General features: G+C 71.6%; 55 protein-coding genes. 26 read left to right on the forward strand and 29 right to left on the reverse strand.

Going from position 1 to position 55674, the window contains the following annotated elements:
* The 3 genes from ACIQGV_RS20075 to ACIQGV_RS20085 form a co-directional block, all read right to left on the reverse strand.
* Window positions 1-137 (reverse strand): DUF2637 domain-containing protein (locus ACIQGV_RS20075; protein WP_386457821.1); only part of this gene is annotated, 137 nt, incomplete at its 3' end.
* A 109-nt stretch (window positions 138-246) separates the two neighbouring features.
* On the reverse strand, window positions 247-1179 hold the full coding sequence (locus ACIQGV_RS20080; RefSeq protein WP_402496400.1) for a DUF3558 domain-containing protein: 933 nt from the start codon (window positions 1177-1179) through the stop codon (window positions 247-249).
* Between the two features lie 118 nt (window positions 1180-1297).
* Complete coding sequence (locus tag ACIQGV_RS20085; protein ID WP_402496401.1) at window positions 1298-2179, reverse strand: DUF3558 domain-containing protein; 882 nt, start codon at window positions 2177-2179, stop codon at window positions 1298-1300.
* A gap of 216 nt (window positions 2180-2395) precedes the next feature.
* Here ACIQGV_RS20085 and ACIQGV_RS20090 point away from each other — a divergent pair, with 216 nt between their 5' ends.
* Window positions 2396-3589, forward strand: a complete 1194-nt coding sequence (locus ACIQGV_RS20090) for an RtcB family protein (protein WP_402496402.1) — start codon at window positions 2396-2398, stop codon at window positions 3587-3589.
* A 17-nt stretch (window positions 3590-3606) separates the two neighbouring features.
* Here ACIQGV_RS20090 and ACIQGV_RS20095 read toward each other — a convergent pair whose 3' ends face one another.
* From ACIQGV_RS20095 to ACIQGV_RS20105, 3 genes are all read right to left on the reverse strand, one after another.
* Window positions 3607-3759: a hypothetical protein gene (locus ACIQGV_RS20095; RefSeq protein ID WP_402496403.1), complete on the reverse strand. Its 153-nt coding sequence runs from the start codon at window positions 3757-3759 to the stop codon at window positions 3607-3609.
* Window positions 3756-4535 carry an SDR family NAD(P)-dependent oxidoreductase gene (locus ACIQGV_RS20100; RefSeq protein WP_402496404.1) on the reverse strand — a complete coding sequence of 260 codons (780 nt, stop codon included), beginning with the start codon at window positions 4533-4535 and terminating at the stop codon, window positions 3756-3758. The genes ACIQGV_RS20095 and ACIQGV_RS20100 overlap by 4 nt, the downstream gene beginning before the upstream one ends.
* Before the next feature lie 92 nt (window positions 4536-4627).
* Window positions 4628-4963, reverse strand: a complete 336-nt coding sequence (locus tag ACIQGV_RS20105; RefSeq protein ID WP_402496405.1) for a YnfA family protein — start codon at window positions 4961-4963, stop codon at window positions 4628-4630.
* Window positions 4964-5103: 140 nt separating this feature from the next.
* On the opposite strand from ACIQGV_RS20105, the gene ACIQGV_RS20110 reads away from it, so the two are divergent.
* Window positions 5104-5625 carry a hypothetical protein gene (locus ACIQGV_RS20110; RefSeq protein WP_402496781.1) on the forward strand — a complete coding sequence of 174 codons (522 nt, stop codon included), beginning with the start codon at window positions 5104-5106 and terminating at the stop codon, window positions 5623-5625.
* 46 nt (window positions 5626-5671) lie between these two features.
* On the opposite strand, the gene ACIQGV_RS20115 is transcribed toward ACIQGV_RS20110, so the two are convergent.
* Window positions 5672-6076: a winged helix-turn-helix transcriptional regulator gene (locus ACIQGV_RS20115; protein WP_402496406.1), complete on the reverse strand. Its 405-nt coding sequence runs from the start codon at window positions 6074-6076 to the stop codon at window positions 5672-5674.
* A 124-nt stretch (window positions 6077-6200) separates the two neighbouring features.
* Here ACIQGV_RS20115 and ACIQGV_RS20120 point away from each other — a divergent pair, with 124 nt between their 5' ends.
* The 6 genes from ACIQGV_RS20120 to ACIQGV_RS20145 all read left to right on the forward strand — a co-directional run bounded on the left by ACIQGV_RS20120 (window position 6201) and on the right by ACIQGV_RS20145 (window position 14095).
* Window positions 6201-7088, forward strand: a complete 888-nt coding sequence (locus ACIQGV_RS20120) for an NADP-dependent oxidoreductase (RefSeq protein WP_402496407.1) — start codon at window positions 6201-6203, stop codon at window positions 7086-7088.
* A gap of 886 nt (window positions 7089-7974) precedes the next feature.
* Entirely contained in the window at window positions 7975-9066 is a 1092-nt protein-coding gene (locus tag ACIQGV_RS20125) for an LLM class flavin-dependent oxidoreductase (RefSeq protein ID WP_402496408.1), read from the forward strand.
* Window positions 9063-9656, forward strand: a complete 594-nt coding sequence (locus tag ACIQGV_RS20130; protein ID WP_402496409.1) for an FMN reductase — start codon at window positions 9063-9065, stop codon at window positions 9654-9656. The genes ACIQGV_RS20125 and ACIQGV_RS20130 overlap by 4 nt, the downstream gene beginning before the upstream one ends.
* Window positions 9657-9729: 73 nt before the next feature.
* Window positions 9730-10476 carry a response regulator transcription factor gene (locus ACIQGV_RS20135; protein WP_402496410.1) on the forward strand — a complete coding sequence of 249 codons (747 nt, stop codon included), beginning with the start codon at window positions 9730-9732 and terminating at the stop codon, window positions 10474-10476.
* Entirely contained in the window at window positions 10477-11922 is a 1446-nt protein-coding gene (locus ACIQGV_RS20140) for an ATP-binding protein (RefSeq protein WP_402496411.1), read from the forward strand.
* A 112-nt stretch (window positions 11923-12034) separates the two neighbouring features.
* On the forward strand, window positions 12035-14095 hold the full coding sequence (locus ACIQGV_RS20145; protein WP_402496412.1) for a TerD family protein: 2061 nt from the start codon (window positions 12035-12037) through the stop codon (window positions 14093-14095).
* Window positions 14096-14174: 79 nt separating this feature from the next.
* Here the strand turns inward: ACIQGV_RS20145 and ACIQGV_RS20150 are convergent, their stop codons facing one another.
* The gene (locus ACIQGV_RS20150; protein ID WP_402496413.1) at window positions 14175-14696 is read right to left on the reverse strand and encodes a hypothetical protein; all 522 of its coding nucleotides are present in this window, start codon (window positions 14694-14696) and stop codon (window positions 14175-14177) included.
* 155 nt (window positions 14697-14851) lie between these two features.
* Here ACIQGV_RS20150 and ACIQGV_RS20155 point away from each other — a divergent pair, with 155 nt between their 5' ends.
* The 17 genes from ACIQGV_RS20155 to ACIQGV_RS20235 all read left to right on the forward strand — a co-directional run bounded on the left by ACIQGV_RS20155 (window position 14852) and on the right by ACIQGV_RS20235 (window position 29662).
* A complete protein-coding gene (locus tag ACIQGV_RS20155; RefSeq protein ID WP_402496414.1) occupies window positions 14852-15532 on the forward strand; it encodes a TetR/AcrR family transcriptional regulator in 681 nt (226 codons plus the stop codon).
* A 225-nt stretch (window positions 15533-15757) separates the two neighbouring features.
* On the forward strand, window positions 15758-16951 hold the full coding sequence (gene glgA, locus ACIQGV_RS20160; protein WP_402496415.1) for a glycogen synthase: 1194 nt from the start codon (window positions 15758-15760) through the stop codon (window positions 16949-16951).
* Between the two features lie 95 nt (window positions 16952-17046).
* Window positions 17047-18282: a low temperature requirement protein A gene (locus ACIQGV_RS20165; RefSeq protein WP_402496416.1), complete on the forward strand. Its 1236-nt coding sequence runs from the start codon at window positions 17047-17049 to the stop codon at window positions 18280-18282.
* A complete protein-coding gene (locus ACIQGV_RS20170) occupies window positions 18279-18743 on the forward strand; it encodes a nuclear transport factor 2 family protein (RefSeq protein ID WP_402496417.1) in 465 nt (154 codons plus the stop codon). The genes ACIQGV_RS20165 and ACIQGV_RS20170 overlap by 4 nt, the downstream gene beginning before the upstream one ends.
* Before the next feature lie 112 nt (window positions 18744-18855).
* Window positions 18856-19299, forward strand: coding sequence for a nuclear transport factor 2 family protein (locus tag ACIQGV_RS20175; RefSeq protein WP_402496418.1), 444 nt, complete (start codon window positions 18856-18858; stop codon window positions 19297-19299).
* Entirely contained in the window at window positions 19299-20333 is a 1035-nt protein-coding gene (locus ACIQGV_RS20180; protein WP_402496419.1) for an ankyrin repeat domain-containing protein, read from the forward strand. The genes ACIQGV_RS20175 and ACIQGV_RS20180 overlap by 1 nt, the downstream gene beginning before the upstream one ends.
* Window positions 20334-20385: 52 nt before the next feature.
* Window positions 20386-20694 (forward strand): muconolactone Delta-isomerase family protein, encoded by a 309-nt coding sequence (locus tag ACIQGV_RS20185; protein ID WP_402496420.1) that lies wholly within the window; start codon window positions 20386-20388, stop codon window positions 20692-20694.
* A 20-nt stretch (window positions 20695-20714) separates the two neighbouring features.
* Window positions 20715-21416 carry an SDR family NAD(P)-dependent oxidoreductase gene (locus tag ACIQGV_RS20190; protein ID WP_402496421.1) on the forward strand — a complete coding sequence of 234 codons (702 nt, stop codon included), beginning with the start codon at window positions 20715-20717 and terminating at the stop codon, window positions 21414-21416.
* Entirely contained in the window at window positions 21410-21901 is a 492-nt protein-coding gene (locus ACIQGV_RS20195; protein ID WP_402496422.1) for a nuclear transport factor 2 family protein, read from the forward strand. Before ACIQGV_RS20190 ends, ACIQGV_RS20195 begins: the two co-directional genes overlap by 7 nt.
* A 51-nt stretch (window positions 21902-21952) precedes the next feature.
* On the forward strand, window positions 21953-22459 hold the full coding sequence (locus ACIQGV_RS20200) for a nuclear transport factor 2 family protein (RefSeq protein ID WP_402496423.1): 507 nt from the start codon (window positions 21953-21955) through the stop codon (window positions 22457-22459).
* 26 nt (window positions 22460-22485) lie between these two features.
* Window positions 22486-23730: an MFS transporter gene (locus tag ACIQGV_RS20205; RefSeq protein ID WP_402496424.1), complete on the forward strand. Its 1245-nt coding sequence runs from the start codon at window positions 22486-22488 to the stop codon at window positions 23728-23730.
* Window positions 23731-23850: 120 nt separating this feature from the next.
* Complete coding sequence (gene mdlC / locus ACIQGV_RS20210; protein ID WP_402496425.1) at window positions 23851-25494, forward strand: benzoylformate decarboxylase; 1644 nt, start codon at window positions 23851-23853, stop codon at window positions 25492-25494.
* 37 nt (window positions 25495-25531) lie between these two features.
* The gene (locus ACIQGV_RS20215) at window positions 25532-26047 is read left to right on the forward strand and encodes a cupin domain-containing protein (protein WP_402496426.1); all 516 of its coding nucleotides are present in this window, start codon (window positions 25532-25534) and stop codon (window positions 26045-26047) included.
* 92 nt (window positions 26048-26139) lie between these two features.
* Window positions 26140-27063: an NADP-dependent oxidoreductase gene (locus tag ACIQGV_RS20220; protein ID WP_402496427.1), complete on the forward strand. Its 924-nt coding sequence runs from the start codon at window positions 26140-26142 to the stop codon at window positions 27061-27063.
* Window positions 27064-27117: 54 nt separating this feature from the next.
* Complete coding sequence (locus ACIQGV_RS20225) at window positions 27118-27954, forward strand: NAD(P)H-binding protein (RefSeq protein WP_402496428.1); 837 nt, start codon at window positions 27118-27120, stop codon at window positions 27952-27954.
* Window positions 27955-27976: 22 nt separating this feature from the next.
* Window positions 27977-28273, forward strand: a complete 297-nt coding sequence (locus tag ACIQGV_RS20230) for an antibiotic biosynthesis monooxygenase family protein (protein WP_402496429.1) — start codon at window positions 27977-27979, stop codon at window positions 28271-28273.
* 123 nt (window positions 28274-28396) lie between these two features.
* On the forward strand, window positions 28397-29662 hold the full coding sequence (locus ACIQGV_RS20235) for a cation:proton antiporter (protein WP_402496430.1): 1266 nt from the start codon (window positions 28397-28399) through the stop codon (window positions 29660-29662).
* Here ACIQGV_RS20235 and ACIQGV_RS20240 read toward each other — a convergent pair.
* The 20 genes from ACIQGV_RS20240 to ACIQGV_RS20335 form a co-directional block, all read right to left on the reverse strand.
* Complete coding sequence (locus ACIQGV_RS20240; protein WP_402496431.1) at window positions 29599-30600, reverse strand: SMP-30/gluconolactonase/LRE family protein; 1002 nt, start codon at window positions 30598-30600, stop codon at window positions 29599-29601. The two genes, ACIQGV_RS20235 and ACIQGV_RS20240, sit on opposite strands and share 64 nt — an antisense overlap.
* A 455-nt stretch (window positions 30601-31055) precedes the next feature.
* Entirely contained in the window at window positions 31056-33239 is a 2184-nt protein-coding gene (gene glgB, locus ACIQGV_RS20245) for a 1,4-alpha-glucan branching protein GlgB (protein WP_402496432.1), read from the reverse strand.
* Window positions 33236-35272, reverse strand: coding sequence for an alpha-1,4-glucan--maltose-1-phosphate maltosyltransferase (locus ACIQGV_RS20250; RefSeq protein WP_402496433.1), 2037 nt, complete (start codon window positions 35270-35272; stop codon window positions 33236-33238). The genes glgB and ACIQGV_RS20250 overlap by 4 nt, the downstream gene beginning before the upstream one ends.
* A 179-nt stretch (window positions 35273-35451) precedes the next feature.
* The gene (locus tag ACIQGV_RS20255; protein ID WP_402496434.1) at window positions 35452-36222 is read right to left on the reverse strand and encodes a P-loop NTPase; all 771 of its coding nucleotides are present in this window, start codon (window positions 36220-36222) and stop codon (window positions 35452-35454) included.
* A gap of 62 nt (window positions 36223-36284) precedes the next feature.
* The gene (locus tag ACIQGV_RS20260) at window positions 36285-37538 is read right to left on the reverse strand and encodes a PP2C family protein-serine/threonine phosphatase (protein ID WP_402496435.1); all 1254 of its coding nucleotides are present in this window, start codon (window positions 37536-37538) and stop codon (window positions 36285-36287) included.
* 11 nt (window positions 37539-37549) lie between these two features.
* Window positions 37550-38131, reverse strand: a complete 582-nt coding sequence (locus ACIQGV_RS20265) for an ATP-binding protein (RefSeq protein WP_402496436.1) — start codon at window positions 38129-38131, stop codon at window positions 37550-37552.
* Window positions 38132-38147: 16 nt separating this feature from the next.
* Window positions 38148-38459 (reverse strand): anti-sigma factor antagonist, encoded by a 312-nt coding sequence (locus ACIQGV_RS20270; protein ID WP_402496437.1) that lies wholly within the window; start codon window positions 38457-38459, stop codon window positions 38148-38150.
* A 38-nt stretch (window positions 38460-38497) separates the two neighbouring features.
* Window positions 38498-40618, reverse strand: a complete 2121-nt coding sequence (gene glgX, locus ACIQGV_RS20275; RefSeq protein ID WP_402496438.1) for a glycogen debranching protein GlgX — start codon at window positions 40616-40618, stop codon at window positions 38498-38500.
* Complete coding sequence (locus tag ACIQGV_RS20280; RefSeq protein WP_402496439.1) at window positions 40615-40956, reverse strand: STAS domain-containing protein; 342 nt, start codon at window positions 40954-40956, stop codon at window positions 40615-40617. Before ACIQGV_RS20280 ends, glgX begins: the two co-directional genes overlap by 4 nt.
* On the reverse strand, window positions 40953-42791 hold the full coding sequence (locus tag ACIQGV_RS20285) for an AGE family epimerase/isomerase (RefSeq protein WP_402496440.1): 1839 nt from the start codon (window positions 42789-42791) through the stop codon (window positions 40953-40955). The genes ACIQGV_RS20280 and ACIQGV_RS20285 overlap by 4 nt, the downstream gene beginning before the upstream one ends.
* A 3-nt stretch (window positions 42792-42794) precedes the next feature.
* Entirely contained in the window at window positions 42795-43397 is a 603-nt protein-coding gene (locus ACIQGV_RS20290) for a DJ-1/PfpI family protein (RefSeq protein ID WP_402496441.1), read from the reverse strand.
* 2 nt (window positions 43398-43399) lie between these two features.
* A complete protein-coding gene (locus ACIQGV_RS20295; RefSeq protein ID WP_402496442.1) occupies window positions 43400-45037 on the reverse strand; it encodes a thiamine pyrophosphate-binding protein in 1638 nt (545 codons plus the stop codon).
* Between the two features lie 28 nt (window positions 45038-45065).
* Complete coding sequence (locus ACIQGV_RS20300; protein ID WP_402496443.1) at window positions 45066-45902, reverse strand: type 1 glutamine amidotransferase domain-containing protein; 837 nt, start codon at window positions 45900-45902, stop codon at window positions 45066-45068.
* 52 nt (window positions 45903-45954) lie between these two features.
* A complete protein-coding gene (locus tag ACIQGV_RS20305) occupies window positions 45955-46656 on the reverse strand; it encodes an EthD domain-containing protein (RefSeq protein WP_402496444.1) in 702 nt (233 codons plus the stop codon).
* Window positions 46657-46757: 101 nt separating this feature from the next.
* Window positions 46758-48212 carry a hypothetical protein gene (locus ACIQGV_RS20310; protein WP_402496445.1) on the reverse strand — a complete coding sequence of 485 codons (1455 nt, stop codon included), beginning with the start codon at window positions 48210-48212 and terminating at the stop codon, window positions 46758-46760.
* The gene (locus ACIQGV_RS20315) at window positions 48209-48511 is read right to left on the reverse strand and encodes a hypothetical protein (protein WP_402496446.1); all 303 of its coding nucleotides are present in this window, start codon (window positions 48509-48511) and stop codon (window positions 48209-48211) included. The genes ACIQGV_RS20310 and ACIQGV_RS20315 overlap by 4 nt, the downstream gene beginning before the upstream one ends.
* The gene (locus ACIQGV_RS20320; RefSeq protein ID WP_402496447.1) at window positions 48508-49794 is read right to left on the reverse strand and encodes an IS701 family transposase; all 1287 of its coding nucleotides are present in this window, start codon (window positions 49792-49794) and stop codon (window positions 48508-48510) included. The genes ACIQGV_RS20315 and ACIQGV_RS20320 overlap by 4 nt, the downstream gene beginning before the upstream one ends.
* A gap of 274 nt (window positions 49795-50068) precedes the next feature.
* A complete protein-coding gene (locus ACIQGV_RS20325; RefSeq protein ID WP_402496448.1) occupies window positions 50069-50770 on the reverse strand; it encodes an SDR family oxidoreductase in 702 nt (233 codons plus the stop codon).
* Window positions 50771-50793: 23 nt separating this feature from the next.
* Entirely contained in the window at window positions 50794-52134 is a 1341-nt protein-coding gene (locus ACIQGV_RS20330) for a sugar phosphate nucleotidyltransferase (protein ID WP_402496449.1), read from the reverse strand.
* A 43-nt stretch (window positions 52135-52177) separates the two neighbouring features.
* On the reverse strand, window positions 52178-52357 hold the full coding sequence (locus ACIQGV_RS20335; RefSeq protein ID WP_402496450.1) for a hypothetical protein: 180 nt from the start codon (window positions 52355-52357) through the stop codon (window positions 52178-52180).
* Between the two features lie 171 nt (window positions 52358-52528).
* Between ACIQGV_RS20335 and ACIQGV_RS20340 the strand changes: the two genes are divergently transcribed.
* On the forward strand, window positions 52529-53467 hold the full coding sequence (locus ACIQGV_RS20340; RefSeq protein ID WP_402496451.1) for a LuxR C-terminal-related transcriptional regulator: 939 nt from the start codon (window positions 52529-52531) through the stop codon (window positions 53465-53467).
* Window positions 53468-53482: 15 nt separating this feature from the next.
* On the opposite strand, the gene ACIQGV_RS20345 is transcribed toward ACIQGV_RS20340, so the two are convergent.
* Entirely contained in the window at window positions 53483-55378 is a 1896-nt protein-coding gene (locus ACIQGV_RS20345) for a helix-turn-helix domain-containing protein (RefSeq protein WP_402496452.1), read from the reverse strand.
* Window positions 55379-55674 lie beyond the last annotated feature (296 nt).

Genomic DNA, 55674 nt, shown 5'->3' on the forward strand with positions numbered 1-55674 from the left:
AAGCCCTTCTTCAGGGCCAGTTCCCGGACCGCGGCGTAGGACCCCGCGAAACCGATGCCGGCGATGATCACGGCACCGAAGACCACCACGCCGATGAGAACGCGGTGCATCCGTGTCAGCTGTATGGGCGCGGCCACCCGTACTCCTCTCCCACTGCGTGCTGGCTGTGCGGCCAACAGAGTGGCACATCTGTACGGGGGACGGGTGGCCGGTCCCGGTGACGGCTTTCGGGGGCCGTCGGCGGCGTCAGCTCTTGCGGACGGGCGACTTCGGCGAAGTCCCGGATCCACCGGTCGACTTGGAGCCGGACGACGACCCGGAGGCCGAGCCCGAGGACGCCGATCCGGACTTCGAGGCGGACTTCGACGCCGACGGCGCCGCACCCCCGCCGGTCGCCTGGTTCGCCTTCAGCACCGCCGCGACGGCCTCCTTGGCCGCCCTCTGGGCGTCCTTCATCAGGTCGTCGGCGTCGGGCGTCTTGTCGCCCGCCAGGCCCGCGCCGTTGTAGTCCACGGTCACGACGACGTTCTCGGCCCGGGCCACGACCGTCTGCTGCTTGAAGGAGCCTTCCTTCTTCTTCAGGTCGTAGCGCACGGCCGTCGCCTCGTCGCCGATGCCGGCCGCCGGGGCCGTCTTCACGTTCTTCGCGCCGGTCGTCGCGCCGGCGTCCGCGATCTGGCCGTCGTAGTACTCCTTGGCCAGCTCGTCGCCCGCGCCGCGTGTGACGTCCGACTCGAAGCGCAGCAGCGAGACGTTCAGCCAGCGGAACTGCGAGCCCTTGACGCCGTTGTTGTCGAGGCTGTCCCAGGAGCAGCTCGCCCGCGACTCCAGATTGTCCGAACTGCCCTCCTTGCCCGCCTTTCGGGCTTCCGGGGTCAGATCGTCGAGTATGTCGTCCGACAGGACGTCGCACGCCTCCGGCAGCGTGTCGTACGCCGCCTCCCGCACGGTCGGGGACGGGCTCGCGGTGACGCCCGGGGACGCCTTCTTCGCGTCACCGGAGCCGGAGTCGGAGCCGGAGCCGGAGTCGGAGGAGCAGGCCGTGGCGAGCAGCGCCAGGGGGAGGGCGGCGGCAGCCACGAGGAGGCGCCCGCGCCGCATCGGGCGCTGGTCACGCTGGGCACGCTGGAAAGACCGGTCGGCTCGCTGTGCTCGTCGCTGCATGGTTCCTTCACTCATGACGCTCGTGGTTCCTGCCGTCGGATCGGGTCCGAGGGGCCACCGTACGCGGTGAGGGAGGCGGGCGGCCTCGCTTCGGGTGCTTCGCCGGATCGCCCGGACCGGCCGCGCAAGTGCCTCAGTCCGACAGGGAGTCGGCGAGCCGGTACGCCAGTTTCCTTGCCCTGTCCTGCATTTCCTTGCTGTCGGGCACGACTCCGACGGTCGCCGGCTGCTCCTCGTACTCGATGGTCACGATGACGTTCGACGTGCGGAACGCCACAGTCACCGTGCGGCGCTTGGCCGTCGAGCCGGAGCTGCCGAGCACGTCGTCGACGAACGCCTCCTCGCCGAGGTCGTCCAGGAGCCGGGGCTGGAGCTCGGTGGGTGTCGCGGAGGGGCCGGGGCTGCCGCTCGCGGAGGCGGACGGGGAGCCGCTGGGTGAGGCGTCCGGGGTCCCGCCGGGGCTGCCGGACGGCTTGCCGGACGGGCTCGACGTGGCCTCGGGCCCGCCCGCCGACGGCGAGCCCGACCCGGTCCCGCCCTCGGCCCCGGTGTCCGTGGCGGCCGGTTCGGGGAGATCCGCGTCGGTGACCTTCCCCGCGAAGAGGGACTCGGCCTCGCTGTCGTCGCTGACGCCCGTGTCGTACGACACCACCCGTTCGAGGTCGATCAGCAGGTGGTCCGTGGCCGTGGCCGACTCCACCTTCCAGCGGCAGCCGACCTTGCGGTCCGTGTCGTAGGTGACCGTGGCCTCGCCCTCGTACGCCTGCACGCGCTGGGTCTCGTCGGTGATCTCGCGGATGCCGGGCAGGAGGGAGTCGAGGGTGTCGTGGCTGACGGCTCCGCAGGGCTCGGGCAGCGTGCCGTAGCGGCCCGGCTCCACCCGGGTGGCGGTCGTGCCGCTGTCCTCGGGGTTGGAGCCGTCCGTGGTGGTGCCGCCGTCGGAGCCACCGGTGCAGCCGGCCAGCAGCGCCGCGAGGAGGGCGGCGGTGCCGGGTACATATGCCTTCCGCTGCACGGTCGGGCTCCTCTCGGTCGGTGTCCCCGCTGGTTCCATGGCGCCGCTGGGCCGTGGAACCGCTGGTTATTCGGTTGCCGCGCGGGGGCGTCGCCCGCAGACAATGTGTATCGCACGCACTGCCGTGGACGCCGGTCCGCTGTCCCTTTTCATTGACCCTGGCGCCGGTTTTGCGATTTGAGGCTTCTGTTTGTTTTCCGGGGGAATGAGGACGATATGTCGTACGTCGAGGTGCCGGGCGCGCAGGTACCCATCCGTATGTGGGCCGACCCGGCGACGGTCGAGGACGGCGCCATGCAGCAGCTCCGCAACGTCTCGACGCTGCCGTGGATCAAGGGCCTGGCCGTCATGCCCGACGTCCACTACGGCAAGGGCGCGACCGTCGGCTCCGTCATCGCCATGCAGGGCGCGGTCTGCCCCGCCGCGGTGGGCGTCGACATCGGCTGCGGGATGTCGGCGGTGAGGACGTCCCTCACGGCGAACGACCTCCCCGGCGATCTGTCGCGGCTGCGGTCGAAGATCGAGGAGGCCATTCCGGTGGGACGGGGCATGCACGACAGCCCGGTCGAGCCGGGGCGGTTCCACGGGCTGGCGACCTCGGGCTGGGACGACTTCTGGGGGCGGTTCGACGGGGTGGCCGAGGCGGTCAAGTTCCGTCAGGAGCGTGCCACGAAGCAGATGGGAACGCTCGGATCGGGCAACCATTTCGTCGAACTCTGTGTCGACACGACCGGTGTCGTGTGGCTCATGCTGCACTCCGGCTCCCGCAACATCGGCAAGGAGCTGGCCGAGTTCCACATCGGAGTGGCGCAGAAGCTGCCGCACAACCAGGGCCTGGTCGACCGCGACCTCGCCGTCTTCGTCGCGGACACCCCGCAGATGGCGGCGTACCGCAACGACCTGTTCTGGGCGCAGGAGTACGCCAGGCACAACCGCACGATCATGATGGCGCTCTTCAAGGACGTCGTCCGCAAGGAGCTCAAGAAGGCGAAGCCGGTCTTCGAGCAGGAGATCAGCGCCCATCACAACTACGTGGCCGAGGAGCGCTACGACGGAATGGACCTGCTCGTCACCCGCAAGGGCGCGATCCGCGCGGGTTCCGGCGACTACGGGATCATCCCCGGCTCGATGGGCACCGGTTCGTACATCGTGAAGGGCCTCGGGAACCCGCTGTCCTTCAACTCGGCCTCGCACGGCGCCGGCCGGCGCATGAGCCGCAACGCCGCCAAGCGGCGCTTCTCCACGAAGGACCTGGAGGAGCAGACGCGGGGTGTGGAGTGCCGCAAGGACTCCGGCGTCGTGGACGAGATACCGGGCGCCTACAAGCCGATCGAGCAGGTCATCGACCAGCAGCGGGACCTCGTCGAGGTCGTCGCGAAGCTGAAGCAGGTCATCTGCGTCAAGGGCTGAACGCGGGGTCCGCCGCGCTACCCGGCGTGCCGGACCGCGTAGATCATGACGAGCGCCACGATGTGGATGCCGAAGAGGAAGTAGGCGAGCCACATCCACATCTGGCGCTCGTCGCGTCGTTCGCGGGCCCGGCGTGCCTCGCGGTGGGCCGGGGGTTCGGGAGAGGTCACGGCTGCTCGCGGTGGACCTTGGTGTTGGACGCCTGGGCGCGGGGGCGGACGACGAGGAGGTCGATGTTGACGTGGCTGGGGCGGGTGACCGCCCAGACGATCGTGTCGGCGACGTCCTCGGCGGACAGCGGGTCGGCGACGCCCGCGTAGACCTTCTCCGCCTTCGCCGTGTCGCCGCCGAAGCGGGTCAGGGCGAACTCCTCCGTCTTCACCATGCCGGGCGCGACCTCGATCACCCGCACCGGCCGGCCGACGATCTCCAGCCGGAGGGTCTCGGCGAGGACGTGCGCGCCGTGCTTGGCGGCGACGTAGCCCGCGCCGCCCTCGTAGGTGCCGTGGCCCGCGGTGGAGGAGACCACGACCACCGTGCCGTCGCCGCTCGCCTCCAGCTTGGGGAGCAGGGCCTGGGTGAGGTTCAGGGTGCCGATGACGTTGGTCTCGTACATCGTGCGCCAGTCGTCGGGGGAGCCGGTCGCGACCGGGTCGGCGCCGAGGGCTCCGCCGGCGTTGTTGACCAGGACGCCGATCGTGGCGAACGCCGTCGCGAACTCGTCGACCGCGGCACGGTCGGTGACGTCCAGCTGGTAGGCGGTCGCGGAGTGGCCGGCCGCGACTATTTCCTCGGCGAGCGCCTCGATGCGGTCCTTGCGGCGCGCGGTGAGCACGACGCGGTGGCCGGCCGCGGCGAGCTGCCGGGCGGTGGCGGCGCCGATTCCGCTGCTCGCACCGGTGACGACGGCGATGCGGGAGGCGGCGGAGGGTGCGGCGGTGGCCATGGGGCTGCTCCTCGTGCTGGCGTTCGTAGGACCGGGCTCCCGCCAGGATAGGCGGCCGCCGCGGGCTGCCGGCGCGGGCGTCCGGCGTCCGGTCAGCCGTTGCGCGGGGCCCACATGATCACGGCCATTCCGGCGAGGCAGACCAGCGCGCCGGTGATGTCCCAGCGGTCGGGGCGGTAGCCGTCCGCGACCACGCCCCAGGCGATCGACCCGGCGACGAAGATCCCGCCGTAGGCGGCGAGGATGCGGCCGAAGTGGGCGTCGGGCTGGAAGGTGGCGACGAAGCCGTACGCGCCGAGGGCGAGGACGCCGCCGGTGATCCACAGCCAGCCGCGGTGCTCGCGCACGCCCTGCCACACGAGCCAGGCCCCGCCGATCTCGAAGAGGGCGGCCACGACGAAGAGCGCTGCGGAGCGCAGTACATCCATGCGGGCAGCCTGACACGCCGTGCGGGTGTCACCTGATGGAGGGCGCCTGCGGGCCGGTGGCGCGTGGGATGCATAGCCGTGCGTACCGGGTGCACACCGACGGGCCCGGTGGAGTACGGGAGCGAGGGCTGGTGGGCGGTATGCGGACGGTGGCGCGGGGGTTCGTGGTGTGGGGCGCGGTGCTGGGGCTGGCCGGCACGGGGGCGCCGGGGGCCGGTGCGGTGAGCGGGGCGCGGGCGGTGGCGGACGCGGCTCCGGCCGCCTCGGCGGGTGCGGGCCCGGAGGCCGATCTGGCGTACCACGGGTCCGCCGGGCTGGCGGACGGATGGATGCGGGTGCGGTTCGTGGCGCGCAACCACGGGCCCGAGGCGGTGCCGGACGCGACGGTACGGCTGCGCTGGTCGGTGCCGCCGGCCGACCGGCAGGAACTGCCGCAGGGGTGCGCGCGCTCGGGCGTGCGGGCGGTGGTGTGCCGGACGGGGGCGCTGCCGGCGGACGGGCTGGGGGAGCCGGTGGAGCTGGCGGTGCGGCTGCGGGGGACGCCCACGGAGGCGTTCCTGGAGCTGGACACGCTGTGGGGCGGGGGCGCGGTCGACCGGAACCGGGACAACGACCGGCAGCGGGTGCTGGTGCTGGACACCGGGGACACGTACTTCTTCTGAAGGGCCGGTTCCCTCCGGCCGGCCGGGGCGCGTCCGCGCGCGGGTGTCAGCCGGCCGGCTGGGTGTCGTAGAGCTCGCGGGCCCGGTGGACCTCGTCGAAGTGGGACTCGGCCCAGTCCTTCACGGCGGTCAGCAGCAGGGCGAGGCTGCTGCCGAGCGGGGTGAGTTCGTAGTCGACGCGGACCGGGACGGACGGGGTGACGGTGCGCACGAGGATGCCGTCGCGCTCCAGGGAACGCAGGGTCTGGGTGAGCATCTTGGGGCTCACTCCGGCGATCTTGCGGCTGAGGTCGCTGTAGCGCATGGGGCCGGGGGCGAGGGCGGAGACGACCAGGCTGACCCACTTGTCGCTGATCCGGTCGAGCAGCTGGTTGGTGGGGCACGCCTTGATGAACGCGTCGTACTCGGCGCGTGCCCGGTCGCGCTTCTGGGCGGCGGTCATGGTCGCCATGGCTCTCCTTCGGGTGAGGTAGGCACCTCCAGGTAACTACTTCCCCCTGGATAGTAACTCTTCCTAGGGTTGTGGTCACGGGGCAGGGAGTCCCGCAAGGACCCAGGGAACGGGGAGAGTTGAGATGCGTGCTGCTGTGGTGACGGAGTTCGGCGGTCCCGAGGCCGTGCGGATCGTGGAGGACGCGGTGCCCGAGCCGGGAGCGCGCCAGGTCCGGATCAAGGTCGCGGCGGCGACGCTGAACCCGGTGGACGCGGGGGTGCGCGCCGGCGCGTTCGGCGGGGCCGGTACGCGGATGGGCCTCGGCTGGGACGTGGCCGGGACGGTGGACGCGGTGGGTGTCGCGGCGGCGTGGCACGTGGGCGAGGAGGTCGTCGCCCTGCAGTACGGCGTGGCGAAGACGCTGGGCGCGCACGCCGAGTACGTCGTCGTCGACGCGGACGCGGTGGCCAAGGCGCCGGTGTCGGCCGACGCGGTGCACGCGGCGACGCTGCCGCTGAACGCGCTGACGGCGGCGCAGGCGCTGGATCTGCTGGAGCTGCGGCCGGGGCAGTCGCTGCTGGTGACGGGCGCGGCCGGGGCGGTCGGGGGGTTCGCGGTGCAGCTCGCGGCGGCGGCCGGGGTGGCCGTGACGGGGCTGGCGCGGGCCGGGGACGAGGAGCTGGTGCGGTCGCTGGGGGCCTCGGGGTTCGTCACCGAGGGGACCGACGCCGGGTTCGACGCGGTGCTGGACGCGGCCGTGCTGGGGGAGCGGGCGCTGGCCTGGGTGCGGGACGAGGGGGCGTACGCGGGAGTGATCCCGCAGGCCGAGCCGGCCTCGGTGCGGGGGGTCCGGGTGGGCGCCGTCGAGGTGAGCCCGGACGGGGCGCGGCTGGCGGAGCTGGCGCGGCTGCTGGACGAAGGTGTGCTGACCGTGCGGGTGGCCGAGGTGTTCCCCCTGGACGACGCGGTCGAGGCGCACGCCCGCCTGGCGGAGGGCGGCGTACGGGGGCGGCTGGTGCTGGTGCCGTAGCGCGTGCGCTCGCCGGAGCGGAGGGCTTGCCCGCCGGGGGCGGGGTGCGGGTGTCGGGTGCTGGGGGCAGGCCAGGGGCGGCCGACCTCGGGGGCCGCGTGTGCCCGGTGTCCGTGCGGCGGGGTCTTTCGTGTCCCGGGTCCGTCGCCGGGGGCGGCCGGTGCCCGTGCCGGTGTCAGTGTCGGCCCCGGCGTCGGCCCCGGACCCGGTGTCGGACCCCGCCCCGGACCCGGACCCGGACCCGGTGTCGACCCCGGACCCGGTGTCGGACCCCGCCCCGCCCCCGGCCCCGGCCTCGGCCCCGGCCCCGGACCCGGCCTCGGCCTCGGACCCGGCCTCGGCCTCGGACCCGGACCCGGACCCGGCCTCGGACCCGGCCCCGGCCCCGGACCCGGTGTCGGACCCCGCCCCGGCCCCGGCCCCGGCCTCGGCCCCGGCCCCGGACCCGGCCTCGGACCCGGCCTCGGCCTCGGACCCGGACCCGGACCCGGCCTCGGACCCGGCCCCGGCCCCGGACCCGGTGTCGGACCCCGCCCCGCCCCGGCCCCGGCCCCGGCCTCGGCCCCGGCCCCGGCCTCGGACCCGGACCCGGCCTCGGACCCGGCCCCGGCCCCGGACCCGGTGTCGGACCCCGCCCCGCCCCGCCCCGGCCCCGGCCTCGGACCCGGACCCGGCCTCGGACCCGGCCCCGGCCCCGGACCCGGTGTCGGACCCCGCCCCGGATCCGGACCCGGTGTCCGCGCCGGTGGTGTGGTGCGGGGTCCGGTGGGGCCGGGTGCTTCTCGGGCCGGGGTCTCTCCCGCTCCTCCGCAGGGCCTCGGGAATAGGGCTGGTGGTGCGACCGTTCAGCGGTATAGTTCAACGGTCAACTACTTGGAGGGCGGCCATGCAGTTCGGGATCTTCACCGTCGGTGACGTCACGCCGGACCCCACCACGGGGCGTACGCCGAGCGAGGCGGAGCGGATCAAGGCCATGACCGCCATCGCGCTGAGGGCCGAGGAGGCCGGGCTCGACGTGTTCGCCATGGGTGAGCACCACAACCCGCCGTTCGTGCCGTCGTCGCCGACGACCATGCTGGGCTGGATCGCCGCCCGCACCGAGCGGATCATCCTCTCCACGTCCACCACGCTGATCACCACCAACGACCCGGTGAAGATCGCCGAGGACTACGCGATGCTCCAGCACCTCGCCGACGGGCGCGTGGACCTGATGATGGGCCGCGGCAACACCGGCCCCGTCTACCCCTGGTTCGGCAAGGACATCCGCGACGGCATCGACCTGGCCATCGAGAACTACGCCCTGCTGCGGCGGCTGTGGCGCGAGGACGTCGTGAACTGGGAGGGCAAGTTCCGCACCCCCCTCCAGGGCTTCACCTCCACCCCGCGCCCGCTGGACGACGTACCGCCGTTCGTCTGGCACGGCTCCATCCGCTCGCCGGAGATCGCCGAACAGGCCGCGTACTACGGCGACGGCTTCTTCCACAACAACATCTTCTGGCCGGCCGACCACACCAAGCGGATGGTCGAGCTGTACCGGAGCCGGTACGCCCACTACGGTCACGGCACCCCCGAGCAGGCGATCGTCGGACTCGGCGGCCAGGTGTTCATGCGGAGGAACTCGCAGGACGCGGTGCGCGAGTTCCGGCCGTACTTCGACAACGCGCCGGTCTACGGTCACGGGCCCTCCCTGGAGGACTTCACCGACCAGACCCCGCTCACCGTCGGCTCGCCGGAGCAGGTGATCGAGAAGACGCTGGGCTTCCGCGAGTACGCCGGTGACTACCAGCGCCAGCTGTTCCTCGTCGACCACGCCGGGCTGCCGCTGAAGACCGTGCTGGAGCAGATCGACATGCTCGGCGAGGAGGTCGTGCCCGTGCTCCGCAAGGAGTTCGCCGCCGGGCGGCCGGAGAACGTGCCGGACGCCCCCACCCACCGGTCCCTGCTGTCCGCCGCACGGTCGAAGGAGGTCGTGGCATGAAGCTCGTCGTCGTCTCCGCGGGACTGAGCGTCCCGTCGTCCACCCGGCTGCTCGCCGACCGGCTGGCCGCCGCCGTCGGGCGGGAGACCCCCGTCGAGGTACAGGCCGTCGAGCTGCGCGAGCTCGCCGTGGAGATCGCGCAGAACCTCACCAACGGCTTTCCCGGGCGGGCCCTCGCCGCCGCGCTCGACGCCGTGACCGGGGCGGACGGGCTGATCGTCGTCACACCGGTGTTCTCGGCCTCGTACAGCGGGCTGTTCAAGTCGTTCTTCGACGTGCTCGACCGGGACGCCCTGACCGGCAAGCCCGTGCTGATCGCCGCGACCGGCGGCAGCGCCCGGCACTCGCTGGTGCTGGAGCACGCGCTGCGGCCGCTGTTCGCCCATCTGCGCGCGGTCGTCGTCCCGACCGGGGTGTACGCCGCCTCGGAGGACTGGGGCGCCGAAGGTCTCCAGGACCGCGTCGAGCGGGCCGCGGGCGAGCTGGCCGCGCTGATGACCGGGCTCGGCGCGCGGCGGCCCGCCCCGAAGGACGACCTCGCGGTCGTGCCGTTCGAGCAGCGGCTCGCGGCGCTGCGGCCCGCCGGGTGAGCAGACGGTGAGAACAGGGAGCAGGCAGGCCGGGGACGCCCGTCCGCACCAGTGGCTTTGTCACACTGGACGGGTGGCCCCGACTGTTCTGCTCGCCGAAGACGACCGCGCGATCCGGCACGCCCTGGAGCGTGCCCTGACCCTGGAGGGCTACCGGGTGACGGCGGTCGCCGACGGTGCGGAGGCGCTGGAGCAGGCGCACCGGACCCCTCCGGACGTGCTCGTGCTGGACGTGATGATGCCCGGCAAGGACGGGCTCCAGGTCTGCCGGGAGCTGCGCGCCGAGGGCGACCGCACGCCGATCATGATGCTGACCGCGCTCGTGGAGACCGCCGACCGTATCGCCGGCCTGGACGCCGGCGCGGACGACTACGTCGTCAAGCCCTTCGACGTCGAGGAGGTCTTCGCCCGGCTGCGCGCCCTGCTGCGCCGCACCGGCACGGACACCGCCGCGGCCTCCTCCTCCTCCTCCGCCGCCTCCTCCGCCTCCGCCGAGCAGCCCGTACGGGACGCGGCCCAGGGGCAGCTGGAGGCGGCCGGGCTGCGCATGGACCCGCAGGCCCGGCGTGCCTGGCGCGGCGGACGTGAACTGGAGCTGACCCGAACCGAGTTCGAGCTGCTGGAGCTTCTCGTACGGCACGCGGGCACGGTCCTGGAGCACGCCACCGTCTACGACCGCATCTGGGGCTACGACTTCGGGCCCGGCTCCAAGAACCTCGCCGTGTACGTCGGTTACCTGCGCCGCAAGCTGGACGAACCCGGTGCCCCGCAGCTGATCCACACCGTCCGCGGGGTGGGTTACGTGCTGCGGGAGGGCTGAGTGGACGGCAGGCTCCGGCGGCTGCTGGCGGAGCGGCGGCTCCGGCTGGTGTCGCTGCGCACCACTTTCGCGCTGTCGTTCGCCGCGGTGACCGCGGGAGTGACCGTCCTCGTCGGCATCCTGTCGTACGGTGCCGCGGCCCGGCTGGTGCGGGTGGACCAGCAGACCGTGTTCGACCAGGTGGTCCAGGACGTACGGGCCGAGGTGCGGCGCGCTCCGATGACCCCGGCCGACTTCTCCTCCGCGCCCGGCCACGACCTGGTCCGCCCGGCCCGCACGGACGTGCAGGTGCTCGGGCCGGACGGACGTGTCTTCGACGAGGGCAGCCCGGGACTGCCGGTCGGGGACGACGACCGGCTGATCTCGGGCGCCGCGCCGGCCGGGCGGCTGGTGGTGCACGAGGGGGTGGACGTCGGGGACGACGTCTACCGGGTGGCGACCGTCGCCCTCGGCGGCGGCCGCGGCGCGGTCCAGGTGGGACAGCAGTTCAGCGACACCGAGGATCTGCTGCGGGTGCTCCAGCAGCGCACGCTGGTCATGGTCGGGGCGGTGGTCCTGGGCGCGGGCCTGTTCGGCTGGTGGCTGGCCTGGCGGATCACCCGCAAGCTGGTGGTGCTCACCTCGGCCGCGGAGGCCGTCGCGCGGACCCGGCGCCTCGGCATCGAGGTGCCGGTGTCCGGCAACGACGAGGTCGGGCGGCTCGGCCGGGCCTTCGACCGGATGCTCGGGCGGCTCGCGCAGTCGGAGGAGGACCAGCGGCGGCTGGTCCAGGACGCGGGGCACGAGCTGCGGACGCCGCTGACCTCGCTGCGCACCAACATCTCCCTGCTGCGCCGGATGGACGAGCTGCCCCCCGAGGCCCGCGAGGAACTGGTCGCCGACCTCGGGCAGGAGGCGCGGGAACTGACCGACCTGGTGAACGAGCTGGTCGACCTCGCCGCCGGGCAGTCGGACAGCGAGCCCGCGCAGCCGGTGGACCTCGCCGGGGTCGCCGAGGAGGTCGCCGCGCTCGCGCGCCGGCGCACCGGGCGGGAGATCGTGGTGCACACGAGCGGCGCGGCCGTGACCCAGGGGCGGGCCGGGTCGCTGACCCGGGCGGTGTCCAACCTGGTCGAGAACGCGGCCAAGTTCGACCGGGGCGGGGCCTCGGCGATCGAGATCCGCGTCGGCGGGGGCGCGGGGCAGCCGGTGCGGGTGGAGGTGCTGGACCGGGGGCCGGGGATCGGGCAGGGGGATCTCGTGCGGGTCTTCGACCGCTTCTACCGGGCCGCCGACGCGCGGGCCCTGCCCGGGTCGGGGCTCGGTCTGTCGATCGTGCGCGAGGTGGCGGCGGCTCACGGCGGCGCCCCGTTCGCGTACGCGCGCGAGGGCGGCGGTTCGGCGATCGGCTTCACGGTGCGCGAGGCGCGCACGACCGGCCCGGCCGGGGAGCCGCCCCCCGGCTAGGGACACCCGCCCCCGACGCGCCCGTACCGCTGTGAACGTTTTTCGCGGACAGTGCCTGACCGGGCACGGTCCGGTACTAAGGTTCCCTGTGCGTACGCCAGTGGGGGGCGATATGTACGAATTAATCAAGGGTGCCAATGTGGGTCTGGCGACCCTCAGCGAGAGCGTCGACTCCGTGATCGTGAGTCTGGACTGGATCAGTCCGACGGGTGAGGGCGACGCGGATGTCTCCGTCCTGCTGCTGAACACCGACGGCAAGGTGCGCAGCGACGGCGACTTCTACTTCTACAACAACCCGGTCGCCGCCGACGGGAGCGTGCAGCTCCTGGGCAAGACGCCGACGGGCAGCGGCAACCAGGACCGGATCGGCTTCGATCTGACCGCGATCCCCGACGCCGTCGACCGGATCGTCGTGGCGGCGAGCCGGTACGGGGGAGCCCACTTCGGGGAACTGGACGACATCCGGCTGACGCTGGCCGACGGTTCCGGCGAGAACCTGCTCCGGTTCGCGATCGACGACGCGGGCTCGGTGAGCGCATTCATCTTCGGCGAGCTCTACCGCCGTGGCGGACAGTGGAAGATCCGGGCCGTCGGGCAGGGCTACGACAGCGGACTGGCCGGTCTGGCGACTGACTTCGGCGTCGACATCGACGACGACGCGGCCGCCGAGAAGGAGGCCGACGGCGAGACCGGCGCAGAGTCCGACGGCGGACCCGGTGGTGGACCGGCGGACGCAGTGCTCGCGGCGGTCCCCGGCGACGGCGGGCGGCAGGAGGCGTCGGAGGCCGTCCCGGCACCCCGGGCGCCCGCGGCGGACGAGAACGTGCCGAGGAATCCGGCTCGGCGGCCCCGTACCGCCAAGAAGAAGGTCACCCTGCCCAGGGCGCCCAGGAGATCCTTGGCGGAGAACGAGTCCTGGAGGGAGGCCCGGCTCTTTCCCGTCTCCGCGCTCAAGAGCGACCGGGACCGTGAGACGCGTGCCACCTCGGTGCTGCTGTCGGTGATGACCCAGGTCCCCGAGTTCGGCCGCAGACTCACCGCGGCGTTCGGGGCTCCGGCCGGCCGTATGGAGACCTTCACCGAGGTCTCTCTGCGGCACGGTGACACCCCGCGGCGCCCTGACGGTGTGATCCGTGTGGAGCGTGCGGGCAAACTCTGGACGGCGCTGGTCGAGACGAAGACCAACGGCAACGCCCTCAGGGCCGAACAGGTGCAGGCGTACATGGACATCGCCGCGCGCCGGGGCTACGAGGCGGTCGTCACCCTGTCGAACGACGTTGCGCTGGAGGGAAGTCCGCTGGTCGACGTCAGAGTCGACGGGCGGCGCAAGCACAAGGTGGCCCTGTGGCACCTGTCCTGGGCGGAGGTGACCCACCAGGCCCAGATGCTGATCCGGCACGACGGCGTGGGCAACATGGCGCACGCCTGGCTGCTCCAGGAGCTCCTGCACTACCTCCAGCACGAGAACTCCGGATGCCACGGCTTCCAGAACATGGGACCGGCCTGGGTTCCCGTGCGCAACGGCATCGACGACGAGACCCTGTGCCAGGGGGACCCGCGCGCCCTGGAGGTGGTGGAGAGCTGGGAGCGGCTCATCCGGCAGGTCTGCCTCGGGCTCGGGGGCGAGCTGGGGCAGCGGGTGCTGCCCGTCCAGCGCGCGAGGCGCGGCACCGATCCCCAGGTCCGCCGGAACCTTCAGGCCGACCAGCTCTGTCTCGACGGCAGGCTCCAGGCGGAGCTGCGGATCGAGAGCATGCCCGGTGTCCTCGCGCTCACGGCGGATCTGCGCACCGGCAAGCTGCGCACGTCCGTCGAGATCCCCGCGCCCGAGCAGGGCTATCCCCTCAGCTGGGCGAAACGGCTCGTGCGGCGGCTCGCCCAGGCTCCCGCCGATCTCCACATCGAGACGTTGGTCGAGGGCGAGGGCGGAGGACCGCGGGGCACGCTGGAGCGGCTGCGTCCGGAGCCCGCCGACATGCTGCCGAGGAACGGGACGCAGATCACCGGCTTCCGGCTCTCCCTGTTCAAGGGGATGGGCAGCACCCGCGGCAACGCGGAGTCGGGCTTCATCCGCAGCGTCGACGACGCCGTGCACCGGTTCTACGGCTCGGTCGTCGCCCACCTGGACCGTCCGGCGTCCCGGCCGGCGGGGGAGCAGGCTGCGGTGGGCTGAGTCCGCCGTCCGTGACGGTGCGGCGCGCCCCCGGGGCCGTGTCCCGGGGGTGTCTTCCCGTCGGTCCGTGCGGTGCGGATCAGCCGAGCAGGGCCGGTGCGCCCAGCGACAGCAGGGCCGCGCCGAAGACGACCGTGTGGCGGACGTTCTGCAGGGTCCAGGTCCACCGGGGGAAGCCGTCCTCCGCCGCCTTGAGCAGGGCGGGGACGTCGACGCGGGCCAGTTCGGGGTCGTTCCTGCGGGCGAAGGCGGAGCGGACCGACCGCACGGCGGTCAGCTGGCTGTACAGGATCACGCCGTTGCCGAGCAGGACCAGGACCATGAGGACCCGGGTCAGCGGGACGGCCCAGGGGCCGTCGAAGAGGTTCAGGGCGGCCAGGGTGACCATGACCGCGGCGACGGTCACGGGGGCGGCCGTCTCGTGGCCGCTCGCGTCGAAGCGCATGCCGTTCTCGTGCAGGACGGTCGTGCGCACGCCCTGGCGGGCCAGTTCCGCCCGGGCCCCCGCCATCGCGTCGGCGCCGTAGCGGTGCCGGACGACCGGGATGCTGACGAACGCGGCGGCGACGAACAGCTGCAGAACGGCGACGAAGGTGTTCATGGTCCGGCTCCTCAGATGAATTGAACTAAGTGCAAGTCCGGCTCGCGGTGGGTCCTTGAACTAAGTGCAGGACGACTGTAGGCCGCCGCTTGAACTAAGTGCAAGTCCCTTCCTGAACTTTGTGCAAGTGGCCGGGACGCGCCTATCGTGGGCCCATGCCGCGCGACACGCTGACCAAGGAACAGATCGTCCGGACCGCCATCGACCTGCTCGACGCAGAAGGTCTTGAGGGCCTGAACATGCGCGCCCTGGGCAAGCGGCTCGACTCCGCCGCCACCGCCGTCTACTGGCACGTCAAGAACAAGGACAACCTCGTCCTGCTCGCCGGCGACCAGGTCTGGCAGGAGATCGAGCTGCCCGACCCGGCGGCGGTGGGCTGGCGCACCGCCGCCGCCCGGACGGCGACCGGGCTGCTCGCCCTGTTCGGACGGCACCCGTGGCTGGTGCAGGCCCTCGGCACCCATCTGCTCTACGGCCCCGGCAAGGCCCGCTACGACGACCACAGCCTCGCCGTCTACGAGAGCGCCGGCTTCACCGCGGCCGCGGCGGACCGGGCCGCGGCCACCGTGTTCACCTTCGTGCTCGGCAGTGCCCTCGGCGACGCCGCGAACGCCTCCCTGGCCCGGCGTCTCGGCGGCGCCGGCGGGGACGCGGAGGAGCGGACGCGGCAGGCGGTGGCGGAGGCGCGCAAGGTCGCCGAGGGCTTCCCCCGGCTGCGGGCCCGGCTCGACGACCCCGCCGCCGAGTACAACGCCTCGCCCGAGCGGACCTTCGAGTTCGGGCTGCGGGCCCTGCTGGACGGGCTGGAGTCGGAGCTGCGCGCGTCCGCCGTCTGAGGGCCGTCCGGGCCGTCCGGCGCGGGCCGGCCTTTCGTTACCGTGCCGCCGAGGGGGCCGGTGGCGGCTGCGCCGACCACCCCGCCGTCGCATCGCCGCCGGTCCCCCGCAAGGCCAGTTCAGGCACCCCGTGACCCGCCCCCACCGGGCCGAACAACCGCCCTGAGAACCGGGCCGCGGCTGCCGTCACCCGCAATGCCAGGCTCGCCTACCTCAGGAAGTCGGATGAAGACACGCGTCGATCTGCTCACCAAGGAGTACCCGCCGGAGATATACGGCGGCGCCGGAGTCCACGCCGCCGAACTCGCCAGGTCGCTCAGGCCCCTGGTCGACCTGCGCGTCCGCTGCTTCGGAGCACCCCGCGACGAGGAGGGCGTGACCGCCTACCCGGAACCGCATCTCGCCGACGACGCGAACACCGCGCTGCGCACGCTCGGCGCGAACGTGGCGATGGCGGCCGGCTGCCAGGGCGCGGACCTGGTGCACAGCCACACCTGGTACGCCAACGCGGCCGGGCATCTGGCGCGGACGCTGTACGGCGTCCCGCACGTGGTCACCACGCACAGCCTGGAGCCGCTGCGGCCGTGGAAGGCCGAACAGCTCGGCGGGGGCTACGCGTTGTCCTCGATGGTGGAGCGCACCGCGCTGGAGCACGCCGACGCCGTGATCGCGGTGTCGCACGCCATGCGGGACGACATCCTGCGCGTGTACCCGGCCGTGGACCCCGGGCGCGTGCACGTGGTGCACAACGGCATCGACGCCGTCGCGCACGGGCCGGACACCGGGACCGACGCCCTGACACGGCACGGCATCGACCCCGAGCGGCCCGTCGTGCTGTTCGTCGGACGTGTCACCCGGCAGAAGGGCCTGCCCCAGCTGCTGCGCGCCGCCTTCGAGATCGATCCCGCGGCGCAGCTGGTGCTGTGCTGCGGGCAGCCGGACACCCCGGAGATCGCGGCCGAGACCGCCGTACTGGCCGACGAGCTGAGCCGCCGGCGCGGGAACGTGATCCGGATCGACGGGATGATGGACGCCGGCTCGCTGCGGCAACTGCTCACGCACGCCACGGTGTTCGTGTGCCCGTCGCTGTACGAGCCGATGGGGATCGTGAACCTGGAGGCGATGGCCTGCGGGACCGCGGTCGTCGCGACCGCGACCGGAGGCATTCCGGAGGTCGTCGTGGACGGCGAGAGCGGGCTGCTCGTGCCGATCGAGCAGGAGCAGGACGGAACGGGCACACCGCTGGACGAGAAACGTTTCTCCTCCGACTTCGCCGCAGCCGTCAACCGGCTCCTCGCCGAGCCCGCGCTGGCCCGCTCCATGGGGGCCGCCGGACGTCTGCGCGCGGAGCGCCGGTTCAGCTGGGAGCTGGCCGCCGAACGGGTCGACGCCGTCTACCGGGGACTGCTCGGCGCATGAGCCGCGCGGCGGCGTCCGGGAGGGCGCCGCCGACCTCATGGAGTCCGTTCGAACGCGTTGACCGGACCACCCGCACGGCCGTTACGTTCGCCGACATGTCGGAAGCGCACTCCCCGTCGACGACGCACGGCGAGACGAGGGTCACCACCCTGGAGCTGTTCTTCGACCTTGCCTTCGTCTTCAACTTCACCCAGCTGGCCCGCCTGCTGAGCCGGGACATGACGCTGCACGGCCTGCTCCAGGTCCTGCTGGTCTTCTGGCTGCTGTGGTGGATGTACGGGGGATACGCCTGGCTCACCAACCATCTCCCGCCGCACCGCAGGAGCCACCGGCTGCTGCTCCTGCTGGGCATGGCCTCCTTCCTGGTGCTCGGCCTCGCCACGCCCAACGCCTTCGACGGCGACGGCGTGGCCTTCGGCATCGGCTATCTGCTGATCGTCACCGTGCACGCGGCGCTGTTCGCCTTCGGCGGGCCCGCGGCGGCCCGCAACATGCTGCGCATCGCGCCCTTCCACGCGCTGTCCGCCCTGCTGATCATCACGGCCGGTCTCCTGGACGGACCCGTCGTCTACGCCCTGTGGGCCGGCGCCGTCCTGCTGGAGGTCGTCGCGCCGGTGGTCACCGGCGTCTCCGGGTTCGAGCTGCGGCCCGGGCACTTCGTGGAACGCCACGGCCTGCTGATGATCATCGCTCTCGGCGACTCGTTCCTCGCGCTCGGCATCGGCATGGACGGCGGCCAGGCCGGACTGTCCCATGTGACCACGGCCGTACTGATCTTCGTCATCCCGGCCTGTCTGTGGTGGGTGTACTTCGACGAGTCCGAGAAGGCCCGCCGGGCCGAGCTGGCGCTGGAGCACCAGGAGCCGCACCAGCGCTCCCGGCTCGCGCTCAGCGCGTTCTTCTACGCCCATGTGCCGATGCTGCTCGGGCTGATCCTGGTCGCCTCCGCGGTGAAGAAGACCATCGTGCACCCCTTCGAACCGCTGGGCCTCGCACCCGCCATGGCCCTGGCGGGCGGCGTCTCGCTCTATCTCGCCGGCATCGCCTGGTTCCACGGCATCCTCAAGATCGGGCCGCAGCGCTTCCATCTGGCGGCCTCCGTGGCGGGCCTCGGCGCCATCGCCGTCGGCCGCCTCGGCAGCGCGGTCGCCGAGGTCGTCCTCCTCGGCCTGCTCATCGTGGCCGCCCTGGTCAGCGAACACCGCTGGTCACGCCAGATCGACCGGCTGGCACCCCATCTGCGGTCGGCCGACAACACCGACGGCCGGCCCCGGCATCCCCCTTTCCCGCCCACTCGCGTCACCGCGACACCGGAGGTGAACCGTTCATGAGTTCTGTTGCAGACCGCCAGGACGCCATCGAGACCTGCACCCGAATGGCCTGGTACGCCGACATGAGGGAGTGGGAGAAGCTCACGGAGCTCTTCGCCGACGAGGTCAGGCTGGACTACACCAGCCAGCACGGCGGCGAGCCCCTGACCCTCTCCGGCAAGGAGGTCGTCGACGCGTGGTCGGGCGTGCTGAGCGCGTTCACCACCACCCAGCATCTCCTGGGCAGCTTCCTCGCCGACGTGGACGGTGACACGGCGGTGGTCACCGCCATGTTCCAGGCCACCCACAGCATGCCCAGCAACAGCGGCGGGTCGCTGTGGACGCTCTCCGGCCGCTACCGCATCGGGCTGGCCCGCACCCGGACGGGCTGGGAGATCAACGAGGTCGTGATGACCATCCTGTGGGCCGACGGAAACCAGCAGTTGTACACCCGTGCGGCCGAGATAGCCGCCGGGGGCTGATGTCAGGAAGTCACCCTTCCCTTTCTTGCCGGTGGTCGAGCACCCCGCGAATGATTTTCCGGGAATGCCCGTGACACATTCCTCACCCTCTCCACTTGTCGAGGAGAACCCCATGAGCAACACCGAAGAGACCAGGAAAGTCGCTGAGACCTGGTTCGAGGCGCTGACCACCGGCGATTTCGAGACCGCGCTGAACACGCTGGACGAGAACGTCGAGTGGATCAACTACACGATCGTTCCCGGCTACAACGACGACATGAAGTGGATCGGCACCGCGCGCGGCCGTGAGGCCGTCCTCGGAACGCTGCAGATCTTCACCGGTGCCGTCGACGTGAAAACCGAGAAGCTGATCAACCTGGTCGTCGAGGGATCTCAGGCTTTCGGTGTGATCGACGAGGTTTCCGTGGTCAAGGAGACGGGCGTCGAATTCCACATCGAATTCATCCAGTCGCTCACCGTCCGGGACGGGAAGATCGTGCGCTGGAAGTCCTACACCGACCCCTCCGAGATCATCCGCGCCCTGCGCGGCGACAAGCCCGGCGAGGTGAACGCCTGATGAGCACCGAACTGATCACCGCCGTCCGCGGCCGCAGCACCCCGGTCGTCGAGCGGCTGCTCGCCTCCGGCGCGAACCCCGACACCCGCGAGGAGTCCTCCGGGCTGACGGCGCTGATGATCGCGTCCGGCCAGGCGGACCCGGCGACCGTGCGGGCCCTGATCGCCGCCGGCGCCGACGTCCTCACCGCCGACCCGCGCGCGGGCGCCACCGCGCTGCACAAGGCGTGCCAGGGCGGCAGCCTGGACGTGGTGCGCCAGCTCGTCGAGGCGGGCGCGTTCGTCGACGCCATCGCCACGACCACCGGGCACACCGCCCTGATGGACGCCCTCTGGTACAAGTACCCGGACATCGCCGAGTACCTGCTCGCCCAGGGCACCTCGCTGAACGTGTACACCCACTACGGCTTCTCGCTGGAGCAGCACTTCCAGTACGAGCTGAACGTGAACACCTTCGGCAAGGACAAGCTCCTGAAGGCCGAGGAGCACCTCAACGCCCGGCGCGGCGGCGACGAGGCCGCCATCGCCCGGCAGGAGCTGATGGCCGCGACCAGCGAGGGCGACACCGAGCGGGTGCGCAAGCTGCTGGAGGACGGCGCCGAGGTCGACGAGCGCTACCCCAACGTGGGCGGCTTCAACGACAGCCACACCCCGCTGCTGGTCGCCTCCCGCGACGGGCACCCCGAGATCGTGCGGCTGCTGCTGGCCGCGGGCGCCGACGTCAACGCCGAGGAGCCCACCTTCGGCGCGGTGCCGCTGCACAAGGCCGTCTACAACGGGCACGCCGACATCACCGCCGACCTGGTCCGCCAGGACGGCATCGACCTGGACTTCCAGGGCGCGACCAACGGCTACAGCCCGCTGCACGACGCCCTCTGGCACGGCTACGAGGAATGCGCCCGCACCCTCGTGGAGGCCGGCGCCGCGCTCGGTCTCGTCGCCCACGACGGCAAGACACCGCTCGACCTGGCCACCGAGGTCTTCGGCGAGGGTCACGCGCTGACCGCGCTGATCCGCGAGCGCTCGGCCGGCTGACCCCCGATACCCGCCGCCCCCCAAATCCCTTTCGTACGACGGGAGTCGTTCCATGCTCTTCTACGTCCAGATGAAGTGGAACCACGAAGGCCGCATGACCCTCGACGAGCTCTGGGAGCTCGAGCAGGAAGAGGCCGAGCACGCCCAGGAGACCATCGACTCGGGCTTCTGTGTGGGCATCTGGAAGGTGGCCGCCCAGAAGCGCGTCATAGCGATCATCGACTCGCCCGACGCCGAGGAGCTCGACCGCACCGCGCTGGGCCGCCTGCCCATGCGCGAGTACCTGGAGTTCGAGAAGGTCTGGCCGCTGCGCGACTACCTGGGCTTCGCCGAGGACGTCAAGAAGCGCTACAAGGTCTGAGCCCGAGGGGACTGACGCACGTGAGCCGGTCAAGAACCCGCACCGCACTCGTCACCGGCGGCAACCGGGGAATCGGCCTGGAGATCTGCCGGCAGCTGCTGGAGGCCGGACACGACGTCGTCCTGGCCGCGCGCGACGAGGCGCGCGGCCGCTCGGCGGCCCGCGGCCTCAAGGGCGCCGAGGGCAGCGTCCGGGTGGAGCAGCTCGACGTCACCAGCCGGGAGAGCGTCACCGACTGCGCGACCCGGCTGGCCGCCGACGGCGTGGACATCGACATCCTCGTCAACAACGCGGGCGTCTACCCCACGGACTCCTTCTTCTCGCTGAGCGAGGACACCTTCCGCGAGGCGCTCGACGTGAACCTGATGGGCGCCTTCCACGCCAGCCAGACCTTCGTGCCGGCGATGACCCGGCGCGGCTGGGGCCGGGTGGTGAACGTGTCCTCCGGGCTCGGCGCGATGACGGACAACGTGCCCTCGCCGGCGGCGTACGGCATCTCCAAGGCGGCGCTGAACGCGCTGACGCTGGTGGTGTCGGCGGCGGCCGGGCGCGGGGTGAAGGCCAACGCGGTGTGCCCCGGCTGGGTGCGCACCGACATGGGCGGCGCCTGGGCGCCGACCAGCGTGGAGAAGGGCGCCGACACGGCGGTCTGGCTCGCCCGGCTGCCCGACGACGGACCCACCGGCGGGTTCTTCCGCAACCGGAAGAGGATCGCATGGTGACCCGGGGCGCGCGGCGCCTGTCCCGGCGGCGGCTGGTGGCGTACTCGCTGGCCGCGGTGCTGGTACTGGGCGTGGCCTTCGCCTTCACCGACGAGTACGTGCGCGCCGCCGCCAAGGAGGCGGTGCGCAGCACCCCCGAGCAGCACGACGCGGCGGCGCTCCAGTCGCTGCACCCCGCGGTGCGCGGCTATGTCGCCGCCGTGGACGACGAGGACGTCGAGGCGCTGGTCGCCGTGTTCGCGGACGACGCGGTCGTCGCCGACACCGGACGGGAGTTCCGCGGGCACGACGAGATCCGCGCCTGGGCGAGCGACGAGGTGATCGGCGGCCGGCTGACCGTGCTGAGGAACACCCCGGAGAGCGACGGCACGTCGAGCGTGCTGCTGCGCTTCGACCCGGACGGCCTGCTCGTGGGCTTCCGGGCCACCTACCTGTTCGACGTGCAGGACGACCGGATCCGCCGGGTGTCCATGGCCTACGCCTGACGCCCGGGCCCGTCGGCCCGGTCCGCACGCCATGAAGAGAGAAGGACAGCCGTGCGACACCGCATCCACGTCCCCCTGGTCCTGGCCGCCGCCGTCCTGCTGACGGGGTGTTCCGGCAGCGAGGACGACGCCGACGGGACCACCAGCAGTGCGACGGCGACGCAGGACTCCGGCGCCGTCGCGACGACCGAACCCGGCAAGACGAAGGAACCGGACGCAGTGGCCAGCAATGAGAACACGGACGGGATCGACCCCGCTGCCCAGAAGTACGTCGACGCCGTCGCGGCGGAGGACCTGGACGCGCTGGTGGACGCCTTCCACCCCAACGCCGAACTCGACGACGTCGGCAGGGAGTTCAGCGGGCACGACGAGATCCGTGAATGGGCGGACAACGAAGTCATCGGCGGGGAGCTGACGGTGCTGAAGAACACCCCCAAGTCCGACGGCACCACCCTTCTCGTCCGATTCTCCCCCGGCGGCAGCGGCGGCTTCGAGGCCAACTACGTGTTCACCTCACGTGACGGCCGGATCGCGAAGCTCGAGCTGCAGTACGCCTGACCCGCCCGAACAGGAGAGGTCCACCCATGAGTTCTCCCCCTACGACCGGACCCGGCAGCCGTAACAGGCTCGCGCTGGCCTCGCTCGGACTGGGTGCTTTCGTCATCGGCACCGCCGAGCTGGTCATCGTCGGTGTCCTGGAACTGATCTCCGACGACCTCGAAGTGTCCGTGAGCACCGCCGGCCTGCTGGTCACCGCCTACGCGCTGGGCGTCTCCCTCGGCGGCCCGGTCGTGACCGCCGCGACCATCCGCATGTCGCGCCGGTCCCTGCTGTGGCTGGCCATGGGTGTGTTCATCGTCGGCAACCTGGTGGCCGTGTTCGCCGGCGTGTTCGGGCTGCTGGTGGCCGCGCGGTTCCTGTGCGGTGCGATCCACGGCCTCTTCCTGGGCGCGGCCTCGGCCGTCGGCACCGGCCTGGTGGCGCCCGAGCACCGCGGACAGGCCGTCGGCCTGGTCTTCGGAGGCATCTCCGTCTCCACCATCGTCGGTGTGCCGCTCGGCACGCTGCTCGGCCAGAACATGGGCTGGGAAGCCACCTTCGCCGGTGTCTCCGTGCTCGGTGTGATCGCGCTGGCCGCGATGATGGCGTTCGTCCCGTCCGTGCCCGGCACCGGCTCGGGCGGTCTCGCCGCGCAGGCCCGGCACGCCTTCCACCCGCGGGTGCTGGCCATGCTGGGTGCCGGTGTGCTGCTGATGGGCGGTCAGTTCATCGCGTTCACCTACCTCGCGCCGTTCCTGGAGGACGTCACCGGGGTGAGCACCGGCGCGGTCAGCGCGTTCCTGCTGATCTTCGGTGTCTTCAGCGCGATCGGCACGATCGCCGGCGGCCGGCTCGCCGACATCAACGCCTCCGCGACGATGTTCATCGGCAACCTGGTGCTGATCGTCGCGCTGGCCGGCCTGTACGTGTTCCGCGAGAACCCGGTCCTGGTGGGTCTGGCCCTGGCCGGGTGGGGCATCGCCGGCTTCGGTGTCACGCCCGCCCTCCAGCTGCGGGTGATCTCGCTGGCCGGTGAGGGCGGCGACCTCGCGGCGACGCTGGGCGCCTCCGCGGTGAACGTGGGTGTGGCGCTGGGCGCGCTCGTGGGCGGCTGGGCGCTGGACGAGTTCGGCGTGGCCGACGTGCCGCTGACCGCGCTGATCGCCGCGGTGATCGCGCTGCCGGCCGTGTTCGGCACGAAGTTCCTCAAGGCGCCGAACGTCCCTGGTGAGATCGCGGCCTCCGGCCCCGCGGTCGCACCGAAAACGCAGGTCAGTGCTACTGGCTGAGCAGGTACTGCCTGGTGATGTCCGCGGCCGTCCACGGGCCTTCTGTGGCTGATCGCGCAGTTCTCCGTGCCCCTTCGGGGGCGCAACACCTCACAACCATTCTCAGGAGAGTGAACCCCCGTGACCGAAACCGGGCGGACCGTACGTGACGCCACGCTGGACGTGCTGAAGCAGTTAGGCCTGACGACCGTCTTCAGCAACCCCAGCCACAGCGAGATGAAGCTGTTCGAGAACTGGCTGGAGGGCGACTTCAAGTTCGTCCTGGGCCTGGAGGAGAAGGCCGTCGTCGGCATGGCCGACGGCTACGCGCAGGCCACCGGTGAGCCCGCGCTGGTCATCATCAACGGCGGGCCGGGTCTGGCCAACGCCATGGGCAGCGTGTACACGGCGGCCTCGGCGAAGACCCCGATGGTGATCCTCGGCGGCCAGCAGGCGCGCAAGATGCTGCTGGGCGAGCCGTTCCTGATCGCCAAGGACTCCACCCAGCTGCCCAAGCCGTACATCAAGTGGGCCGCCGAGCCCGCGCGGCCGCAGGACGTGCCGGCGACCATCGCACAGGCGTACCAGATCGCCAAGCAGACCCCGCAGGGCCCGGTGTTCGTCGCGGTGCCCGAGGACGACTGGGTACGCCCGGCCGACCCGGAGCCGCTGCGCATCGCCCAGGTGCAGTCGGCGGTCGTGCCCGACCCCGCCGCCCTGGAGCAGATCGCGGCCGCGCTGAACGGGGCCGAGCGGCCCGGTCTCATCGCGGGCGGCCCGGTGGACGCGCAGGGCGCGCGCGGCGACCTGATCGCGCTCGCCGAGAAGCTGAACGCGCGCGTGTGGGGCGCCCCGGTGTGGGCGCGCGGCGCCTTCCCGGAGAACCACCCGCTGTTCGCGGGCGTGCTGCCGCCCATCCCCGAGCTGATCAACGAGCGGCTCTCCGCCCAGCACGACGTCGTCGTCGTCCTCGGCGGACCGGCGTTCACCCTGTTCACGGCGTGGGACCTGTTCTCCACCGCGCCCGCGGACCTGGACAAGAGCCCGCGTCCGACGCTCACCGCCGACGTGGACTTCCTGCACGTCACCGACGACCCGCAGGCCGCCGCCGCGACCCTGGCCGGCCGCAGCTTCGTCGCCCCGCCCGGTGCCGTCGTCAAGGGCCTGGTGCCGCTGGTCGAGGAGCGCGAGAAGACCGAGCTGGCGCCGGTGCGCGAGCCGGTCGCGGTGCCGGAGCCGTCGACGCCGCTCACCCAGGCGTACCTGTTCCACGTGCTGTCCAAGGAACTGCCCGACAACGCGGTGCTGTTCGAGGAGCTCCCGATCGCCCGGGCCGACTTCCACGAGCAGATCCCGCTCGGCGCGGACAACGGCTACTTCGCCACCGCCTCGGGCGCGCTCGGCTTCCCGTTCGCGGGTGCCGTCGGCTACGCGCTGGCCCGTCCCGACCGCCGCGCGGTCGTCGTGGTCGGCGAGGGCTCCGCGCAGTACACCATCCACGCCCTGTGGACGGCGGCCCGGCACAACCTGCCGGTCACCTTCGTCATCCCGGACAACTCCGGCTACCTGTCCCTGAAGTACTACCTCCAGGACCAGAAGTCGTGGGAGGCCGGCTACGACCTCAGCGACGTCGACATGGCGCAGATCGCCCGCGGCTTCGGCGTGCGCGGCGAGACCGTCGACTCGCCCGACGGCCTGCAGGAGGCGCTGCACGACGCGCTGAACGCCGACGGGCCGGTGCTGATCGACGTCAAGACCGAGGACCCGGGCCTGTTCCGTCTCTGACCGACCGCACCATCGGACCCCGTAGTTGGGAGAGAACATGACCACCACAGCGCAGCCGGGCACCTCCCCGGCCGCCAACCACCCGGAGGGTGCCGTCGTGCACCAGCCGGCGGGCACCGGCGTCAAGACCGTGTGGTTCGGAGACGCGATCTACAGCTTCAAGGCGATATCCGAGAACACCGGCGGCAACCTGACGCTGGCCGAGGCCACCGTCCCGCCGGGCGGCGGTCCGCCCCCGCACATCCACCCCAACGCCGACGAGGCTTTCTACATCCTCAGCGGCGACATCGAGTTCCTCAACGGCGAGAAGACCTTCGTCGCCGGCACCGGGGACTTCGTGTTCGTGCCGCGCGGCACCCGGCACCGCTTCCGCAACGTCGGGCTGCAGACCGCGCACCTGCTGTTCATGTTCACCCCGGCCTACCTGGAGAAGTTCTTCATGGAGATCGGGCAGGAGGCCAGGGCCGGTGAGGCGCCGCAGCCCCTGACCGCCGAGCAGCGCCAGATGATCGTGGACCTCGCGCCGCGCCACGATCTGAAGCTGGCCCCGTAACACACCCGGGGCCCGCGACCGCACGGCGGCGCACCAGCGACCAGCGAAAGACCAAGGAAAGAGGCTGGAGAAGCGTGGAGCCAGGAACGACCATGCGCGCCGCCGTCATCGACGGGTTCGGTACCCCCGACACCCTGCATCTCGCCGACCTGCCCGTGCCGCGTCCCGGCCCGGGCGAGGTCCTGGTCGAGGTCGCCGCGGCCGGTGTCAACGCCATCGACTGGGCGAGCCGCGCCGGCCGCGCCGTCGGGGTGCCCTCCTTCCCGGCCGTGCTCGGCTGGGACCTCGCCGGCACCGTGGCCGCCACCGGCCCCGGCGCCGGCCGGTTCGCCGTCGGCGACGCCGTGTACGGCATGCCGCGCTTCCCGGCGCTCGCCGGGGCGTACGCCGAGTACGCGGTCGCGCCGGAGACCGAACTGGCCGCCGTGCCCGGCGGTCTCACGATGGTCGAGGCCGCCGCCGTGCCGATGCCGGCGCTCACCGCCTGGCAGACCCTGTTCGAGCTCGGCGGCCTCACCGCGGGACAGCGGGTGCTGGTGGCCGGGGCGGCCGGCGGGGTGGGCCACATCGTGGTGCAGCTCGCCGCGGACGCCGGAGCCGAGGTGATCGGCACGGCCTCGGCCCGCAACCGTGACTTCGTGCTCTCCCTGGGCGCGAAGGAGGTCGTCGCGCACGACATGGTCCGTGAGGTGGGGAACGTGGACCTGGCGGTGGACCCGATGGGCGGCGCCGAGTACTTCCGCATGCTCGACGTCGTCCGCCCCGGCGGCATCGTCGTCACCCTCAAGGGTGAAGGTCCGCAGCACCGGCGTGCCGCCCAGGAGCACCGGGTGCGCGCCGGCTTCACCTATGTGCAGCCCGACTCCGGTGTCCTGGACCGGCTCGCTCCGCTGCTGGCCGAGGGCCGGTTGCGCCCCCACGTGGAGCGGGTCTTCCCGCTCGGCGAGGCGGCGCAGGCGCACGAGCTCGGTGAGCAGGGGCATGTGCGCGGCCGCCTCGTACTGGATCTGTCCTGACCCTCCCGGGGAACGGATGAGCAACCCCCCCATGGCGACACAGGAGGAGACGGAATGATCCTGGTGACGGGAGCGACCGGAAACATCGGCGGCGAGCTGGTGGCGGAGCTCGCCCGCACGGGCCGCCCGGTGCGGGCACTGGCCCGCCGCGAGCCGGCGGCGGGTGCCCTGCCCGAGGGTGCCGAGGCGGCCGTCGGTGACCTGAACGACCCCGCGTCCCTCGGGCCCGCCCTGGAGGGCGTCGAGGGTGTGTTCCTGCTGCCCGGCTACGCGGACATGCCGGGTGTGCTGGCCGAGCTGGAGCGGGCCGGCGTGAAGCATGTGGTGCTGCTGTCCAGCATCGCCGCACCCGACGGCGACCTGGACAACGCCATCTCCCGCTTCATGATCCGCTCCGAGGAGGCCGTCCGGGCCGCGGACGTGCCCTGGACGATCCTGCGGCCGAGCGGCTTCATGTCCAACACCTTCCAGTGGAAGGGCCAGTTGGCCGCGGGTGACGTGGTGGAGGACGCGTTCGGCGGCGTGCGGGTCGCGATGGTCGATCCGTACGACATCGGGGCCGTGGCCGCGCGGGTGCTGCTCGACCCCGAGCACTTCGGCGCGGCGCACGCCCTCAGCGGGCCCGAGGCACTGCTGCCGGCCGACCGGCTGCGGGTCCTCGCCGATGTGCTGGGGCGCCCGCTCACCTTCGTCGCGCTCGGCGACGAGGAGGCACGGGCGCGGATGGAGGGCTCGATGCCGCAGGAGTACGTCGACGCGTTCTTCCGCTACTACGCGCAGGGCACGCTCGACGACTCGGTCGTACGGCCGGGCGTGCGGGACGTCCTGGGGCGGGAGCCGCGCACCTTCGAGCAGTGGGCCCGGGCCCACGCGGTGAACTTCCAGAACTGAATCTCCAGAAGGGGAGAGCGACATGACCACTGTCGAGACCGTCCGTTTCAAGCTGATACCCGGTACCGACCCGGAGGCGTTCGACAAGCTCGACGAGAAGGTCGAGAACGAGTACATGGCCAAGCGGCCCGGGTTCGTCTCCCGTGAGGTGACGCTCAGCGAGGACGGCGAGTACCTCGTCATCGTGCACTGGGCCACGCCCGAGGAGGCCGACGCCACGATGGGCGGCTTCTTCGCGGCTCCGGAGACGCAGGAGTTCCTCGCCGCGATCGACAAGTCCACCGTCTCCTCGGGGCGGTACGCGAAGGTCGAGCGCTAAGGAAGCGCCCGGGGCGCGGGGTTCTGCGCGGCCGTCCGCGGGTGATCGCGCCCGCGCGGCGGAGCCGCACATCGGCAGAGCCCCGCGCCCCTTCGGGCATGTCGTCGTCAGGGACGGATGGAAATGGACCTCTCCGGCCGGTTCTTGCTCGCCCTTGCCTGTCTGCTGCTGCTTACTCGTGTCGCCGGGCTCGCCGCCCGGCGGATCCGGCAGCCGGCCGTCCTCGCCGAGCTGACGGCCGGGATCATGCTCGGGCCCTCGCTCTTCGGTGCGCTCGTCCCCGACGCGCACGCCCTGCTCTACGGCCCGCAGGTGATGCCGCTGCTGGACGGGCTCGGACAGCTCGGGCTGGTGCTGCTGGCGCTGCGGATCGGCCGTCTGCTGGCGCGGGGCGAGGGCGACGGCGGTGACCGCGGGACGATGCTCGCGGTCGGGGCGGCGGGATTCGTGCTGCCCTTCGCGGCGGGCATGCCGCTCGCGCTCACCCTGTGCGCCCCCTACGCCGGACAGCACGCCACCCCGCTCGCCCTCGCCCTGTTCCTGGGCGGGGCGCTCGGGGTGACGGCTGTGCCGGTGCTGGCGCGGCTGCTCCAGGACGAGGGGCTGACCGACACCCGGGTCGGCCGGATCTCGCTGGCCGCGGCGGCCGCGGGGGACGCGGCCGTCTGGGTCGTGCTGACCGCCGCGCTCGCCGCGGCGGGCCGGCTGGGAACGGGACGGATCCTGCTGGTGGCCGCCGGGCTGCTGCTGTGCGTGGCCCTGCTGCGCCGGCGCGGTACCGCGCCGGCCGGCACCCCGGCGGACACCGGGACACTGGTCGCCGGGTGTGCGCTGGCGGCCGCCGCCTCCTCGGCCGCCGGGCTGCACCAGCTGCTCGGCGCCGTGGTGTTCGGCTTCGTGTGGGGCCGGCGCCGGCCGGTGGAGGATCCCGTGGCCCGGCGGCTGGACACGGTGGTGGATCACGTCCTGCTCCCCTGCTTCTTCCTCGGCTTCGGGCAGCGGATCGACCTGGGCGGGATCGCCTGGGACGCGGACTTCGCGCTCCTGCCGGCCGTTCTGCTGCCCGTCGCCGTGGTGGTGAAGGCCGTGAGCTGTGCGGGCGCGGGCCGGACGCGCGGGCTGCCGCCCGAGCAGTGGCTGCGCCTGGGGGTGCTGATGAACGCCCGCGGCCTCACCGAGATCGTGGTGCTGTGGGCCGGGTTCGACGCCGGGCTGATCGACCGGAGTCTGCTGGTCGCGCTGACCGTGGTGGCGCTGGCGACGACCGCGATGGCGGGGCCGGGGCTACGGCTCCTCGACCGGCTGCGGCCGCTGCCCGCCGGGGATCAGATGCCGCTGCTGATGCGGCCGATGGAGAAGGGCAGCAGGGTCGGGTCCAGCCCGTACTGAGAGCGCACGATGTGGATCGAGCCGTCCTTGCGCACGAGCGTGGTGGGGTGCTTCAGGACGGGGTCGCTGGCCTCGTGCTCCACCAGGGCCGAGGTGCCCTCGGAGTTCAGCAGCAGCCGGCTGACCTTGTTGGTCCCGAACTGCGAGACCCACAGCTTGTTCTTCTCGATCAGCAGACCGTCGCCGGAGACCGGGCTGGAGCCCGCCAGCTGGACCTTCGTGGCCTTGCCGGTGGCCACGTTGAGGTTGAACAGGTCGCCGGTGGCCATGTCGACGGTGATCAGCCAGTTGCTGTACTGGCCCGCCTCGATGCCGTTGAGGGTGATGGTCCCCTCCGGCTGCGGGGTGATGATGCCGTTGAGGTCGAAGCCGACGCTCAGGGTGCGCTCGGCGCCCGAGGAGATGGCCTCGGAGAGCTGGGCGGGCGTGACCTTGTAGACCTTCTGCCGCGTCGAGTCGGTGATGTACGCCGTGCCGTCCGCGGTCATGTCCAGGTCGTTGATGACGGAGTGCCCGACGGTGGGGCTGACGAACCGCGCGAGCCTGGCCCTGGTGGCCGTGTCGTAGACCGTGACGGCGTTGCTCTCGGTGACCCAGATGCGCCCGTTCTTGTCGACGTCGGTGCCCATCGCCGCCGTGCGGCCGTCGGTGCCGGCGGGCAGCCAGACCTGGGCCGCCGTCTGGCCGGCCGGGGCCTTGTACACGGCGCCGGTCTGGAAGGAGGTGATGTAGGTGTCCCCGTTGCGGTAGTCGACGGCTATGCCCTCCGGGAAGGCGTCGTTGCCGGGCAGGGTGATGGCGTCCTGGACGTACAGCGGGCCGTCGACCTTCTTCTTGTCCGGGACGTCGGCGTTCGACGGCGTGGCGGCGAACGTGGTCAGGCCGGCCAGCGCCAGGCCGAGAGCCGCGATGCGGCGGTGCGCGCGGGTGAGTCGCATGAGGGTTCCTCCTTGCACGGTTCTGCACGGGTGTGCGTGGTGCGTGGCCGAATCAGGGCGGTCTACTTCCGGCCGCGTCGGCGAGAAGGAACGTATGGCTGGAACAGATCCCTCCGTCGAGGCGTAAAGGCGGCCCTGTACACGCAGTTCGCCCTTTTCGGCCGGGTGAACTGGGAGGGTCTGTGAAGAGCGGGTGGCTTGGATGTAACGCCCGAAGAGGCCGACTTTCGTATGTAGGGCGGCCGATTCCGGTTATCCCATGCTTATGGCATGTTTAGGGACGCGAGAAGCGGGGTGCGAAGGGTCTGCCAGGTGACAAAAGGGATGCCCAAGAGCCGGTCAAGGCGGCACCAAGCCAAACCATGAGGACGTCAAGACGACGCAGAGCGGCCCCCGGACACCGAGGTGTCCGGGGGCCGCTCCGCGAAAGGCGCGGAAGAGCTCCGCTCAGGCCGTCACTGCGGGCGCAGCCACACCGCGCCCAGAGGCGGCAGCGAGACGACCGCGCTCGCCGGGAAGCCCTGGTGCGGCTGCTCCTCGGCGTGGATCGTCGGGGCGTTGACCACGCCGCTGCCGCCGTAGCCGGGCGCGTCGGTGTTGAGGACCTCCGTCCAGTCGCCGGCCCGGGGCAGGGCGATCCGGAAGCCGGGGCGGGTGTTCGGCTGGAAGTTGTAGACGCAGACCAGCGTCTCGCCGGGCTCCCCGTGCCGTACGAAGGAGTAGACGTTGTCCGCCGCCGCGTCGGCGTCGATCCAGGCGAAGCCCTCCGGGCCGGTGTCCCGGCGCCACAGCGCGGGCTCGGCCAGATAGCCGCGGTTCAGGTCCCGGACCAGGTCGCGCACCCCGGCGTGCGGGGCGTGGGCGAGCAGCGACCAGTCCGGGCCGTCGTCGTGCGACCACTCGGTGTCCTGCGCGAACTCCTGCCCCATGAAGAGGAGCTGCTTGCCGGGAAAGGCCCACATGAAGGCGAGGAAGGCGCGCAGGTTGGCCAGCTGCTGCCAGCGGTCGCCGGGCATCTTCGTCAGCAGGGAGCCCTTGCCGTGCACCACCTCGTCGTGCGAGATCGGCAGCACGAAGTTCTCGGAGTACGCGTAGACCATCGCGAAGGTCATGGCGTGGTGGTGGTACTGCCGGTAGACGGGGTCCTTGGCCATGTAGTCCAGGGAGTCGTGCATCCAGCCCATGTTCCACTTCAGGCAGAAGCCGAGCCCGCCGTGGTCGGTCATGCGGGTCACGCCCTCCCAGGACGTGGACTCCTCGGCGATGGTGATCGCACCCGGGTTGCGGCGGGGCACGGTGGCGTTGACCTCCTGGAGGAACTCCACCGCCTCCAGGTGCTCGCGGCCGCCGTAGACGTTGGGGAGCCACTGGCCCTCGCCGCGCGAGTAGTCCAGGTAGAGCATCGAGGCGACGGCGTCGACCCGCAGGCCGTCGACATGGAACTCCTCGATCCAGTACAGGGCGTTGGCGACGAGGAAGTTGCGCACCTCGTTGCGGCCGTAGTCGAAGACGAGGGTGCCCCAGTCGGGATGCTCGCCGCGCCGCGGGTCGGGGTGCTCGTACAGGGGTGTGCCGTCGAAGCGGGCCAGCGCCCACTCGTCGCGCGGGAAGTGCGCGGGCACCCAGTCGACGATCACCCCGATCCCGGCCTGGTGCAGGGCGTCGACCAGGAACCTGAAGTCGTCCGGGCCGCCGAGCCGGGCGGAGGGCGCGTAGTACGAGGTGACCTGGTAGCCCCAGGAACCGCCGAAGGGATGCTCCGCGGCCGGCAGGAACTCCACGTGCGTGAAGCCCAGTGCCTTCACGTACGCCGGGAGTTCCTGGGCCAGCTCGCGGTAGCCGAGACCGGGCCGCCAGGAGCCCAGGTGCATCTCGTAGACGCTCATCGGCTCGCGGTGCGCGGAGAAGGAGGCACGGCGGGCCATCCACGCGGAGTCGCCCCACCGGTGGCCGGCGGTGTGCACGATCGACGCCGTGCCGGGGGCCGCCTCGGAGCGGGTGGCCAGCGGGTCGGCCTTCTGGATCCAGCGCCCGTCGGGGGTGAGGATCTCGTACTTGTAGTGGCAGCCGTCGCCGACGTCCGGCACGAACAGCTCCCAGACCCCGCTGATGCCGAGCGAGCGCATCGGATGGGCGCGGCCGTCCCAGTAGTTGAAGTCGCCGACCACCCGCACCGCGCGGGCGTTGGGCGCCCACACCGCGAACGCCGTGCCGGCGATCTGGCCCCAGCCCGACTCGTGGCGGCGGACGTTGGCGCCGAGCACCCGCCACAGCTCCTCGTGCCGGCCCTCACGGATCAGGTGCAGGTCCAGCTCGCCCAGGGTGGGCAGGAAGCGGTAGGGGTCGTCGTAGCGGTGGACGTGATCGCCGTAGACGGCGGTGATCCGGTAGTCGGGCAGGGCGTGGGTGCGCAGCAGACCGGTGAAGACGCCGTCCGACTCGTGCTCCAGGTCCAGCAGCACGGCACCGTCGGGGTCGGTGATGCGGACGGCGTCGGCGAGTGGCCGCAGGACCCGCAGCCGCACCCCGTCGGCGCTCGGATGAGGCCCGAGCAGGGCGTGCGGGTCGCTGATCTCGCCGGTGACGAGCCGCTTGATGTCGGTGGCGGGCAGGGCCCGCGAGTGCGATGCGGTGGTCACGTCTGCGGGTTCCCGTCCGTGAGGATGTGGGCCACTTGCGTGTGCGGGTCCAGGCGTACGTAGTTGTCACGGCCCCAGTGGTAGGTCTGGCCGGACAGGGCGTCGTACACCTCGAAGGAGTCGGAGCGCTCCAGGCCGAGCGCCGGCAGGTCGAGGGAGACGGTCGCCTCACGCGCGGTGTGCGGGTCGAGGGTCAGCACGACCAGCACCCAGTCGGTGTCGTCCCGCTTGGAGAAGCAGACCACCGCGTCGTTGTCGGTCCGGTGGAAGCGCAGGTTGCGCAGCTGGTGCAGGGCGGGGTGGGCGCGGCGCAGCTCGTTGAGGGTGCGGACCAGCGGGGCGAGCGAGTCGCCGGACGCCTCGCGGCCCTCCCAGTCGCGCGGCCGGAACTGGTACTTCTCCGAGTCCAGGTACTCCTCGCTGGCCGGGCCCGCGGGCACGTTCTCGAACAGCTCGTAGCCCGCGTACATGCCCCAGCTGGGCCCCGCCATCGCCGCCAGCACCGCGCGCACGGCGAACGCGGGACGGCCGCCGTACTGGAGGTAGGCGTGCAGGATGTCGGGGGTGTTCACGAACAGGTTGGGCCGCAGGAACGCGGCCGACTCCTCGCCGCCGAGGCCGGCCAGCTCCGAGAGGTAGGACTCCACCTCGTCCTTGGAGTTGCGCCAGGTGAAGTACGTGTACGACTGGTGGAAGCCGACCCGGGCGAGGGTGTGCAGCATCGCCGGGCGGGTGAACGCCTCGGCGAGGAACAGCACGTCGGGGTCGCTCTCGTGGACGGCCGCGATCAGCCGCTCCCAGAACGCGACGGGCTTGGTGTGCGGGTTGTCCACACGGAAGATCCGCACGCCGTGGGCCATCCAGTGGCGCAGGACGCGCAGGCACTCCTCGTGCAGTCCGTCGGCGTCGGTGTCGAAGTCGACCGGGAAGATGTCCTGGTACTTCTTCGGCGGGTTCTCGGCGTAGGCGATGGAGCCGTCGGAGCGGTGCCGGAACCAGTCGGGGTGCTCGGTGACCCACGGGTGGTCGGGGGAGCACTGGAGCGCGAAGTCCAGCGCGACCTCCAGGCCCAGCTCCGTGGCGCGGGCGACGAAGTGGTCGAAGTCCTCCAGGGTGCCCAGGTCGGGGTGGATCGCGTCGTGGCCGCCCGCCGGGGAGCCGATCGCCCAGGGGGAGCCCGGGTCGTGCGGGCCCGCGACGAGGGTGTTGCCGGCTCCCTTGCGGTGGGAGGTGCCGATGGGGTGCACCGGCGGCAGGTACACCACGTCGAAGCCCATGTCGGCGATCGACTCCAGGCGCTTGGCGGCGGTGCGCAGGGTGCCCGAGCGGGGCGGCTGGAGCAGACCGTCCGCCTGCGGGGCGCCGGGCACGACCGCGCCCTCGGAACGCGGGAACATCTCGTACCAGGAGCCGTACAGGGCCCGCTCGCGGTCCACCCGCAGCGGCAGCTCCTCGGAGCGGGTGACCAGCTCGCGCAGCGGACGGGCGGACAGCAGGGCCAGCACCACCGGGTCGCCGGCCGCGGCGAGCCGTGCCTCGGGCGTGCGGTCGGTCTCGCGCAGCCGGCGCACCGCGGCGAGCAGCGGTGCGCCCTCGCGCGGGGTGAAGGCGTCGGCGGCCCGCTCCAGCAGCAGCGCGCCCTCCTCCAGCACGAGGGGCACGTCGATGCCGGCGGGCACCTTGATCTCGGCGGTGTGCCGCCAGGTCGCCACCGGGTCCGACCATGCCTCCACGCGGAAGGACCAGTCGCCCTCTCGGTCGGCGCTGACGGCGGCGGCGTACCGGTCGGTGCCGGGTGCGAGGAGCCGCATCGGCGTCCACTCGCCCTCGGTGCCGTCCGGGGCGGTCAGCACGACGTTCGCGGCGACGGCGTCGTGGCCCTCGCGGAACACGGTCGCCGACACCTCGAACACCTCGCCCGGAACGGCCCGGGCGGGCCTGCGGCCCCCGTCGACCCGGGGCCGGACGTCCACCACGGGAATGCGCCCCACACTGGGCGCGAACCGCCGTGCGGCGCGCTTCTCCTGCATCATGTGCCTCCTCGCACCCTGGTGCGGTCGCTTGAAGTGGGGGCCGCCCCGGCGGACCACGGCCCGCCGGCCCGCACCGGGGCGGTCGCTGTCATGAGGGCCGGAACCGGACCGGACGCCGGCCGGCGTCCGTCGTGGCACGCGACACCCCCGCGGTCGCCGTCACGAGGCCCGCTCCCGCCTCACCGGCGCAGCCCCGTCGTGCCGTTGCTGACATCGGCGATGATGCGGCGGTAGCCCGCCACCAGGGGGTGGTGCGGGTAGGCGGTGCTGAAGAGACGCTCGCCGGCCAGGGAGGCCATCTCCGGCGCGTACGGCAGCACGGCGGAGACCTTGGTGTCGTAGACCTTCTCCACCTCGGCGTGCAGACGGTCGTGGACCAGTCCGTCGGGGGCCATGTTCACCGCCACCGTCAGGCCCACCCCGCCGAGGCGCTCGGCGAGGGCGACCGTCTCGCGGGCGCCGGCCAGGTCCAGCCGGTCGGCCCGGGTCACCACGACCAGGGCGTCGGAGCTGGCCATGGAGGTCACCGTCTCGTTGTTGAACCCGGCGTGCGTGTCCAGCAGCAGCACGTCGAGCGCGAGGGAGTCGATGAGCCGGTCGAATCCCTCGCGCAGCAGGCCGACGTCGTAGCCGCGGCCCATGATCTCGGCGGCGGCGCTGGACCGGCTGCGGGCCGGGACGAGGAAGAACCCGTCGTGGCCCCAGTCGCCGTCCGCCGGGTACGCCGCGTCCTCGATCTCGCAGCGGCCGATCAGGTAGTCGGTCAGGGAGCGCCGGCGCACCTGCTCCACGGACCCGTCGAAGATCACGTCCAGGGCCGGCGTGTGGATGTCCGTGTCCACCAGCGCCACCCGGTGGCCGGAGGCGGCCAGCAGCAGTGCCAGATTGGCGGCCGTGCTCGACTTGCCGGTGCCCCCTCGATAGGAGTGCACCGTGATGATCTGCGACATCGTCCCACCTGTTCAGCTCGAGGCCCGGAAGCTCGGATCGGATCCGCCGGGGCGGCGGCTGGTCATTCGCTGCGCGCCCCGGGCGGACGCCAGTGGACGGCCATCATGGTGATGTCGTCGGACTGCTCGGCCGACCCCACGAAGTCGCTGAGGGCCCCGTCCATGTGGTCGAGCAGTTCCTCGCCGCGCACGCCGGCCTCGGAGAGCTGCCGGATCATCTCGTCCTCGCCGAAGAACAGCCCCGAGGCCGACCGGGCCTCGGTGACGCCGTCGGTGTAGATGAACAGCGTGTCCCCGGGGCTGAAGCGGGCGTAGCCGAGGGAGAAGTCGACGTCCGGGATGACGCCGACCGCCGGTCCCGTCGGCTGGAGCAGCACCGGTTCCGCGCCGCTCGCGCTGAGCAGCACGGGCGGGTTGTGGCCGCCGTTGATGTAGACGAGGTTGCCGGTGGCCGGGTCGAGCACGCCGAAGAACATGGTGGCGAAGTAGCCCTGCCGGATGTGGTTGCGGGTGAGGTAGTTGTTCGTGCCCACCACCGCGTTCAGCAGCGGGGTCGCCCCCACCACCGGGATGGCCCGGCTGTGCTCGGCCCAGCTGGTCTCCTCGCCCATCAGCTCGGCGGCGATCAGGCTCTGCAGCCCGCTCTGCTCGGCGGTGTGCCGCAGCAGCGAGCGGATCAGCGCCATGAACAGCGCCGCGCCCACGCCCTTGTCGCACACGTCCGCCACGATCAGCGCGAGGCGCCGCCGGTTGACGATCTCGAAGACGTCGTAGAAGTCGCCGGCCACCGTCCGCGCGGGACGGAAGCGCACATGGATCTCCCAGTCGTCCGGGCTGGGCAGGGCGTCGGGCAGGAAACCCATCTGGATCTCCCGGCCGATCTCCAGCTCCCGTTCGTAGCTGAGGAGTTCCGCGTGCGCGGCGACATCCTCCATGGTCCGGCTGAACTGCGCCTTCTCATGACAGTCCCGCAGCCGTGCCCGCACCAGATGGGTGTGGAACGGCGGTATGAGGTAGTCGGCGCCGGCGCCCACGTGGGTGTCCAGCAGATGCAGATGATCCTGCTCGGCGAACGCCACGACCGCCGGCTGAAGCCCTTCGTCGTCCAGTCTGCGGGCCACCGCCCGCACGGTGTGCGGGGTCAGCTCCGCGTGTGCGAGGACCACCGTCACCTCGGGCAACCGCCCCGGCGAGGCGGAGAGCACCTCGCCGGGGCTGTGCACATGCACCTCCGCGCCCACGCGCTTCAGGGCGTCGTGCAGGTCCCGAGGCACGCTGCGATGCTCGTCCAGAACCAGCACTTTCGTCTGCACCATCTCCGCCTCGTCTACTCCGCTGTCGGCCCGTTGACTGCGCCCGGGGGCCGGGGCGGACGGGTGTCGCCGCCCCGGTTCCCGAGCAGCATCACCAGCGTGCTCACGTTGTGTCCGGCCACCAGTTCGTAGCGGTACTCGTCCACCGCCGTGACCGCCAGATAGACGCCCAGGCCGCCGATCCGGCGCTCGGACAGCGGCGCGTCCAGCTCGGGCGCGCGCATGCCCTGATGCGGATCGAAGGCCGGGGCGTCGTCCTGGAAGCGGATCCAGAGCCGGTCGGTCTCGACCGCCGCGTCCACGGCGATCTCACCCGGCCGTCCCCGGTAACCGTGCAGGACGATGTTGGTCGCCAGTTCGTCCGCGGCCAGCCGCAGCCGGTAGAGCGCGCTGTCGTGCAGCCCGGCACGGCGGCCGACGTCGAGGACGAACGCGGCGACCCGGTCGAGTTCCTCCAGATCGGCACGCACCTTGATGCGTGCCGCGCTCACCGCGGGCTCCGCGGTGGCGCGGCGGACACCGCCGAGCGGGGGTCCGCCGCGAACCACCTGGGCGGGGACCCCGGCGGCGGACGGCGCCCCGTGGTCGATCGCCATCGGACTGCCCGCCCCCTCACACGTCGACGAGATCGATGCTGTGGTCGAACCCGGCCAGGCGGATGGTCCGGGCGACGGGCTCCGGCGCCCCGACGACCGCGATGCGCACGTCGTCGCCCATCTTCTGGCGCGCGAAGACCAGCGAGCGCAGGCCGGCGCTGGACAGGTAGGACAGCTTCTCGGCGCGGATGACCAGCTCGATCGCGCCCGTGGAGGCGGCCTCGTCGACGGTGTCGTGGAACTGGCCCGCGGTCGATGCGTCGAGCTCACCGCTCAGCTCGATGGTGGCGACGCGCTCGTTGACCCTGAGCTTGACTTCGAAAGACACGGTGGTCTCCTTCTGACGGGGCGTTCGGGGGAGTTCGGTCAGCGGCCGACGAGAACCACCACGGAGTGCGGGCCCAGGTGGTACCGGCCCGGGTCGTCCAGTGCGGGTTCCTCGCCCGGCGGATGGGCGGCGGCCGCGGAGGTGTCGGCGAACAGCCGCCACTCGATGCCCTCGGGCAGCCGCGGCAGCTCCAGGTCGTGGTCCTCCCAGTGGGAGTTGATCCCGACGTAGACGTGGTCGTCGGCCACGGTGCCGCCCTTGGCGTGCCGGCCGCAGCGCATCAGCGCCAGCACCCGGCAGTGGCTGGACCAGTCCGGCGCCCAGGCGCGCACACCGTGCCAGCTGATGTCGGGGTAGCCGCTGCCGACCTGGTCCGTGCCGAGCGGGTGGACCGAGTTGCGCAGCACCGGGTGGGCGTGGCGGAAGGCGATGAGCGACCGGGTGAAGTCCAGCAGCTCGGCGTTGGCCTCGACCAGACCCCAGTCGAACCAGGACAGTTCGTTGTCCTGGCAGTAGGTGTTGTTGTTGCCGAGCTGGGTGCGGCCCACCTCGTCACCGGCCACGAACATGGGCACGCCCTGGCTGGTGAGCAGGATCGCCATCAGGTTCTTCATCTGCTTCATGCGCAGGGCGCGCACGTGCTCGGAGGCGCTGGGACCCTCTTCGCCGCAGTTCCAGCTGTTGTTGTCGTTGGCGCCGTCGCCGTTGCCCTCGCCGTTGGCGTCGTTGTGCTTGTCGTTGTACGACACGAGGTCGTTCAGCGTGAAGCCGTCGTGCGCGGTGATGAAGTTGACCGACGCCGAGGAGGTGCGGCCCTGGTAGAGGTCGGGGGAGCCGGCCATCCGGGTGGCCAGCTCGCCGACCAGGCCGGGCTCGCCCTTGACGAACTTGCGCACGGTGTCCCGGAACTTGCCGTTCCACTCCGACCAGCGGCCGTAGTTGGGGAACGCGCCCACCTGGTAGAGGCCGGCCGCGTCCCACGCCTCGGCGATCAGCTTGGTGTGCCGGAGGATGGGGTCCGCGGCGAGCTGCTCCAGCAGCGGCGGGTTGGGCAGCGGGGTGCCGTCCGGGGCCCGGTCCAGGATCGAGGCGAGGTCGAAGCGGAAGCCGTCGATGTGGTACTCGGACACCCAGTAGCGCAGGCAGGACAGCACGAAGTCGCGCACCACGGGGTGGTTGCAGTTGACCGTGTTGCCGGTGCCGGAGAAGTTGTAGTAGTCCCCGTTCGGCGTGAGCATGTAGTACGTGGAGTTGTCCAGGCCGCGGAAGGAGATCGTCGGGCCCTGCTCGTTGCCCTCCGCGGTGTGGTTGAACACCACGTCGAGGATGATCTCGATGCCGGCCTTGTGCAGCTCCTTGACGAGCGACTTGAACTCGTCGGCCTGCATGCCGAAGCGTCCCGTGGCCGCGTAGCCGGCCTTGGGCGCGAAGAACGAGACGGTGTTGTAGCCCCAGTAGTTGTACAGGCGCTCACCGGAGACGGGGTCGGTGCGCGGGTTGTCGAGCTCGTCGAACTCGAAGACCGGCAGCAGCTCCACACAGTTCACGCCGAGCTCCCGCAGATACGGGATCTTCTCGCGCAGGCCCGCGTAGGTGCCCGGCGCCGACACCCGGGAGGACGGGTGCCGGGTGAAGCCGCGCACATGGGTCTCGTAGATCACGAGGTCCTCGCTGGGGATGCCCAGCGGGGTGTCGTCGTCCCAGTCGAAGTCGTCGTCCGGGATGCGCGCGCGGTACTGGTACACGTCGGCCCAGTCGGGCTCGGTGCCCCACACGTCCCGGCCGGAGACCAGCCGGGCGTAGGGGTCGCTGAGCACCTTCGACGGGTCGAAGCGGTCGCCCGCGCCGGGGTCGAAGGGGCCGTCGGCGCGGAAGCCGTACTCCAGGTTCTCGGCGTCCAGGTCGAACACCGTCATCGTGTACACGCTGCCGATACGGAACTCGGGCGGGAAGGGCAGCTCCGCGAGGGGCTCCTTGGCGCCACGCTCGAAGAGCACCAGGCTCATCCGGGTGGCGCGGTCGGAGTACACGGAGAAGCTGACGCCGCCCGGCACCGGGTGCGCGCCGTACGGGAACGGACGTCCCGCGCGCACCCGGTAACCGGAGATCCGGCGCGTCGGAAAACCGTCGACGCGCTCTCGTGTGTCCTGGACGGTCATCGGCCCGCGTTCTCCAGTGCGGAACCGAGGTCCTCGGCGATGTCGAAGAAGTCCAGGAAGCCGGTCGCCGACATCACGAACCGCACCTCCTCGGACAGCCCGACCAGAGTGACCAGTGCCTCCAGCTGCTGTGCGCGGCGGTGCACGATGAGCAGGGTGCGCAGGCCGGCGCTGGAGATGTAGCTGACTCCGGTCAGGTCGATCAGGACGCTGGAGCTGTGCCCGATGAAGGGCAGCAGCTGGGCCTGGAGCCCGCCGGACGTGGTGGAGTTGATCTCACCTTCGAGGGCGACGACGCAGGCCGAGCCCTCCATGCGGGATGTGAGCTTCACGGTCATCCGGTCACCTCCGTGGGGGTCAGCCGGACCTTGACCTTGACGCGGCCCGAGGTCTCGGGCAGGCGGACGGTCAGCGCGCCGGCGTCGAAGTCGGTGTGCTCCTCGCCGTCGACCTCCACGCTCTCGATCCGGACGGAGCCGGCCGGCAGCAGGTCGGGGGCGACGCGCAGGGTGCGCTCGGGCAGCTGGGACGGGTCCGGCTTGAACCAGAAGTCCATCGCGTTGCCGTTGATGAGCAGGTTGTTGTAGACCGCGGCGAGGTAGCACAGCTCGGCCGAGTGGTACATCGACATCGAGTGGCTGCCCTTGAGCCGCTCCACCCCGAGCAGGTACGGCAGGCCGTTGGCCAGGGTGTTGAAGTAGACGGCGCCCTCGTCGTGGTCGAGGAAGAAGGAGTTGTAGAAGGACTCGGCGTCGCGGGCCTCGGAGCGGAAGTCCTCACGGCCGGTGACGCCGTGCAGGATGAGGTAGGCGAGGATCGCCTGCTCCTGCTGCCACCACGCCTTGCGGTCGTGCCAGGCGAAGCGAAACCTTTCCTCCCCGTCGGCCAGGACCCGCTCGACGACGTCGTACCAGCCGCCGCGCTGACGGTCGCTGCCGATCGCCGGCATGGTCTCGCCGAGGCTCGTGGCCAGCTGGAGGTAGCCGTCCTTCGGGCGCAGCGAGTTCATGCGGATCAGGTTCCAGGCGATCTTCAGGTTGTGGCCGACGACCGCGCGGTCCTGCTGCCAGCCGTGCTCGGTGTCACGGGACCAGTCCTTGTGGAACCGCTCCTGCACGAACGGGCTGTGCTCCAGGTCCGGGAAGCGCTCGACGATGGTGTCGAAGGTGTACTCCAGCATGTCGGCGTAGGACTTCTCGCCGGTCGCCAGGTACAGGTTGATCAGATACGCCGGGGCGTGGTCGCCGACGGAGTTCCAGTTCTTGCGGGACCGGTTCGGGCCCAGCGACTCGTGCTCGGGGCTGAGCAGGATCGGGTCGATGTGGCTGAAGTACCCGCCGTGCTCGGGGTCCAGGTAGAACCGGTCGAACAGGCGGATCGTGGCGTCCGCGTCGGCCTTGATCCGCGGGTCGCCGGTGATCCGGTAGGTCTGGATCGGGCCGGCCAGCGCGTAGATCTGCTCGTAGGCGGGCAGCGCGTCGTAGTCGTCGGAGAACTCCGAGGTGAACAGCTTCTTCTCGGTGTCGCCGTCGACCTTGAGGCCGTGGTACCAGTACACGACGTTCTCGTCCTGGTCCACGAAGCGCATGTGCTCGCGCAGGTACTCGGTGCCGCGCTCGGCGACCTCCAGGTACTCGTCGTCGCCGGTCAGCAGGAACGCCGACGCCATGCCGTACACCAGCCGGGAGATCGTGTCGGTCTCCTGGATGTGGCTGGCGGTCTTGTCGCCGCTCAGGCGGATCTCCGTGCGGTAGTCCGTGAAGTCGACCGGACCCTCGCCGAACTGGGCCCTGCGGTAGAACGCGGCGATCTCACGGATCTGCCGCACCCACCAGCCGCCCTCCTCGAAGCGGTAGTCGTCGGTGTCACGGCCGACGAACACCAGGCGCTTGGCCTCGAACCGCAGTCCTCCGCCCTGCGGGTAGAAGATGCCGTACGCCTGGAGGAAGCGGCCCGGGGTCAGCAGGTCGTAGATGTGACCCGACGCGTCCTGATAGGGCTCGCCCAGGTTGTGCAGCAGCTCCGCGCTGGGGCCGCCGTCCAGGGAGATGTCGAAGCTCCGTCCGTCCGCCGTGGCGACCGTGACGACGGCCGCGTCGCGGTCGAAGGAGGTCACACGGCCGGCGATGGTGTCGGAAAAGGTGAAGTTCACAGTGCCGGGGTTGCTGGTCATGTCTCACGCACCTCGCAGCACGAGCTCGTCGATGATGGTCCTGGCGAACAGATGGCAGTGGTCACCGGTGCGCCCGGTCACCAGGTCGCCGTCGACGACGACGTCCTGGTCCACGTAGTTGGCGCCCATGTTGCGCACGTCGCCGATCAGGTTGTTGTGGCAGACGACCTTGCGGCCGCGCACCACGTACGGGATCGAGGCGGCCAGCCACATGCCGTGGCAGATGATCCCCTTGACCACTCCGGAGCGGGCGAACGCCCGGCGCAGCAGGTCCGTGGCGGGCGCCAGCTGCTCGATGTCCTCGGTGTAGCGCAGCCGGTCGGCGACCATGCCGGACGGCACGATCAGCGCGCTGTACTCGAGCAGCGCCTTGTCGTCGAGGTCCTCCAGGCTCTTGTCGACGACCAGGGGCGCCCGGTACTCGTGGCCGGAGAAGGTGATCGACCGGTTGCCCCACAGACGGGTGACCAGGTCGACGCGGGCGCCCTCCTCGGCGAACCGGCGCTGGTAGTAGGAGATCTCGGGCTCGTAGAAGTCGCTCTCGGTCAGGAGCGCGATCCGGCGACCGGAGAGCACTCCGTCGCGGGACGGGACGGGTCCGGCCATGGTCAGGCTCCCTCGGTGGTCCGCAGGTCGACCAGGAACGGACGGTCGTCGGCGAGCATCCGCTTCACCGCGTCCGCGACCTGGTCCTTGGTGTCCACCCGCACCCCGTCCACGCCGAAGCCGCGGGCGATCTCGGCGAACCCGAGGTCGGGGCGGGAGAGGTCGAAGGGCGTCGGGTACTGGTGCGCCTGGACGCCGCGCTCGCGCCAGTACTGCTCGATGTTCAGGTCGAGCAGCTTGTAGCTGCGGTTGTTGCAGATCACGAACTTGGCGCCGATCTCGTGGCGGACGGCCGTGTACAGCGCCTGGAAGGTGTACATCGAGCCGCCGTCGCCGGTGAAGCCGATCACCGTCTTGTCCGGGTGGGCCAGCTTGATGCCGAGCGCCCCCGGGATGCCCACGCCCAGCGAGCCGCCGCGGGTGGAGAACCAGTGGCCGGGCAGCCGTCCGGGCAGATGGGCGTTGAGCGGGCCGGCCGCGGTCAGCGCCTCGTCGAAGACCATCGTGTCCTCGGGCGCCGCGGCGGACAGCTCGCGCAGGAAGGTGTTCAGCAGCGAGCCGTCGTCGGCCGGCAGCAGCGGCTGCTGGGCGCGGCGCTCGGTGAGATGCGCGGCGGCGCGCGAGCGGTCGGCGGCGGAGAGCTTCGTCTCCAGCTGCTCGGCGAGCGCCGCCAGGGTGGCCTTGGGGTCGGCGACCAGACCGAGGCTCACCGGGTGGTTCTTGGCGATCTCGTAGCCGTCGAGATCGATGTGGACGATCCGCGCGTCCTCGCGGAACGGCGTCGCCAGGTTCGGGAACACCTCCGGGAAGACGTACGTGCCGACGATCAGCACCGCGTCCGCGTCCTTCACATGGGACGTCGAGACCTCGCCGAACATATGGCCCAGCTGTCCGCGGTAGAGCGGGTGGCGGGCGTCCAGGTTGACCTCGGAGTAGTCCACGCCCCAGACGTCCGCGCCCAACTGCTCCGCCACACGGGTCAGTTCGGCCTGCCCGCCGGACACCGAGACCCCGTCGCCCACCAGGACGAGCGGCTTCTCGGCGCCGGCGAGCAGCGACGCGGCCTGCTCCACGAGCGAGGGCACGGGCAGTGCCTCCGTGCGCAGGACCGTGCTCGGCACCACCGGTTCGGTGTTGACCGCGTCGAGGACGTCCATCGGGAGAGCGACGAAGACAGGGCCGCGCGGCGCGGTCATCGCCATCTTCATGGCCCGGCGCAGCGTCCTGAGCACCGAGTTGGGATCGGTGACCCGCGTGGCGTACTTGGTCACCGGACGGGCCATGGCGACCAGGTCGGCCGCCATCTGCGCGTCCATCGACTCGTACTTCACACCGGACTCGCCCGCGATCACCACGAGCGGGGTGTGGCCGCGCTTGGACTGGTACAGCATGCCGATCGCGTTGCCGAGACCGACACCGCTGTGCAGCTGGAGCAGGGCGGGGCGGCCCGTGGCGCGGGCGTAGCCGTCCGCGATGCCGGCGGCGACCGTCTCCTGGAGCGTCAGGATGTACTGGAGATCGTCATAGTTCTCCAGCGCGTCCAGAAAACCCTGCTCGACCGTTCCTGGATTGCCGAACATGAACGGGATTCCGTCGGCGATGAATTGCTCGATGATCGCCGCATTGCCCTGCCTGGCCATGTCTTCCTTCTCTCGCTGAGTTACGGAATTACCAGCCGAAGCGGGTCAGCCCGTCTTCGAGAACCTCGACGATCTTCTCGCCGGTGAGATACGAGTCCGGCGTGGAACGGCCCGTGATGAACGGGAAGTCCACGATGACCGAGGTCTCCTTGCCGAAGTTGCCGTGGTACCGGCCCTCGGGCCCGGTGGCGTCGCGCAGGATGTACTCCAGCGGGTACGGCGGCGGGCCCATCTGGAAGTCGGTGCCGAGGAACCCGGTGCCGTCCTTGTAGTCGTACTCCTTGCAGTGGCCCGTGACGTGCTTGCCCCAGATGATCGACTTGCGGTCCTCCCAGTCGCGGGCGAAGGCCAGGCAGGTGACGCCGTAGCACTCGGCCGCGACGGGCTTGCCGGCCCGCAGGAAGGCGAGGATCAGCTGGTGGACGCGCTCGTTGTTGGCGAGGTCCACGATCGGGCCCGAGCCGCCGACGAGGAGGATCGCGTCGTAGTCCTCGATCTCCTGGGCGACGACGTCGACCGCGCGGTGGTACGCCTCCAGCTTGCGCAGGTAGTCGTCGTCGGAGGTGTAGGGGCGCTCGGGCACCCAGCTGGAGATGTCGATCGGGTCGTCGAGACGGTCCGAGTCGTCGATCTCCTTGGTGATCTTGGCGACCTTCTCCGAGGTCACCGAGCGGCCCAGCGGCGGGTCGATGAACTCGGGGTCCATGGACGGGGGCAGCGCGTGCGCGCGCTTGCCGGTCGGGGTCGCGAACACGACCTCGTAACCGCGCTGGTCGAAGTGGGACAGGGGCCCGATGAGCTCCTCGCCCCAGTAGCCGTACTCCGACAGGATCACGAGGATCTTCTTGGCATTCCTCCTGGCCACGCCAGCTCCTTGGATTCGTGGTGGGGTGGATCGGGGGACCGTCGGCGGGCCGTCAGCGGGCCTCGGGGCCGATGATCCAGTTCTCCTTGACGGCGAGCGAGAAGACGTACTTCGGGTCGACGATCTCGTCCCGGGCCGCCTTGACCTGCTCGGTGAAGTAGGGGGAGGCGAGGGCCTGCTGGAGCGCCTCGACGTCGTCGAACCACAGCTGCTCCACCGAGTCGAAGGACGACTCGCCGAAGGTGTACGCCCCGTCGACGGTGTGGGCGTGCAGGTAGCGGCGCAGGCCCGGGGTCTCCTTGACCACGTCGGCGTAGGCGCCGAGGCTCCGCTTGCGGTACTCCTCCAGCTCCAGGCCGGGGCGGCGCTTCTGGAGCAGCGTGAGCTTCACCCAGTCCTGGCCCTTGGCCAGCTCGGGGCCGGGGACGATCTCGTGGGCGTTGGTGTCGACCACGATCGTCATCCAGAACGCGGCCCAGTTGGGCTCGTCCAGGCGGGCGCCGTTGAGGAACTCGTCGGTCTGGAGGGACTCCAGCTGCTCCTCGGGCCGCAGCCAGATCTCCGCGATGCCCTGGTGGGGCAGGGCCGGCGTACCGAGGTTGCCCTCGATGTCGACGACGGTGTCGACCATGTACTTCCGGATCTGCGGAATTTTCGCGGCGTACTGCACCGCGTGCACATTCACCCAGTAATCCTGGAATTCCTGCGCGGTCATACCCGGCTTGGGCGCCGCCAGAATGAACTGGTGGATCATTGAATTTCTCCTGTTCCACACCGGTCCGGACTCGGAAAAGCGTGTCAATGCGCCACGCCCCGGGCAACGAACTCCGGATGACTTCCTGACCTGAACAGCCCTCAGGCGGTCTCGGGCCGGCCCTGGGCGAGACGCCGTACGGCGGCGAGCGGGATGGCCAGCCATTCGGGCCTGTTGCGCGCCTCGTAGACGGCCTCGTAGACCGCCTTGTCCGCTTCGAAGGCACGCAGCAGTACGGGGTTGGAGCGCGGGTCGGCACCGCCTCCCTCGGCGTAACCGGCGCTGAAGGCACGCCGGTTGTGCACCGCCCAGGCGGAGGCGCGACGCGCCAGCTTGCTGCCCTTGAGGCCCTGCTGCGCCTGGGCGCCGGGCGGGGCGCCCAGGACCTCGGTGAGGGCGTGGTGGGCGGCGTAGTCGAAGGAGCGCAGCATCGCCGCCACGTCCCGCACGGCCGGTTGCAGCCGTCGGCGTTCGGCCAGTGGATGGCCCGGCTCGCCCTCGAAGTCGATCAGTACCCAGCCGTCCCGCGCGCGCAGCACCTGGCCGAGGTGGAGATCACCGTGGACGCGCTGCACGAGGAGGGGCCGGCCGCGGGCCGCGATGCCGTGCAGATCACGGTGCAGGTCCCTCAACTGCTGTGCGAAAGGCGTCAGTTCGGGCACCTCGATGACGGCCTCGTCGAGCCTGCGGACCAGCTCGGCGGACAGGTCGCCGATCTCGTCGGGGGCCAGGTGCCTGCTGTCGAGCTGCTGCGCGAGGGCGGTGTGCACCTGGGCGGTGGACCGGCCGAGGGCGTGCGCCTCGTCGGCGAACCCGCCGAAGGGGGTGACGGAGACGCACTCCCCGGTGATGCACCGGGCGGCCTCACGGGTGGCCAGTGCCCAGCCGTCGCCCTCGGAGGGCACGAACTGCTGGAGGATCGCCAGCGTGGTGCGGCCCGCCGCGAACGCGTCGGAGGTCTGCATCCAGGCGAGCGGGTGCGCGCTGGGCACGTCCCCGGCGCGGCGCAGCGCGGTGAGCATCTCCAGTTCGGGGTGCGGGCCCGGCTGGAGCCGGCGCAGCACCTTCAGCATCAGCCGGTCGCCGAAGGCGATGGACGTGTTGGACTGCTCGGCGGTCATGACGCGCGGGGCGAGCCCCGCCGGGACCTCCACGTCGGGCAGCCGGTGGCACTCGACCGTGCCGTCGGCGTCCTCGGCGGCCAGGTGCGCGAGCAGGCCGGACATCAGGGCGGGGTCGCCGGTGGCCTCGTAGAAGAGGAGCCCGGAGCCGGAGCCGCGGCCGATGACCGCGTCCGCGGCCGGTCCGGGGCCGTCGGCCCGCACCCCGACCAGCAGCTGGTACCACTCCTCGTGCCCGGGCTGCCCGGCCCGCACGATCAGCTGGAGCAGGGCGGGGTCGCCCGCCTGGATCAGGTCGGCCAGCACCGGCTCCACGACCGGCGCCCGCTCGCCCTTGCCGGCGAACCAGCGCCGCCCGGACAGCCAGTCCGGCAGCAGCTCCCGCAGCTCGGCGGCGATCCGCTGCGCGTCGGTGGTCATGAGGGGGGTGTTCATACGGCACCTGCCCGTGTGGGGGGAGCAACGGCAACGAGGGGTCGCGCGTGCGGCCCGGTGGCGAGGTCCGCGGGACCGGGCCCGCAGGCGGGACCGGGGACGGCCGGTCCGTCGGCGGACCCGGACCCGGGCGTGGTCGCCGGCTGCCCGGCGGCCGGGGCGAGGCACCCCTGGCCGTCGAGCAGATGCCAGCCGCCGCGCCGGCCCAGCAGCGGGGCGCACAGGGCGGCCGCGAGGCGTGCCGAGTCGTCGGCGCCGGCCCGGCGCACCCGGCCCGGTGCCTGCGGCGGCGCCGTCATACCGCACCCACCCGGGTCGGGCGCGCTCCGACGGGGAGCGGACCGGACACAGAGGCGTCCGCGGGCGAGGCGAGGGCCGCGGCCGCGTGGGCGACGGTCACCATCGTCATGTGGTGGTGCCAGCCGCGGAAGGAGCGGCCCTCGAAGTCGCGGGCGCCGAGACCGTCGGTGACATCGGACAGATCGCGCTCCACCCGCCGGGCGAGCATCGCCGTGCGGTAGATCGTGCCGAGCTGGGTGCGCGAGAGGTTGGACAGCCAGTACTCCGCCGGCGCCCGCCGGGTGCGCGAGGTCCAGGCGCCGAGCAGGACGAGTTCCTGCCGCTCGTTGAGCTGGGCCGGAGCCGCACGGCGGCGCCGTAACCGCACCCGTGTCGTGCCGACCGACGTCGCCCGGACGGTGTCCGTGACATGGTCGTACCACTCGACGGGCATGCAGTTGCGGCTGAGCGCGGCGGTCAGCGCGTCGGCTGCCTGTGCGCGGTCGGCGAGCGCCGGCTGCTGGAGCGGATCCAGCAGGGCGAACCGCGAGGCCGGGTCGATCCGCACCACGAAGGGGATCTGGCGGGCGTTCAGCTCGGCGCACGCGGCGTACGGGTCTCCGTCGCGCAGGTCCATCACCACCGGCCGGCCGGGCAGGTTCCAGTCGGAGGCCATGCGGTCGACCGCGCCGATCCCGCACTGCTCGGGCGGGCAGGAGTCGACGTGCGCGGGGATCGAGGCACGGCGGCGGCGCTCGGGATGCTCGGTCCAGCACTCCGGCAGCGCGAGCCGCCAGTCGACCGGGCAGCTGCCCTGCTCCGAGACCAGCCACACACCGGCGGCCTGCTGGCAGTTGACGATGCGCCCGATGTGCGGCACCCACTGGCGCTCCACGCCCACCGAGTGCTCACCGATCTTGGTGATGACCAGCGGGTGCACCACCCAGGCCCGCGGGGTCAGCCGCTCGGCCAGCAGCTGCGCCACCGCGCGGCGCACGGGCCCGCACTGCCACGTGGACTTGGTGATGAATTGATAGAGGCTCTGTTCGACGCTGTTCCCCGCGCCGTTCGCGAGTGCGCGCATGGTCTTTTTTCCGTCGACCGTGAGCAGACCCCGTACATAAAGCTCTGCCCACCGCCGTTGATCGCTGCGCGGAATCGACTCCAGTGCCCGGGAGAGGATGCCCGAGAGAATGTCCTCGGACATTCCCTCCGGCACGTTCTGCCGATGTTCTACGGACATGGTGGGGCCCTCTCTGCAAGTGGTGCTGTCTGCTCGCCCGCCGCAGTGGAACAAGGGCATCCGCCCGGTTTTCCGGTACAAGCCGTCAGGCCCGGGGGAGCGGTCGCTCCACCGGGTGCACGGAATTCCTGTCCGGGGCTGTCGGGTTTCGGGCACGCGACCGGGCGTCCCCCTGGACGGGGGACGCGGGCCGGGCCCGGTGAGGGCGGCGGCGACAGACCCGGGGCCGGGCGGCGGCGCGGCAGCGCTGCGTGGCCGTCCCGTCCGGCCCCGGGTCCTTCGGGAGGCCCGCCGGGAGGGGGGTTTCCCGGCGGGCGGTGTCCTGGGGTGTCTCTCAGCCGACCCGGCCCGACCAGGCCAGCAGCCGGTCAGGGGTCAGCCTGCGGTAGAGCGGGGACCAGTCGTGCGGGGCCTCGCCGGGCTCGTTGTAGAGCTCGAACGTCTTGCCCACGGCTTCCGGCACCCGCAGGGCCTGCACACATGCCTCCGCGACCGCGCCCCGTGACACCCAGCCGTCGCCCCGGTCGTCCTGTTCCAGTCGGACACCGGCACCGGCGAAGGCGTCGTCGGTGAGCCAGCTGGGGCGTATCACCGTGTACGGCAGACCGCTGGCGCGCACGGCGTCCTCGCCGCGCAGCCGCCAGTCGAGCAGCCGGCCGTAGGAGTTCATCGGGTGTTCGCGACGGGTCACGAAGATCTGGCTGACCAGCACGACATGCGGTCGTTCGCCCTGTGCGGTGGCCGCGGCCAGCACATTGCGCACACCGTCGTGCATCGTGGTCTCGGGACTGTCGGGGCCGGAGTCCGCGGTACCGGGTTCGACGGTGAACACCACTCCGGCGCATCCCCGTAGCGCCGGAGTGAGGCTGTCGGCGTACCGGACGTCCGCCCGGTGGAGTTCCACACCGAGTGGCAGCCGCCCGCTCTGTGGCCTGCGGCTCACCACGCGGACGCGATGGCCCTGTTCGGTCAGCCGCCGGGTGACGCGCGTGCCGAGCCGGCCCGCCCCGCCCACGACGGCGATGGGGTTCTGCATGGGTCCCCTCCCTGGTCGGACGCCTACACCCAGCGCAGGATGTCCTCGGCGCTCCTGAGTTCGGTCCTTGCGGGCAGCCCCGTCAGTGCGGGCACCCTCAGCCGCGGGTAGACGGTCACCCCGCAGAGCCGCGATCCCGGCCAGAGCACGGCGCCGTCGCCGATGGCCGAGTACCTCTCCAGCCGGATGGGCCGGGCGCGCTCGGAGCACACCTCGGCCATCGGGCCGATGTAGCTGTCGGATATGTCGGCGTAGCGGCCGACCATCGCGGACTCGCCCACGGTGGAGCGGATCAGCGTGCTGCCCTCGCGGACCTCGGCCCCGTCGCCGATGTCCACGTGCTCCAGGCGCACACCCCGTCCGATCTCCACGTCCTGGCCGATCCGGACGCCGGGGCCGATCACCACGGAGCCCTCCTCGATCTTCTGGGCGAGCGTGGTGCCGGTGGAGTCGTCCTTGGTGCGCAGGCTGCTCTCGTGGATCCACAGCTTCCCGGAACCGTCCCCGGGACGGCCGGTCAGACGGTTCATCTGCTCGTACGCGCCGTCGAGCACGAGCCGTACGGTGTCCAGATAGTCGGGCACGTTGCCCATGTCGCCGAGCCGGCCGATGGTGTGCGTGGCCACGGGGTGCCCCTGCTCGACCAGATGCGGGAGCAGGTCACCGCCCACGTCCAGGCGCTGGTGCGAGCGCCGGAACAGCTCCGGCTCGCGGGCCAGCAGCCGCAGGCGCGCACAGTCCACGAGATACATGCCGGCGTTGGTCGGCAGCGTGGCCCCGGGGTCGTCGGCGATCCTCGGGAACAACTGCCGCAGTTCCGTCTCTCCGGGCTTCTCGACGAAGCCTCTCACCAGGCCCGTCTCGTCGGTGCGCATCACTCCGTACTTGCGGGCGATGTCGGCCGCGGTACGGGCGACGGAGGCGACCGTCACCACGGCGCCCTGCTCCTCGTGCGTACGGGCCATCCCCGCGAGATCGAAGTCGAAGAGCGAGTCGACCGGCAGGACCAGTGCCCTCCCCTGCAGGTCCCACTGCTCCAGGTTGTGGAGCGTCGCGCCGGCGGAGCCGACGTTGTAACGGTCGAAACGGGAGCGCGAGTACGTGATCCGGACGCCGTGACGCTCGCCGTGTCCGAGCAGCAGCTTGATCTGGTTGCGGTTCTCCAGGCCGTGGGTCACCACGTAGAAGCGGCGGATCCCCTGCTCGCGGCACGATTCCAGCACCCACTCGACCAGCCGCCGGCCGACGAGCGGGATGAGCGCCTTGCTCCTGATGTAGTCGGCGGACTCCAGGGTGATGGGCTTCGCCCGTTCACCTCGGCCGCCGGCCAGAAGGATGCCGACGATTTCGGAATCGGTACTCATCACGTCCCCCATCGTGGAAAGCGCTGTGGTTTCCGATCCGGATTTACGGCCAGCCGCTGTCGTCGTCACCGCTGTGGGCCGCCGCGACGGCCTCGATGCCGCCGAAAGGAGCCACTGCCGGAGCGGAATCCGAGGCGGCCGCGGATATCTGGGCCTGAGGCAGAACGAAGAGTGCGGGAAGAACTGTCGTGGCCAGAACCAGGGCGGTTCGCTGCAATTTCATTTTTCCCCTCCCATTGGCTGAAAGCGGTCCCGCTCTCGCCTCCGAAATCATTGCGCACGGAACAGCGCCGCCGGGGGGTTGGGTAGCATCGGCATTGTGCAGTGTAGAAACCGGAAGGGGGGATAGATGTGTAGGAATCCGGACATAAGCCCGCAGCCCAACGTTGTGAGGGTGTGCGACGAGGGGCTCGTGTACTACCGACGCGCCCTCACCGAGGGTCCCTTACGAGGGGAAGTGCCCGACTGTCTCGTCGAGCTGGGTCTGCTGCGTCCGTTGGCCGAAGACCCGTCACTTCTGGGAGCGGTTCCCCCGGACATCGCCGGCAGCGAGCTGCGCAGACCGATCGAACGAGCCGTTCTCGTCCAGCAGCACACCATCGCCGCCATCCGCGACGCGCTCACCGGCGTCGAGGACCTCTACCGCGAGGAATACCGCGAATCAGGGCCGTCGGTACGGCTGCTGCGCGGGACCGACGTCATCGAGGCCGCACTGCAACAGGCCCGCGACACGTGCAAGGAGGAACTTCTCACAGCCAAACCGGGCGGTCCGAGGGATCCCGACGTCCTCGCCCGGGCCCTTCCGTCCGACCTGGCCCTGCTGGGCCGCGGGGTCCGGCAGCGCACGCTCTACCAGCACACCGTGCGCACCCACGGACCGACCCTCGCCTACATCGAGAACGTCGCCGTCGGGGGCGCCGAGGTCCGCACGCTGAACGAACTGTTCGACCGCCTGATCATCTTCGACCGCAACGTCGCCTTCATCCCCGACCCCCTGCTCGACGTCCGCACGACCGCCCTCGCCATCGAGCATCCCGCGGTCATCCACTACCTGGTGGGTGTCTTCAACCACGCCTGGGAACGTGCCGAACCGGTCAGCATCACCCAGGAGCAGATCCGCCCTCCGCTGATGACCGACGAGACCCGCCGTGCCGTCCTTCGCCTCATGATCGAGGGGTACACCGACTCCGCCATCTCCAAACGGCTCGGCATCAGCACCCGCACCGTCTCCGCCCACATCAAGAAGGCGTCCGAGGCGCTCAACAGCCGCAGCCGGGCCCAACTCGCCTTTCTCCTGGCCAAGTCCGCCCTGATAGACGACATCGCGCTGTGAACGGTTCCCGCGATGTCACCCTCGGCGCTCGTCGGGTGCCGGCAGTCGCACCTGCCTGCCGCGCACCGTGTGACGGGCACGCCGCAGCCGCAGCGCCAGCTGCACCTCCAGCGCCTGCACCGGCTCCTGCCAGCGCGGGCCCAGCAGATCCGTGATGCGCTCCAGCCGGCGCGAGACGGTGTTCGGGTGCACGTGCAGGCTCTCCGCGGCCCGCCGCGGCGAGCCGCCCGAGGCGAAGTACGCCTCCAGCGTCCGCGCCAGCTCGGTGTCCTGGCGCTCGTCGTAGTCCAGCACCGGCCCTATGGCACCCGTGATGAACGCCGACGTGTCCGGGTTCTCGGCCAGCACCAGCCCGAGAAAGCCGAGATCCTGCGGCGAGGCGCTGCCGCCGGTTCCGCCCAGCGCGGTCAGGGCGTCCAGGCACCGCCTGGCCTCGGCGTACGCGCGGGGCACCGCCTCCGGCCCGGTGACGGGGCCGGCCGAACCGACCGTCACCGGATGGCCGATGGCCGTCCGCAGGGCCGCACCGGCCTCCCGGCCGGCCGCCGACGGATCGGCGCCCGGCAGCGCCAGCACCAGACATCCGCCGTCGGAGGTCCGCAGACCGGCGTGCCGGTGCGTGTACGACGACGCCCACACCAGGGCCCGGCCCGGCGCACCGCCCTCCGGCCGCAGGACGAGCACCACATGGGGCTGGTCCAGGTCGACGCCCAGCCGGCGGGACCTGCGCTGGAACTGGTCGTGCGTGAGCGGCGGTTCACCGAGCAGCTCGGCCAGCAGCTCGTCGCGCCCGCTGCCCTCCGCCGCCGCGGCCGTGGACCGCAGCCGCAGCAGCACCGCGAGGGCCTGCGCGACGGCCTCCAGCAGCCGCGGCGGCCGTAATCCCAGGTTCGTGCCCGGAGCGAGGACCACAGTGCCGACCACCTCCTCGCCCGCCACGGCCGGGCACACCCACAGCCCCCCGCTCGCGCGGACCGGGCTGTGGGCCGTCTGCGCCTCCAGCGCCCGTCTGCCCAGCTCGGCGGCGTCGGCGGGCGGGAATCCGTCCGTGACCGCGAGGGTGCGCCCGCCCGGGTCGCGCACCAGCAGCGCCCCGCCCAGCTCGGCCGCCGCGCTCACCGCCAGCTCCGCGACGTCGCAGCCCCGCAGCACCATGTCGATGAGCCGGGCGCGCACATCCTCCAGCCCGGCCCGCTCCTCGCCGGCGGGGGCGTGCCCCTGGTCGGTCAGGCCCAGCAGCCGCGACTTCTCTATCGCGAGCGCGGCGAGATCCCCCAGCGCGGACATCAGGGTGATCTCGTCCGGGGTGAAGTGGCGCACGGCGCGGTCGGCGAGGTACAGGGTGCCCAGCACGGTGCTGTCCTGCTTCAGGGGCACCGCCAGCAGCGCGTGCAGCCCGTCCTCGCGGACCGTGTCGTCGAGGGCGGACGCGTGCGCGAACCGCTTGTCGGCGAGGTAGTCCGGCGTCCAGAACGGCGCCGAGCGGGCGGCGGCCGTCGACCCCGCACCGGCGGCCGGAGGCAGCGAGAAACCCACGGTCAGCGCGGTGCTGCGGCCGTCGGTGGTCACCACGAAGGACCGGCCGTCGGCCGGGGAGGACAGATTGACCCAGGCGAGGTCGCAGTTCAGCAGCAGCCGTGCCCGCCGGGCCACCACCTTGAGGAACTCGTCCACCACATAGGGAACGGTCAGTTCGCGGGTGGTCTCCATCAGCGCGGCCAGTCCCGCCTCGCGCTGGCGCCGCCGGGCGAACAGCCCCTGGACGTCACGCGCCAGCCCCTCGGCCAGTTCCCCGGCCGCTCCGTGCTGCGCCGGGGCGGGACCGGAGCGGTCCGCCGGAGGTGCCTCCGTGGCCAGGAGTTCCAGAAGTCCCAGCAGTCCGTCGCGTAAGAGACGGTCCTCGTCCGGCACCGTATGTCACCCCCAGCCAGGCCCCGGAGTGCAGCGAATCCGCCACGGGCCTTTGTGAACCTAGATGGCGTGCGCCGCCACCGTCAATATTCGCCGGAACCGGTTCATCCGACCCGTTTTTCGGAGACATCACCGCAGGTGGGAGCCAGTTGGGTGGTGCAACCACCACCTTGCGGCCGAATGCTGTTGCCGAGACACCTTCCCGGCGGCGGGGTCCGGCGGGCACCCTCGGTGTCGAGGGCCGCGCGGGCAGGCGGCCCGAACGGGAAGTCCGAGGGGTGGAGACGAAGGGAAGC

Origin of the sequence: Streptomyces sp. NPDC093094, from assembly GCF_044754345.1 — a bacterium.
Classification (GTDB): domain Bacteria; phylum Actinomycetota; class Actinomycetes; order Streptomycetales; family Streptomycetaceae; genus Streptomyces.

What these genes read in the sequence shown, in the direction of transcription:
- ACIQGV_RS20310 (WP_402496445.1), bottom strand. Translation starts at nt 48,212, where the DNA reads ATGAACACCCCCCTCATGACCACCGACGCGCAGCGGATCGCCGCCGAG.
- ACIQGV_RS20165 (WP_402496416.1), top strand. Translation starts at nt 17,047, where the DNA reads ATGTCGGAAGCGCACTCCCCGTCGACGACGCACGGCGAGACGAGGGTC.
- ACIQGV_RS20145 (WP_402496412.1), top strand. Translation starts at nt 12,035, where the DNA reads ATGTACGAATTAATCAAGGGTGCCAATGTGGGTCTGGCGACCCTCAGC.
- ACIQGV_RS20285 (WP_402496440.1), bottom strand. Translation starts at nt 42,791, where the DNA reads ATGACCAGCAACCCCGGCACTGTGAACTTCACCTTTTCCGACACCATC.
- ACIQGV_RS20115 (WP_402496406.1), bottom strand. Translation starts at nt 6,076, where the DNA reads ATGGCGACCATGACCGCCGCCCAGAAGCGCGACCGGGCACGCGCCGAG.
- ACIQGV_RS20105 (WP_402496405.1), bottom strand. Translation starts at nt 4,963, where the DNA reads ATGGATGTACTGCGCTCCGCAGCGCTCTTCGTCGTGGCCGCCCTCTTC.
- ACIQGV_RS20125 (WP_402496408.1), top strand. Translation starts at nt 7,975, where the DNA reads ATGCAGTTCGGGATCTTCACCGTCGGTGACGTCACGCCGGACCCCACC.
- ACIQGV_RS20325 (WP_402496448.1), bottom strand. Translation starts at nt 50,770, where the DNA reads ATGCAGAACCCCATCGCCGTCGTGGGCGGGGCGGGCCGGCTCGGCACG.
- ACIQGV_RS20120 (WP_402496407.1), top strand. Translation starts at nt 6,201, where the DNA reads ATGCGTGCTGCTGTGGTGACGGAGTTCGGCGGTCCCGAGGCCGTGCGG.
- ACIQGV_RS20235 (WP_402496430.1), top strand. Translation starts at nt 28,397, where the DNA reads ATGGACCTCTCCGGCCGGTTCTTGCTCGCCCTTGCCTGTCTGCTGCTG.
- ACIQGV_RS20295 (WP_402496442.1), bottom strand. Translation starts at nt 45,037, where the DNA reads ATGGCCAGGCAGGGCAATGCGGCGATCATCGAGCAATTCATCGCCGAC.
- ACIQGV_RS20225 (WP_402496428.1), top strand. Translation starts at nt 27,118, where the DNA reads ATGATCCTGGTGACGGGAGCGACCGGAAACATCGGCGGCGAGCTGGTG.
- ACIQGV_RS20180 (WP_402496419.1), top strand. Translation starts at nt 19,299, where the DNA reads ATGAGCACCGAACTGATCACCGCCGTCCGCGGCCGCAGCACCCCGGTC.
- ACIQGV_RS20320 (WP_402496447.1), bottom strand. Translation starts at nt 49,794, where the DNA reads ATGCCCTTGTTCCACTGCGGCGGGCGAGCAGACAGCACCACTTGCAGA.
- ACIQGV_RS20110 (WP_402496781.1), top strand. Translation starts at nt 5,104, where the DNA reads ATGCGGACGGTGGCGCGGGGGTTCGTGGTGTGGGGCGCGGTGCTGGGG.
- ACIQGV_RS20170 (WP_402496417.1), top strand. Translation starts at nt 18,279, where the DNA reads ATGAGTTCTGTTGCAGACCGCCAGGACGCCATCGAGACCTGCACCCGA.
- ACIQGV_RS20265 (WP_402496436.1), bottom strand. Translation starts at nt 38,131, where the DNA reads ATGGCGATCGACCACGGGGCGCCGTCCGCCGCCGGGGTCCCCGCCCAG.
- ACIQGV_RS20195 (WP_402496422.1), top strand. Translation starts at nt 21,410, where the DNA reads ATGGTGACCCGGGGCGCGCGGCGCCTGTCCCGGCGGCGGCTGGTGGCG.
- ACIQGV_RS20305 (WP_402496444.1), bottom strand. Translation starts at nt 46,656, where the DNA reads ATGATCCACCAGTTCATTCTGGCGGCGCCCAAGCCGGGTATGACCGCG.
- ACIQGV_RS20330 (WP_402496449.1), bottom strand. Translation starts at nt 52,134, where the DNA reads ATGAGTACCGATTCCGAAATCGTCGGCATCCTTCTGGCCGGCGGCCGA.
- ACIQGV_RS20230 (WP_402496429.1), top strand. Translation starts at nt 27,977, where the DNA reads ATGACCACTGTCGAGACCGTCCGTTTCAAGCTGATACCCGGTACCGAC.
- ACIQGV_RS20260 (WP_402496435.1), bottom strand. Translation starts at nt 37,538, where the DNA reads ATGGTGCAGACGAAAGTGCTGGTTCTGGACGAGCATCGCAGCGTGCCT.
- ACIQGV_RS20100 (WP_402496404.1), bottom strand. Translation starts at nt 4,535, where the DNA reads ATGGCCACCGCCGCACCCTCCGCCGCCTCCCGCATCGCCGTCGTCACC.
- ACIQGV_RS20290 (WP_402496441.1), bottom strand. Translation starts at nt 43,397, where the DNA reads ATGGCCGGACCCGTCCCGTCCCGCGACGGAGTGCTCTCCGGTCGCCGG.
- ACIQGV_RS20215 (WP_402496426.1), top strand. Translation starts at nt 25,532, where the DNA reads ATGACCACCACAGCGCAGCCGGGCACCTCCCCGGCCGCCAACCACCCG.
- glgX (WP_402496438.1), bottom strand. Translation starts at nt 40,618, where the DNA reads ATGACCGTCCAGGACACACGAGAGCGCGTCGACGGTTTTCCGACGCGC.
- ACIQGV_RS20185 (WP_402496420.1), top strand. Translation starts at nt 20,386, where the DNA reads ATGCTCTTCTACGTCCAGATGAAGTGGAACCACGAAGGCCGCATGACC.
- ACIQGV_RS20175 (WP_402496418.1), top strand. Translation starts at nt 18,856, where the DNA reads ATGAGCAACACCGAAGAGACCAGGAAAGTCGCTGAGACCTGGTTCGAG.
- ACIQGV_RS20255 (WP_402496434.1), bottom strand. Translation starts at nt 36,222, where the DNA reads ATGTCGCAGATCATCACGGTGCACTCCTATCGAGGGGGCACCGGCAAG.
- glgA (WP_402496415.1), top strand. Translation starts at nt 15,758, where the DNA reads ATGAAGACACGCGTCGATCTGCTCACCAAGGAGTACCCGCCGGAGATA.
- ACIQGV_RS20090 (WP_402496402.1), top strand. Translation starts at nt 2,396, where the DNA reads ATGTCGTACGTCGAGGTGCCGGGCGCGCAGGTACCCATCCGTATGTGG.
- ACIQGV_RS20335 (WP_402496450.1), bottom strand. Translation starts at nt 52,357, where the DNA reads ATGAAATTGCAGCGAACCGCCCTGGTTCTGGCCACGACAGTTCTTCCC.
- ACIQGV_RS20150 (WP_402496413.1), bottom strand. Translation starts at nt 14,696, where the DNA reads ATGAACACCTTCGTCGCCGTTCTGCAGCTGTTCGTCGCCGCCGCGTTC.
- ACIQGV_RS20130 (WP_402496409.1), top strand. Translation starts at nt 9,063, where the DNA reads ATGAAGCTCGTCGTCGTCTCCGCGGGACTGAGCGTCCCGTCGTCCACC.
- ACIQGV_RS20315 (WP_402496446.1), bottom strand. Translation starts at nt 48,511, where the DNA reads ATGACGGCGCCGCCGCAGGCACCGGGCCGGGTGCGCCGGGCCGGCGCC.
- ACIQGV_RS20280 (WP_402496439.1), bottom strand. Translation starts at nt 40,956, where the DNA reads ATGACCGTGAAGCTCACATCCCGCATGGAGGGCTCGGCCTGCGTCGTC.
- ACIQGV_RS20080 (WP_402496400.1), bottom strand. Translation starts at nt 1,179, where the DNA reads ATGAGTGAAGGAACCATGCAGCGACGAGCACAGCGAGCCGACCGGTCT.
- ACIQGV_RS20155 (WP_402496414.1), top strand. Translation starts at nt 14,852, where the DNA reads ATGCCGCGCGACACGCTGACCAAGGAACAGATCGTCCGGACCGCCATC.
- ACIQGV_RS20205 (WP_402496424.1), top strand. Translation starts at nt 22,486, where the DNA reads ATGAGTTCTCCCCCTACGACCGGACCCGGCAGCCGTAACAGGCTCGCG.
- ACIQGV_RS20220 (WP_402496427.1), top strand. Translation starts at nt 26,140, where the DNA reads ATGCGCGCCGCCGTCATCGACGGGTTCGGTACCCCCGACACCCTGCAT.
- ACIQGV_RS20250 (WP_402496433.1), bottom strand. Translation starts at nt 35,272, where the DNA reads ATGATGCAGGAGAAGCGCGCCGCACGGCGGTTCGCGCCCAGTGTGGGG.
- ACIQGV_RS20240 (WP_402496431.1), bottom strand. Translation starts at nt 30,600, where the DNA reads ATGCGACTCACCCGCGCGCACCGCCGCATCGCGGCTCTCGGCCTGGCG.